Here is a 56,020-nt window from a genome sequence, read left to right on the forward strand (position 1 = left end):
GAGCGCTTAGCGTTTCGGGGGTTTTTGGTTTCCAGGGAAATGATTCAGGTTATTCCCATGGTGAAGAATGCAGACCCAGGACCGCTACGACTGCGGCCCCGTTTAACGCACGAATCCTCACTGCGGTTTGCGAAACCTCAGGGTCATTCGATCGCTCTCGCCAATCGCCTGGTATTTCTCGACGTCACCTGACATGAGTAACGGCGGGAGGGACCATATGCCCTTGGGATGATCCTTCGTATCCTTGGGATTGGCATTGATCTCGCTCTTGGCCTCGAGAACGAAACCGGCGCGCTCTGCCAGCTCGATTACGTACGCTTGCGTCACATAACCCGTGGTGCGCATGCTGTGCATGTCAGCATGTTCTGGAGCCCTGTGTTCCTCGACGCCAAAGATGCCCCCGGGTTTGACCGCCTTGAAGAACGCGGCGACATACTCATGCTCCTGGCCCGCCATTATCCAGTTGTGCACGTTACGAAAGGTCATCGCCAAGTCAGCCTTCCCGGCAGGCGCCACACTGATCTCCCTTGGCGGGTTGATATGCCGAACGATGACCTTGCCGAAGGTTTCAGGCTCGTTGACCAGCCGATCCTCGAACATCTCCAGAATCACGGGCATGTACGACTCGACGCCATCGGGCGAGAAATGCGCCGCATACAGCCGGCCATTCTCGGCCAGATAGGGCGCCAGAATCTCTGTGTACCAACCTTTGCCCGGCAGTATTTCCAGCACGGTCATGTCCGGTTGCAGGCCGAAAAACTCCAGCGTTTCACGCGGATGGCGTGCGGCATTGCGTGCGATGTTGTCTGGGCTTCGGTGGCTACCAATGATCAGCGACTCAAGCGTAGTACACGGCATAGAACATACTTCCATTTGATTTAGTTGTTTGACAGGACTGATCCTAGTAGCATCAAAGGACTAAATCAATCAGGGTTCCTCCGGTGAAGTTGAAATCCTTCGAGCAATTCAATTGCTCCCTGGCGCAAACCCTGTCGGTGATCGGCGAGCACTGGACGCTTCTGATCATCAGGGATGCGTTCTTCGGTCTTACCCGTTTCGATCAGTTTCACAAGAGCCTGGGGATCTCACGAAACGTGCTGACCCTGAGATTGAAAAAGCTGGTCGATGAGGGCGTTCTTCAGAAATCAGAGGGTCCGGGTCATCCGGAATACCGGCTTTCAGAGAAGGGCGCAGCGCTGCAGCCGATCCTCGTTGCCATGACGCAATGGGGCGAGCAGCACATGCCACACGCCGAAGGTGAGCGAATTGTTTTCACCGATTCCCAGAACGGCAAACGTATCAGGCCAGTGTCCATCTGCGCGGATGACGGCCGCGTGCTCGGCCCCGGCGACTTGCGAGCCCAATTCGGGCCTGGGGTAGGGAGTGGCGAGTCTGTACCCCGTCGACCCGTGACCACGGCAGCCGTCTTGAGCGGCTGGATCGGCACCCGTAGCGACAGTTCGGAGCATTGAGCACCCCCATTTCATTTCCCTGCAAAAGGAGCTACTCATGAGCAATTCGAACAAGCCATTGGCCTTGGTGACCGGGGTCGGCCCTGGTACGGGAGCGGCGATTGCCCGACGCTTTGCCGAATCGGGTTATCGCGTGGCCATGCTGGCGAGAAATGCGGAAAGACTGGCGCAGTTGGAACGCGAGATTCCACATTCCATCGCGGTCCCGTGCGACGTGACCCATCACGAGGACCTGGCGAGCGCCATCCAGCGGATCGGAAATCCCGATGTAGTGATCCATAATGCGGTGGGCGGGGCTTTCGGCACATTCACCGAGGTCGATGCAGACGTCCTGCAGCGCAACTTCGAGATCAACACCATGGCGCTCTTTCACCTGGCACGACTGACGACACCGGCCATGATCGAAGCAGGCAGGGGTGCTCTGATCGTCACCGGCAATACCTCTGCGCTGCGTGGCAAAGCAGCCTTCGCAGGTTTTGCGCCAACCAAGGCAGCTCAACGCATTCTGGCCGAGTCCCTGGCCCGAGACCTGGGGCCCAAGGGTATCCATGTCGCCTACCTGATCATCGATGCCGTAATCGATGTGCCTTGGCAGCGCGAACTGCGTCCTGAAGCCCCGGATGATTTCTTTATCTCCCCGGCATCGATCGCCGGCGAGGTCCATCACTTGGCTCATCAACCCAAAGATGCGTGGTCGTTCATAGCAGAGGTACGCCCCTTCCACGAGCCTTGGTAACCACTGCTTCCCTATTAGGTCGCCTTGGATGCCACGACGCTGGGCATCTGTGCCCGTGTCACCAGTGCGATACCGGCGCACACGAGCACCAAGGCGGCCAGATTCTTCCATTCGAAAATGCTCTCGCCCAGAAACAGTGCCGAGAGCGCGGCGCCAAACACCGGCACCAGAAACGCGAACACGCTGACCCTGCCAACCGGATTGTATTTGAGCAGCAGGCTCCACAGCGTGAATGCCACTGCCGACAGCAGGGCCAGGTAAACGAGCAGGAGGGTGGAGGGTGGTGTCATGTCACCCAGAGTGCCGCCAGTGGCATAGCCACCCATGAGCAAAGCCATGCCGCCAATGGCCAGTTGCCAACCGGTCATCACCATCGCATCCATGCGGTGGGAGACGTATTTCCCATAGATGGACGCGGCCGACAGCACGAACGCGGCGATCACGATGAAGCCCTCACCGTGCAGCGACGGCAAGGCATCGAGCGGACCCGCGCCGGCGTTGACGGTCAATACACCGGCAAAACCGAGCAGGCAGCCGACGCTTTTGCGCGTGGACAGTTTGTCGTTCTGATAGACGAAGTGCGCCAGCAGCACACTGAAAAAGGTGGTGGTGGCATTCAGAATCGACGCGCGCAGGCCCGTGGTAAAGGCCAGGCCGATGTAGAAGAACACGTATTGCAGGCCCGTTTGCAGGATACCCAGCAGGGCCACCTGGCCAAACGTGTGTCGGCTCAGGCGCAAGACCGGCTTGCCCATGATGGCGGCGAGCAGCAACAGGCACAGGCCGGCCAGCAGAAAACGATAGCCGGCGAAAATGAGCTTGGACGACACGTCGTGCGGAGCGATCTGGAGCATCTCGTAGCCGTTCTTGATCGCCGGGTAAGAGCTGCCCCACAAGGCACAGCAAAGGGTGGCCAGAAGCAGTACGATTTTAGGGTCTGAGAGAAACTGCGATACGTTGCGTGCGGCAGGTGCGTTCATGGAGTGACCCACGATTCGACGACGGACAAAGTGTTTTCAGTGCGCAAAACACACGGGCCACTGGCGCGTTCGCGTTCAATCGGAAAGGTTTCGGAGTGGGCAGGCAGTGATAAGTCCATCTGGGCGATCTCCATGATCTTATTTTTATGGATGTGCAGTAATACCCTCTGATAAGACATCGTACAAGCAGGTAGATGTTCGTAGGCCTGATGACAGTGAGCGCGGATGTGCCGGAATAAAAAAACCAGATCTACAGGCTGGCAGCCCGGGGATCTGGTTTATGTCGGCTTTTATCAACAATCCGGATCTTGCGTAAGCTTAAGCGCAAAACGCCCACACTCGGCGGGCATTGAGTTTGCGCTCAGGCAACCAGGCGATGTACCGCAGCGGCGATCTCATCTCCGTGCTCCTGCTCTGCCTTGCGTAGCTCGTACGCTGTTTGTAGGTTGAGCCAGAACTCTGGAGTGGTATCCAGGCAGATGGCCAAGCGCAGAGCCATGTCAGCAGAAACGCCGCCTCGCTCAAGTAAAATGTTATTTACGGTAGGCGTGGAGACATTCAAAGCACGGGCCAAGGCAGCAGCGCTAAATCCCATCTCGCTCTGGAAGTCCTCGCGAAGAACCTCGCCAGGATGTACCGGTCGCATGCCATTCTTGAACATGATGCACCTCAGTGATAATCGACAATTTCAACGTTTGCGGGGCCGCTTTCGGTCCACGTGAAACAGACTCGCCATTGCATGTTGATACTGATGCTGTGCTGTCCCCGTCTGTCACCCTCTAGGGAGTGAAGTCGATTTCCAGGCGGTGACCGCAAGTCTCGAGGCTCGTTTGCTGCAACCAGTGCAGCCAGTTTTAGCTTCGCGACTTGCTTGATGTCGGGCCGACGCCTGGTTCTGCCAGTGGTGAAAAGCGCTTACGTGTCGGCACATGCAAAGCTTCGGATCATGGCTTGAATGCTTAACGTTATTTGTTAAGGTCGAGTGTGCGCCCTTCAACGTTATATTCAAGTGATCGTTGACTGAGCAGGTGCTCCTGCGGGCCCAGGCAGCCTGTTGCACGGTGGTATTGAAAGTACCGGAGGCATCGGTGACCACGAACACCTCGAAACCTTCAACCAGCGCCGACAAGGTCGGGAACGCCACGCACACATCGGTAACCACGCCGGCGATGATGATCTGCTTGCGGCCCGTGGCCTTGATCGCCTTGACAATAGTGGGCGCCTACAAACCCTCATGGGTTCTTGCGCAATCATTCGGTAGAACACTTTCGACACCAGGGTATTTCTGAAAACTGGCCCTCATGCAGCAGCACTCCGCGCCGATAAAGTCTTACAAGACCAACAATTCCAAACATTGCGGATGCATCCCCTATGCTGCAGACCATTCAAGCTCGCTATACCGCTACCTTCGTCGGCTTCGTGCTGCTGATCGCCGTGCTCACGGCGGTCGGTATCAACTACTTGATCACGCCCAGCCTGACGAGCACCGATGAACGCAAGCTGGTCACTGAAGCGGGGGAAATCAGTGCCGTGATCAAGGGTGAACTGGCACGGGTGCAGGCGCAGCAGCGCGTGATCACCGAAACGGTTCCGCAACTGGACAGCGACAGTATCGACCGCCTGCTACCCAGCATGGTCAACCAGTACGGAGAGTCGAAGGTATTCGGCGGTGGCATCTGGCCTCTGCCGAACAAGCGTACCGAGGGCCGGGCCAAGCACAGTACGTTCTATCATCGAGATGCCAGCGGCAAGCTCATCGTCAATACGCACTGGAACTCGCCCGAATCGCAGAATTACTTCGAGCAGTCCTGGTATCTGGGTGGGCTCAAGGCCCCCGCAGGGCAGTGCAATTGGGCGGCCGCCTATCAGGATGACGCCAGCCCCGAGCCGCGCACCAACTGCGCGATGGCCATCACCAAGGAGGGCGCCGCCTATGGCGTGGCGACCGTCGACGTGACACTGGGCTTCTTCAATGACCTGATCGCCCAGAAAGAACGCGAGATCAACGCCGAGCTGATGATCGTTGAAAGCGACGGCAAGGTCCTGAGCAACCAGCCGGAGATCCCCGGCAACATCGTACTCAAGAACCTCGGCGACCTGGCCGGCCAGTATCCTTTCGCCGCGGCCTTGCAAGGCTTGCTGAAAACCCCGGGTGCCACGCGCTCGACGTTCACGGGCAGCAGTGGCAAGGAGTACACCCTGTTCCTCCTGCCTGTCGAAGGCACGCCATGGAAGATGGCGGTGGCGCAGCCCACCGAGGTGCTGACGGCGCAGAGCAGCCATGTGCTCAAGACCCTGGCTATGCTGCAGATACCGATGGTGGTCATCATGCTGCTGGTGATCGTCTTTGCCCTCAGGCAACTGATGAACCGGTTGGCGGTTCTCAAGACCAATATCGATACGTTGTCGGCGGGTGATGCCGACCTGACCAAGCGCATTGTGATCCGCGCCGAGGATGAAGTGGGCGCGGTAGGCCACTCCATCAACCGCTTCATCGTCTACTTGCAGAAAATGATCACAGAAGTGTCGGACTCTTCTTCGTTGATCGCCGAGGGGATCGAACAACTGCGCGGGCAGTCCCGTGGCACCAACAGCATCCTGACTCGCCACGCCAGCGAAACCGATCAGGCCGTGACCGCCATCACCGAAATGAGCTCGACCGCCGATGACGTCGCCCGTAATGCGGCGCAAACGGCGAGCATGACGCAGGTCGCGAGCGAAAAGGCTCGCCATTCCAAAGTGGTGGTGGAGGATGCGTCCAGCAGTGTTCGCGAACTGATTTCGGAAGTCGAAGAGGCGACCAGCAAGGTCAGGGCGATGGAGCACGATGCCCAGCGGATCAACTCCGTGCTAGGCGTCATCGGCGATATTGCAGGGCAGACCAATCTGCTCGCGCTCAACGCGGCAATCGAAGCGGCACGGGCAGGTGAACAAGGGCGCGGTTTTGCCGTGGTTGCGGATGAAGTCAGGGCGCTTGCGGGGCGCACCCAGACCAGCACCTCGGAGATCAACGAAATGCTCACTCGTCTGCAGCACGGTGTGAGTGCCGCAGTGGTGGCGATGGAGAACACCAAGGAGCGTTGCCAGGCCACGGTCGACAAGACGTCCAGGGTCAACGAAGGCTTGGACGGGATGACCGAGTCGGTGGTGCGCATCAATGACCTGAGCACTCAGATAGCCACGGCAGCCGAAGAGCAAAGTGCTGTCAGCGAAGAGATCAACCGCAACATGGTGGCGGTGCGGCAGATCGTCGATGAACTGGTCGCCGGTGGCGCGCAGAGCGAGAGCAGCACTTCGGCACTCGCCGCGTCCAACGCCAATCTGATCGCGGTCGTTCGACGCTTCAAGGTGTAAAGGTCGGGCCTGCCTCCGTGGGTGCAGGCCGCATCCTCGAGTATTCAGATCACCGGGCTGGTCGTGTAGGGGCTGCTTGCTTGCATACCGAGCAGCTCGTTGGCCTCGACGCAGTTTCGACCTCGTTTTTTGGCGCGATAGAGCAGCCGATCCGCCTCTTTCAGGGCGGCGGTGTAGGCGTCTTGTTTCGGTGCAGTGATTGCCACGACGCCCAGACTTACCGTGACGTTGCCCAGCGGGCTGGCTGAATGCGCTATGCGGGCATCGAAGATGGACTGCCTGACCTTTTCGGCCACGCTGAGCGCGCCGGCGAAATCCGTTTCGGGCAATAGGATCACAAACTCTTCGCCACCATACCGCGCTGCAAGATCGCCCGCTCGCTGCACGGCGGCGCCGATAAGGCTGGCCACCTCCACAAGGCAGTCGTCACCCCGGACATGCCCGTAGTGGTCGTTGTATTGCTTGAACCAATCGATGTCCAACAGGATGATGGCGAGCGTCGACCGATTGCGGCTGGCGCGTCCCCATTCCTGTTGCACGGCAACGTCGAAGCGGCGCCGATTGGCCAGGTGCGTCAGACTGTCGGTCTGCGCGATGATCTCCAGTTCGTTCTGGGCGCTCTGCAACTCGCTTTCCGCGGTGATCAGTTGCTGGATCTGCTTGTACAACAATACGCTCAACACGATCAGCGCCAGGCAGATCAGGGCCAGTATCCCCACCGACCGATAGGCATACGCCCACCAGGGCGCGAAGACGTGGTGAGAGGACACGCCGGCAGCCGCGACCATGGGCAGACCGGCCACGCGACGGTAGGCATAGATCCTTTCCACGCCATCCACCAGCGATTTGGTCACGGCAATACCGCTGTCGCTCTGGGGAAGGTAGCGCGAGAAAATCTCGCCCTTGGCCAGATTGGTGGTCATCAGCGCGGTGAGGGTCGGGCGTCGAGCCAGCAGATCGCCGTTGTTGAGCGCCAGGAAAATCACGCCCTGATCGTCTACGTCCATTCGCTCGAAGAAGTTCTGGAAATAAGCCACCGGCACCGTGGCCAGTACCACGCCGGCAAAACTGCCGTCCGGACCATCGATGCGTCGGCTGATCGGGATGACCATGTCGCCGGTGAGGCGACTTTTCACGATGGAGCCGATTTGAACCGACCTGTCCGAATGGTCGCGGTGATAGATGAAATACGATCGATCACTGTTGTCGTTGCTTTGCAGTCCTTGGGAGAACGAATTGACTATCCAGTTGCCTTGGGCGTCGTAGATGAAAAGCCCCTGTATGGATTCCATGTCCGCCACGTCCTGAGCCATCAGCTTTGCCAGGCGATCTCGCTCACCAATGGCCAGGCCGTCGTGCTCCACGCGTTCCACAAGATCGCGTAGGGTATTGTCGGCCTGGCGCACGGTATCCTGTGCTTGCTGTTCAGCGGCACGAACGACGTTCGACACGGCCACCTTGGCGGTCGCCAGACGTTCCAGCCTGGACAGGTTCATTTGCCAGGCCGTCGCCAGGATCAAGGACAGGCACACCAGCGCAATGAAACCGATCAAGGCTTTGCTCAGCGACGACGGCGAAAGTCTGGCGGGGGTGAAGTGACGTAATTTCATATTGGTGTCATAGGATTGGCGGCGAACCGGACCGATGCAGTTTTCGTACCGATCGGCCGAGTTCATGCGAGCGGTGGGTGGAAATGGACGCCCATGCGCAAGGCCTTGTGTTGCCTGCCATACGCCTGAAACCGGCACTGTCGACCAACGCCCGGTGCCATAGGGTCATGCAGTACCGCTAATGATTGCGTGGCGGTACAATCATTTAGAAGTACGAAGCTGCGCACTAAGTTGTTCAATCAGGATTAACCTGTATAACAACTTGTATAAGAATTTGTATTGAAGCTGTTACATGTCAAGAGCGATGCGAACAGCAATCAACCCGTCGGGACTTTTCATCAGATAGAATTTGTTTATTCAACCCTGGTGGCCTGAAAGGTGTACCCTTAACACACATTTATCAGAATCTACACTCATGTCACCTGAAACCGGAGCGAGCCAGAAGATCTCAGCAGCCTTGGCGCATCGGGTTGGCAGCCTCGTTGACAATTTTCAAATCGCCGATGCGATCATTTCCATGTTCGAGGATATCGATGCCACCCTCACGCCAATCATTGGGCCGAAAGGCGTTGCTGCTTTATACCGTCGCAGCCTGTTCTTGTGCATGTCGACGCATCCGGATTATGCAGAAAGATACAAGGGACTCGCAGCTGCGATGAACCTGACGCAACTACGTTCACTCCTGAGCGAGCAAGAAAAGACAGATGCAGTCATGTTTAGCGAGCAATTGCTGAAGACATTCTACGAGCTCCTCGCCACCCTGATCGGACGATCACTGGCTGCACGATTGCTACTGGACGTGTGGGGAAATTTTCTGAGCGGCCCAGCTCCGCAGGACACACCACAATGAGTACCAAAGTCACCATCAACCGCCTCAAGACCGGCGTGCCAGGCTTCGATGAAATCCTCGGCGGGGGGCTACCCGAGTTTTCGTTCAACCTGATCGCAGGTCCACCTGGATGCGGGAAAACCACGCTGGCGCATCACATGATGTTTGCCTTGGCGACGCCTGAACGTCCGGCCATTTTCTTCACCGTGCTGGGCGAGCCGCCGCTCAAGATGCTGCGCTATCAGCAGCAGTTCGATTTCTTCGACGAGGAAGCGGTCAATACGTCGATCCGCTACGTCAACCTGGCAGACGATACCCTCGCCGGTGACCTGGACGAGGTCCTTCGACGCATTGTCAGCGAGGTGGAAACCCATTCCCCTGCGTTGGTGTTCGTCGATTCGTTTCGGTCGGTGGTGTTGGCCAGCGAAACGGAATGCAATCCGAACAACAACCTGCCTCAGTTCGTGCAACAGCTGGGCATGTTGATGACCACCTGGCATGCCACGACGTTTCTGCTGGGCGAGTACTTCAACGAGCTGGACAGCAACCCCATCTTCACCGTGGCCGACGGATTGATCTGGCTTCGCCAAAGCGTCCAGCGCAACTCGATGGTGCGCAAGATGGAAATCATGAAGATGCGCGGGCAACCGACGCTGCCGGGTTTGCATACGTTCCGTATCGGCCAGGGCGGCGTCACTGTGTTTCCACCGGCCTCGGTAGGCAACCAGCAAAACGATGCGCTCTTCCAGGGTGGCGTCGCGCAACGATTGGGTATGGGCGTGGCCCATCTGGACGAGATGCTGGGCGGTGGCCTTCCTCAGGGCTACTCCCTGTTGGTTGCCGGCCCTTCGGGTTCAGGCAAGAGCCTGCTGGCGGCGGCGTTCCTCGAGGAAGGCGCGCGTTGTGGCGAGAAAGGTGTCATGGCGGTCTTCGAACAACGGCCCAGCCACCTGCGCAGCGCGGAACTGACTCGCCTGATCCAGAACGATCAGGTCGGCGTAGTCGATCGACGCGTGCCGGATCTGTCCATCGATGAAATCGTGCAGCAACTGTTCAGTGAGATTCAGCGGTTGGGTGCGACCCGGGTGGTCATCGACTCGTTGTCAGGGTTCGAACTCGCCGTTGCCCCGGCTTTCCGGGAGGATTTCCGCGAGTCGTTGTCGCGCATGGTCAGTGCGCTCACCTCGACCGGGGTCACCGTGTTGATGACTTCCGAGCTTGAAGATCGCTACAACGATCTCAGATTCAGTCCTTACGGAACGGCGTTTCTGACCGATGCAATCATCGTGCAGCGGTATATCGAAGTCGACAGTCGTCTGCAGCGCATCATGGCCGTGGTCAAGGTCAGGGCCAGTGCGCATTCGGACGAGCTGCGGATGTATCGCATCGATGACAACGGCTTGCAAATCGGGGGTAGGGTCCAAGGCCAGGAGGGACTGCTGGGTGGCCGGCCGACTCGACGCCATTGTTCGACGTCACCTGCTGGAGAAGATATCTCATGAGAGCACCTAGTGAATGAGTCGAAGGGAGCAGACGCGCGTGAAAACAAGGACGAGGCTCATAAGCTAGCTTTCACCGATCCAAGGAAGAAGCGCCAGGTGCTTGCCCATCTGGCTGCGCTGCAGCGCGAACTTCTTGAAGCAGAAACGGTTGCTGGCAATGGCGTGCACATACAGCTATTGGTGGAGGCCAACCAACGGCTGGTCCGCGCCGCCCTGGCAGTGCCTGATCTTCCATCGGTGCAGGAACCCGCCACACTCAAAAGCCTGCAGCAAGAAATGCAGGAAGCCAACGAACACCTGGTCCTGGCGGCGCTCAGGGCCCAAAAGCTTCAGGCCGATGCTGAACACGCATTGTCGCAGCAGAGAAATGCGCTGACATCGGTGGTGCATGAAATGCGCAACCCGCTGACACCGATCAGTATGCTGGCCCAACGCATGCGCATGACGCCCAGTTGTGATGTTCCGCAGATGGGCGTCCTGATCGAAAATCAGGTCAAGCACCTGTCACGGATGATCGAGGACTTGCTGGATATCTCCCGCGGTAAGCAGGGGGAAGCTGAGCCTGAATTGCACACCGGTCGATATCGTTCCCATCCTTCAGGAAGCCGTCGACAGCTGTGCCTCCCTGATACTGTCCAAGACGTTGACATTCGATGTTTCACTTCCGGCGACGGAAGTCATGGTGAACGGCGACCGTGTCCGCATCATGCAGATCTTCACCAACATCATTACCAATGCGGCGAAATACACACCGCGAAACGGAATGATCGCGTTGATATGTACACCGGCCGAAAAAAACCTTGCCGTCGTTGTATCGGACAATGGCATAGGCATCCCGTCGAGCCTGCTGCCTCGTATATTCGATCCCTATGTCCAGGACGTGGAAGCCATCGGCTTCGACGGCTCGGGCTTGGGTATCGGGCTTACCGTGGTTCGGGAACTGGTGGATGCGCACGGTGCGCGTATAACTGCGCACAGTGACGGTCCAGGGCGGGGTAGCCAATTCACCGTTACCTTCCCGATCATCGACAGATAGCGCTTTTTCCCTTCGTTTCGATTGACTCATCAGGCAGGTTGACATGAACACAGAAACCGACAAGAACGCCGAGAACGCTGACGCGCCAAATACCCCAAACGATCCGATCGTGCAGAAGGAAGTTGGCAAAGGCCTCACGGATGATGAGCGTGTCAGTCGAGAAGCCGAACCTGAAGGGGAGGGGGCAAGGGTGGAACTCGGTCCCGCAGATCTGGACCGACTTCCAAAGAACTAGCAGCCCCCGCGTGTCAGTTCAGTGGGTGGCTCAGCGCGTTCACTCGATGTCCTCATAGGGCAGGCCGACGTAGTTTTCGGCGATGCTCTGACGTCCAGCGACCGACCCCACGAAGTAGTCCAGTTCGGTTTGCTGGATGCGCTGGCCGAAAGCATCGGTATCGGGAAAGCGATGCAGCAGCGATGTCATCCACCAGGAGAAGCGTTCAGCCTTCCAGACCCGGCGCAGGCAGATCTGCGAGTATTTCTCCAGCAGATCGGTGCGCCCCTCGCCATACACCTTGAGCAGAATGCGATACAAGGTGCTGACGTCACTGGCCGCCAGATTCAGACCCTTGGCGCCGGTGGGCGGAACGATGTGGGCAGCGTCGCCGAGCAGAAACAGGCGACCGTACTGCATCGGTTCGACCACGAAGCTGCGCAACGGCGCGATGCTTTTTTCGATGGAGGGGCCGGTGACCAGCCGCTCGGCGATAGGCGGCGGCAGGCGGAGCTTGAGCTCGTCCCAGAAGCGCGCGTCCGACCAGTCCTCGACCTTTTCCTCGGCGCCGACCTGCACGTAATAGCGCGTGCGGGTGGCTGAGCGCATGCTGCACAAGGCGAAGCCACGCTCGTGGTTGGCGTAGATCAGCTCATGATTGACCGGCGGGGTGTCGGCGAGAATCCCCAGCCACCCGAAGGGATAAACCCGCTCGAAAATCTTCAGCGCCTCGGCTGGAATCGCTTGTCGCGACACGCCATGAAAACCATCGCAACCGGCAATGTAATCGCAGTCCAGGCGAACCGTCTCGCCGTTGCGCTGAAAGGTCACATAAGGGCTGTCGGTTTTCATGTCATGGGGCTGAACGTCGTCGGCATCGTAGAGCGTCAGCGCGCCCACGGCGGCGCGGGCTTCCATCAGGTCACGGGTGACCTCGGTCTGGCCGTAGACCATCACCGTTCTGCCCCCTGTCAGCGCCTTGAGATCAATGCGTTCACAGCGTCCGTCGAACGCCAGCTCGAAGCCGTCGTGGACCAGGCCGCGGGCGTCCATGTGCGCGCCGACCCCTGCTTCACGCAGCAGGTCGACCATGCCTTGCTCCAGCACCCCGGCCCGAATCCGGGAGAGGATGTAGTCGGGATTCTTGCGTTCGACGATGACGTTGTCGATGCCAGCACGATGCAGCAGTTGCCCGAGCAAAAGGCCGGACGGGCCGGAGCCGATGATAGCGACTTGGGTTTTCATGGAGAGCTGTCCTCAGGTGTGCCACTGGGGCACGAGGCCTCACAGCGCACTTTTTATTGTTGTCTCCGGTATTTTTGATGACTGAACTTGAGATAAGAAGGCAATATTCGGCATATTCCATGGACTTTCGGTGGATCGTCCCAAGGCAAAGCCAGCGATGTCGAAATCCTCAGCGATACCTGTCCCGGTGTTCAAACTGTATGGCGAAACCGGCGCCTGGCCGACGCCCGACCTGATTCACTGCGAGTCGATACCCGCGCGCAGCCAGCTTCACGGCTGGGAAATAAAGCCTCATCGACACGGTGATCTGGTGCAGCTCCTGTACGTGCAGGCCGGGCAGGCGAGCCTGAAAGTGGAGGAGGTGATCAATCACGTCGATTCGCCTGCTCTGCAAGTCGTTCCGGCGCTGAGTGTGCACACCTTCAAGTTCTCCGAAGACATTCAGGGCTACGTACTCAGTCTGGCGCAGCCGTTGGCCGAGCAACTGGGCAGCTTGCTCAACAGTCCGGTGCTGACCACTGCGGCCTGTTATCCGATCGGTACTGACCGCCGCTATCTGGACACCCTGTTTGCAACCCTGGCCCAGGAATACAGCCAACAGCAGGCCGGCCGCGACGCGATGCTGCAATCGCTGATCACCGTGCTGTCGATCTGGCTCAGTCGCCGCAAACAGGCGCTGTCCTTGTCGCACGCCGCGCAACCGGACCGGGGCCGGGAGTATCTGCAGGACTTCACCCGGGCATTGGAACTGCGCTTTCGCGAGCATTTGCCCATCGACCACTATGCCGCCACCCTGGGGATCAGCAGCGCTCACCTCAACGCCCTGTGCCGGCGCCTTTCAGGGCAATCCGCATTGCAGATGATCAACCAGCGCCTGTTGCTCGAAGCCAAGCGCGACCTGGTGTACACCACCATGACCATCGGCCAGGTGTCCGACCGCCTGGGGTTTTCCGATCCCGCGTATTTTTCGCGTTTTTTCAAGCGCGGCACGGGGCAGTCGCCGAAGCAGTTTCGCGTGCGCGATCCGAGTTACACGTTGCAGCCAGCCGAGACTTCTCGCTAATATTGCGAATAGTTATCATCTACGGATAGGCGTACTGGCTGATGGGGACGCACAACTCGTTCGAACAGGATGTCGAAGTCCTCTATGTGCGACATCACAGCTGGCTCAAGGGCTGGCTCCAACGCCGTCTGGGCCAGGCTGCGGATGCCGATGACCTGGCTCAGGACACCTTTGTGCGGATCATCCGTTCCCGCAATCCGGTCGATGAACTCAAGCAGCCGCTGGCGTACCTGGCGACGATTGCCAACAGCCTGCTGGTCAATCGCTGGCGACGCCTGGCCGTCGAGCGCGCCTATGCCGAAGCGCTCGCCACACAGCCCCAGCACGTCGAGCTGTCTGCCGAGCAACGCTACCTGCTGATCGAAACCCTCACCGAAATCGACGCACTGCTGCAGGGTCTGTCGCCACGTGTCCGGGAGATCTTTCTGCTCTCGCAGCTGGATGGGATGACCTACAAACAGATCGCTGCCCAGTTGGGGCTCAGCGTGAATCAGGTGCAGAAGTCCATGCTCAAGGCATTCAGCCGCTGCTACGCCAGTCTGTTCGAGTGAAGCCCGTGTCTGCACGCCGCACCTCAGAGTCGCCGATCCGTGCCGAGGTGCGAGATCAAGCACTTGCCTGGTTCACCCTGAGCCAATCCGGCGACATCAGTGAAACCGATCTACAGCAACTGCAGCGCTGGCGACAAAGCGACAGCGAGCATGAGCGCGCCTGGCAGCGCATGACAGGTCTGACCGATGTCATCAAGAACCGCGCCCAGGCGCTGGAAAGCCCCGTCGCGCGCCGCGCCTTGCAACAGACCCGTTACGTCAGTGGCGACCGACGCCAGGCATTGAAAATATTGATCGGGGCCGGGCTACTGGGGGCAGTCGGCTGGCAGACAAAGGACGGCCATTGGCTGCAATCGGCTCTGGCCGATCTGAGCACGGCAACCGGTGAGCGCCGCCGCCACCGGCTGGCCGACGGTACACAGTTGTGGCTCAACACCGATAGCGCAGTGGACATCCGCTTTGACGCTCATGAGTGGCGCATCCTCGTGCGCTACGGTGAGGTGGATATTCTCACCGGTAGCGATTCGGCTCTGCGACCTCTGCTCGTGCAAACGCGTGATGCTCTACTGCGTCCGTTGGGCACGCGCTTCACCGTACGCTGCGACGAGGCGGGATCAGGCACACTGCTGTCAGTGAGCAGCGGTCGCGTGGCGGCGTCCATGCCCGGCAACCTGGCGGAGCAGATCGTCGAGGCGGGTTATCAGGCCCGCATCACTCGCGGAAGCATTTCCCACCCCCAGCCGATCAACGCGGCCAGCCTTGCCTGGATCGACGGCTTCATCGTGGCCGAGCGCATGCGGCTGGGCGATTTCGTGGCGCAATTGGCGCGCTATCGCAGCGGTGTCCTGCGCTGCGATCCGCAGGTGGCCGATCTGCTGCTTACCGGCTCCTACCCACTGGACGACAGCGAACGGATCCTCTCGCTGCTCGAGGACAGCCTGCCGGTGAGCATCGTGCGCCGCACGCGCTACTGGGTCACCGTGACGGCACGGGGTTCAGCCTGATTTTTTTTCAAACGGGGGGCAGTTTTTCGATTCTCGATTGGCCTGTGGATATCCCCGCCATGTAGGCGGCCTTTTCAGCCCTTCCGGAAACACTGCATGAAGCATCCTAGCCATCACCGTCGCCCGGCCCTTGGCCACACCATCGAAGAAACCCGCGTCTGGTCTTTGCAGTTGCTGCTGGCCAGCAGTCTTTCGTTGGGCGCAACGCTGGCCGCCTCTGGGGTGTACGCCCAGGATCCGCCTGCGCCGGCCTTGGCGTCGGTCAGTTTCTCGGTCGCAGCCGGACCGCTGGATCAGGCACTCAGCCAGTTTGGGCGTCAGGCGGCAATTCCCCTGTCTGCGGATGCCCGTTTGACCGCCGGCCTGTCCAGTCCCGGTCTGCAAGGTTCGTTCAGCGTGGAACAGGGCTTCGCCCGTTTGCTGAGGGGTACGGGCCTTGCTGTGGTGAAAACCTCGCAGGGCAATTACCTGCTGAACCAGGTCGTCGAAGAGCAGGGCGCCGTGGAGCTCGGAGCCACCAGTATCGATGCGCGAACCCTGGGCCTTACCAGCGACGGTTCCGGGTCCTACACCACGACGGCGACCACGACCGCGACACGTCTGAACCTGTCGTTGCGTGAAACGCCGCAGACCGTCAGCGTCATCACTCGCCAGCGACTCGATGACCAGAACCTCACGAGCCTGGCCAAAGTACTGGAGCAAACCCCGGGCATTTCTCTGCAACCGCTGGATTCGGAGCGGGTGAACATCTACTCCCGTGGCTATGGTATCGACAGCTATCAGTACGACGGCGTACCTACCACGTTGGTGGTTTCCACCAGCGCCACCCCGCAAAGCCTGTCCGACATGGCGATCTATGATCGTATCGAAGTATTGCGCGGTGCATCCGGGCTGCTGACCGGGGCCGGCGATCCCTCGGGCACCATCAATCTGGTGCGCAAGCGCCCCACCGATCAATTGCAGGGCTATGTCAGCGCAGGCCTCGGCTCGTGGGATCAGTACCGTACCGAGATGGACGTTTCCGGACCCTTGACGCCCACGGGCAACATCCGCGGGCGCATGGTCAACGCCTATCAGCAAGGCAATAGCCACATCGATCACTACCAGACAGAGAAACAGATCCATTACGGCATCGTCGAGGCCGACTTGACCGACAGCCTGCTGCTGACCGCTGGCTATGACTATCAGAAACAAGACCCGCGCGGGGTGTCCTTCGCCAGTTTCCCGCTGTTCAACAGCGAGGGCGGGCAGACCGATTTTTCCCGCTCCACCAACCCGGCGTCGCGCTGGAGCAGGCGCCAGCAGGACACGCTGAATGTCTTCTACTCGCTGGAACAGCAGTTGGCCAATGACTGGGCGCTGAAGGCTTCGGTCAATCAGATGTACAGCAAGCGCGATTCGAAACTGGCTTCCGCCAGTTGGGGGTTTATCGACGAAGCTACCGGTGACGGCATGCAGCTCTATGGCGGCTCTTCGACCGGCTGGCAAAAACAGACCGGGATTGATGTCAACGCCAAGGGCCCGTTCCGGTTGTTCGGGCGTGAGCATGAACTCGTTATCGGCATGACCTACACAAAGTTCGAAGACCACAACGATCCTGCCGCGGGCGAAGATGTCGAAGGTCGCTCCATCAACTACTACACGTGGAACAACCGTACCGAGGAACCTCAGGGCAACGGCCAGATTCTGTTCGATAACGACACCACCATTCGCCAGTTGGGCACCTACGCCGCCGTGCGTCTGCGCCCTGCCGACGACGTGTCGATCATCCTCGGCGGGCGGGCCAGCAACTATAAATACGACAGCTACTACCATTACCGGGCGCCGGCAGACGCCGCCAACAGTAGCGATACCCACTACCAGGAGCACGGCGAGTTCACCCCCTACGCCGGTATCGTCTACGACCTGACCGACCAGCACTCGATCTACGCCAGCTACACCAGCATCTTCAAGCCGCAAAGTGTGCATGATCGGGACGGCAAGTCCCTGGAGCCGCGTACCGGCGATGCGTTCGAGGTTGGCGTCAAAAGCGAGTTTCTCGACGGTCGCATCACCACCAGCTTCGACGTGTTCATGACCAAGCAAGACAACCTGGCAGAGCTTGATCCAGGACAGATCGTCAGCGGCACCCTCAGCGAACGAGCCTACCGTGCGGTCAACGGCGCCAAGACCCGCGGTTTCGATGCGGAGATCGACGGTGAGATCCAGCCCGGCTGGAAAGTCGCGGCCAGCTATACCCACGCCGTGACGGAAAATGCCGATGGCGACCGGATCAATACCGTTGCGCCCGCCGAGCTGGTCAAGTTCTGGACCACCTACCGCATGCCCAATGAACTGGATCGGCTGACCCTGGGCGGTGGCGTCAACTGGCAGAGCGGCATCCACTTCAGCACCACGCCGTGGCAGTTGAGCAAGACCGTCAAAGCCAGGCAGGACGACTACGCGGTCTTCAACCTGATGGCCCGCTACGAGTTCACCGACAACCTGTCTGCGCTGGTCAACGTCAACAACCTGTTCGACAAGAAGTACCTGAGCTCACTGGATGAAACCTTCCTCGGCGGTTACTACGGCGACCCACGCAACCTCATGGTCACGGCTAAATACCAGTTCTGATGGGCAAGCGGTCTTGAGGTCGCAGGTTGCTATGGTCATCCAGGCCTGGGATGGTGCCGAAGCCAACGAAGGTATGTTGTTTGGGGGCGTGAAACTCCGGTGAACCGCGGGCAGTTCGTCTGTAAGAACTGGTAGCACACTCGATGAGCGAATTTTCCAGGGGAAGTGTCTCAGGTCAGGACGCGTGGGGATTCTGCAAAACGTGGAAGCCAGCCAGAGACGAAATCGAATGACGGCCATGATTCGCACCATCAGGACGCTGCTTGTCGCCGCGCTGGCAACTGGCGCCATCGCCAGTATCGTGCAGACCCAGCTCAATCTAGGCGAGCTGCTCCGCCTCGGGGCGCCGGTGAGTTCATCGGTTCGGCTCTGGACGACGCTCGAAGACCTCGCACGGTTCGGTCCGGTCATGTTTGGCATCGCTGCGGCAGCCTTATTGCTCGCGGTCTTGGCAGGCCACTGGGTGCTGCGTTTCGCTCCGCCTTCCTGGCGCCGGTTCATGTTCATCGCGGCCAGCGTGTGTGGTCTGGCTTTCGTCTTCTGGCTGATGCGCTCGGTGATCCCCATGCCCGCGCTGCCGGGCACCCGCACGGCTGTAGGCCATGGCCTGATGTCGCTGACGGGGATCGTCGGCGGGTGGCTCTATGCGCGTCTGACCAGTTCCTCCAAACGGAGTGATTCTCCAGACGGAGGAGGGCGCTGGCGCGAGGCGGCCGTCGTGGCGGTTCTGCTGGCGGCACCGGCTATGCTGTTTTTCGCCATGGCCCCAGGCGCCCCCGACAAGCCGGCGACAGTGGATCGGGCCAGCTATGACGTGCAAACCGTCGCGACGGGGCTGAACCGTCCGTGGTCGGTGGCGTTTCTTCCGGACGGCCGTGTGCTGGTCACTGAAATGGGTGGGCGACTCTTGGTCATCGACACGAATGGCGCAGCTTCGCAGATCAAGCTCGACGGGCTCCCGCCCATCTTCCAGCAGGGCGGCACCACAGGACTGATGGAAGTCGCGCTGGATCCACAGTTCGAGCGCAATGGTTGGCTGTACCTGACGATGGGTTACGGCGAAGCCGCTGCGAACGGCACGCGCCTGGTACGGGCCACGCTGAAGAGCGACAGGATCGAGGAGGTCCGAGTCCTGTTCAGCTCCACGCTCAAACCTCGCACGGGCAACAACGGTGGGCGCATTGCCTTTCTCGGTGACGAAACCTTGGTGCTTTCCCTGGGAGACGGCAGCGAGCGACGTGAGGAAGCGCAGAACCCGGCGAACGATCTGGGTACCCTGGTCAGGCTCGACCGCGAGGGCAGGCCTGCGGCGGACAATCCTTTCATCGGCAAAGCCGGTGCGGCCCCGGAGATCTACAGCCTCGGCCATCGCAATGTCCAGGGCATCGCCGTGGATCCGACAACGGGCGACCTGCTGATCACCGAACATGGCGCGCGCGGCGGTGACGAGATCAACCGGATCGTGCCAGGCGGCAACTACGGATGGCCTGTCGTGACCGCTGGCATCGACTATCCGTTCGCCAAGGTGACGCCGTTCACCCAACTGCCGGGCTATCAAGATGCGGTTCTGGAGTGGACACCGTCGATTGCCCCTTCAGGCTTGGCGATTTATGACGGCCCGCTGTTTCCCCAGTGGCGCGGGGATCTGCTGGTCCCGGCACTCAAGGACCGCGCCGTGCGCCGGGTCGTGCGCAATGGGCAGCAGATTGTGGATCAGCAACTGCTGCTGAGCGAACTGGACGAGCGCATGCGAGACGTCAAGGTGGCTCCTGATGGGTCGATCTATGTGCTTACCGATGGGGTCGATGCGAAGCTGTTGAGGGTGATGCCTGGGGCTCGTGGGGGCTGAAGATACGAATCTTATGCATGGGAAAGTCCAATGCGCTTTCCCGAGGAAGCCAGGCTTTGTCGTGCATTCTTTTGCAGTACCTCAAGAATCCGCCAATCCGTGCCGTCCATCCCCATGCCTTTCCTCTACTGGATAATTCGATGGGTCATCCCCTGGGACGCTTCTGTCGGATGATTTGCCATCCAAGGTCGATGCGTTATTCGCTCTACATTCGATGATGTTCCAGCAGGAAGTCCACGAACAATCGTACCCGCGCCGGCATTGCCGCCCTGCCGACGAATACCGCATGAATCGGTTCCTGGTCCCCAGGGTTCCAAGCTTCCAACAGCGAAATCAGGGCGCCGCGCTGCAGATCCTCACTCACGCTGAACTCACCGATGCGTGCAATGCCGGCACCTACTCGCGCGAGTTGTGCCAGCGCTTCACCGCTGCTGCATTCGATGTTGCCGCTGACTTTCAGGGAAAACTCTTTTCCATCGCGGATAAACGGCCAGTTGGGTTCGGCACGCCGGAAGTTGAAGCGCAGGCAGTTGTGCCGCAACAGGTCTTCCGGCGCCTCGGGGATACCGTGGCGCTGCAGGTACTCGGGCGATGCGACCACCACCTGACCTGTGTCGCCGATCCTGCGCGCGGTCAGCGGGCTGTCGGGGAGATGGCCAAAACGGATCGCTACGTCGGCCTGCCCACCCAGGATGTCGACCACTTCGTCGCCCAAGCTAAGGTCGACGACGATGTTCGGGTAACGGGCGCTGAATGCTGCAACCAGGGGAACAATCGCCAGCCGCCCATGGCCAAGGGCGGCACTGACCCGTAATCGTCCCTTGGGTACGCCCTGGTCAGCGATCGCTTCTTCGACCTCGTCCATGTCGGCCAGGATACGTCGGGCGCCGCGCAGGAACGCTTCGCCCTCGGCAGTGAAGGCGATCGCTCGGGTGGTACGCAGCAGCAGGCGGGCGCCAAGACGTTGCTCGGTTCGCGTGATGATTCGACTGACTGCCGAGGGTGTCAGGCCCAGCGCTCGCGCGGCGGCCGATAGGCTGCCTTCCTGCGCCACGGTGGTGAACACACACATCTCACCTGACCTGCCGTTGAAATCCACTTGTGCCTCCTGCGCATAGGTGATTGCCAAAAATGCTATCTACCGCGTTAAAAAACTGGATCGTAGCATTGGCGGCATAGATAAGGAGCCTTTCATGCGTATCAATCCACCACTTGTCGCGCTCGCCTTCGGTGCTTTCGGCATCGGCGTAACAGAGTTCGCCCCCATGGGCATGTTGCCGGGTATCGCTGCGGATCTGGGCGTTTCCATTCCCGCCGCCGGTTTGCTGGTCAGTGCCTATGCGCTGGGCGTATTGCTCGGCGCACCGCTGATGACCCTGACTACCGGCAGGATTCCCCGACGCTATCTGCTGATCGGACTCATGGCCATTTTCACTTTGGGTAATCTGATGTCAGCCCTGGCCACCGATTACTACAGCCTCATGGTCGCCAGGGTGGTGACCTCACTGAACCATGGTGCATTTTTTGGCGTGGGTTCCATCGTCGCCGCCAGCGTAGTTGCCCCGCAGAAACGTGCCGGGGCGGTCGCGGCGATGTTCATGGGCCTGACGCTGGCCACCATCGGCGGTGTACCGCTGGCCACCTGGTTTGGTGAACTGTTCGGTTGGCGCACCGCTTTCTGGGGGATTACCGGCCTCGGCGTACTGACCATGGCCGCATTGTGGTTCGCCCTGCCCAACCTGAAGACGTCGCAGAGCGTCGGTGCAATGGCCGAAATTCGGGTACTGGGACGTGGTCCGGTGCTGGGCGCGTTGGCCTTGACCGTAGTCGGATCGAGCGCAATGTTTACCGTCTTCACTTACATCGCGCCCATCCTCAGCAGCGAGACCCACGGTTCCACCGCCTACATCACCGCGATGCTGGTTCTTTTCGGTGTGGGGTTGACGCTGGGCAACATGTGGGGCGGCAAGGCCGCCGACCGCTCGGTAGATCGCACCTTGATCGTCTCGCTAGGTGTTCTGATTCTCGTCTTACTGGCGTTCACCGTGCTGATGCGGTGGGCAGTGCCGGCTGCTCTGGCCATCCTGATATGGGGTATCGCCAGTTTCGCCCTGGTGCCGCCGTTACAGATGCGCGTCATGGAAGCAGCGAAGGACGCCCCCAACCTTGCCTCTGCGGTGAATATCGGCGCCTTCAATTTCGGCAACGCGATTGGCGCAGCACTGGGCGGAGCGGTGATCAACGCTGGTTTGGGTTATCCGGCGATTTCCCTGGCCGGAGCGGCGATGGCCGCTTTGGGGCTGCTGATGGTGTTGGCCTATGCCTGGCGTTCCAGAAGGATTGAATCGGCAGTGGTTTGACGAAGATGAGGGTGAGTGGTTCGTTACCCTTGATGCTTGGCGGCAGTGGCTGAATGACTGCCTTGGCGAAGGTGTAGCGATCGGTCAAGTTCAGGTATTGCTGACTGACAGCTATGGTTCGATAGCAGTTAGTCGCCAACAGCGTCTATCACCCTATGGTTCATACCTTTTCCAGACATAAAGGGGGAGTCGCCTCCTCAAGCGGCTCCCGCCAGCACAGGCTCAGACCGTTGGTCGTTGCAGCCCCACCCACGCCTGCACGCTAGGGCGCTGCCACTGACGCTGCGCATAGTGCACGAGAACCTGGGGCACTGCATCGCCGTTGAGTATCAGCCGGTTGAGCATCAGCGCAAGATCGACATCGGCGATCGACCATTGGCCGAACAAATGTTCCGTACCCTCCTTGAGCAGTGCTTGCGCGGCCTGGAATAACTTGTCTGCCGCCATACGAGCAGCTGGCGACAAAGGCCCTGATTTCTTGCCGTAGAAGACGACTAGCGTGGAGCGCTCCTGCCGAATGGGCAGCAGGTCACTGCGGATCCACGCCTGAACCTGCCGCGCTTTTGCAAGCAGCCGCACGTCGTGCGGATAGATCGGGATTTGGGGGTAAGCGTTTTCGAGGTATTCGGTGATTGCAGAAGATTCGGACAAGGCAAAGTTGCCGTCAACCAGGGTTGGAACTCGCTGAGTTTGGGAGAGGGCCGTGTAGGCCTCTGTCTGGTTTTCGAGGGCCTGCAAATCCACGGTACTCATCTGGAAGTCGATGCCTTTCTCGGTCAGTGCGACAAAGACGGACATGGCGTAGGGGCTGGCGAACTGCGAATCGACGTATAAGCGTGGTGGGTTCACGAGTGACCTCCTTATGCAGAAGGAAACACACTACGAGAGGGAACAGGAATAGGGAAATCGATGATTTTCATGGGGGTATTCCTGGTGGGAATACGACAAATATAAAGCTTTGAAAAGGAGCTGTGGAGAGTTGGCTACCATGTCTTAACGGGTCATCGGAACGGTGAGTGTTCAGCAGTATGGCAATCAGATGAATGCAACCGTCAATCAACGGGGAGTACGATGATTGCTGTGTCCCACGTGTTGGGTACGGCGTTTTGCCAAGCCTGAAGACGGCGATCCGTCCTTTCACCGGTGTTTTTCAGACGGGTCCCGAAGAGCGTGGATACCGTCTGTCGGCTTGCGGGTGCCGGCGCTAAAGTCATGGAAAGCCAGCCGATATAGGTGGCACTTAGCCATGGATCGGTAGAGCAATTCTACCAAGAGCATATCCATTATGGTCAGCAAACCCCCCTCGCATGTCTTCTCGAAGTCATATGACGACACAGTCGTCTGCCCTGTATCGATCAGGTATGGCAGTCACCGCCGCATTGCCCATCCGTGCCCTGAATAACGGCGGGTTTCGAGATCATCCCCAGCTTCCCAATCCTGTACTGGCATTTGGCAACGCTGGACCCACTCCGATCTGTTTGGCATCAAAGAACTTGATCTCAGATGGATATTCAAAACAATAGATAAACTAGGCTGATCCATGTCGAATACCACAACGTCTTTCTTGAGCAACCTGAAAGTCAGAAACAAGCTGCTCTTGGGGTTCGCTTCGCTAGTGTGCATGATTCTGCTGATGGCCTATACAGGCTGGACGGCGACAGAAGTGCTGAAGTCTCGTGGCGATAGAAGTGAAGATGTGTCCAATCTTAGTTCGATTGCCCGCGATATGCGCATCGAAAGGTTGGTGTTTTTCGTCAAGGCGGATGATGCTCAAGCCGCAAAGTGGCTGGCCGCGCTGGAAAAAACCGAATCCCAGGTCAAGGCCATTGCCCCGCGTTTCAAATCACCGGCGAACGTCGAGCTTATCAAGGAGGCGGCAAGCGTCATGGAGCGCTACCGCGGATTCTACCTGCAAGCTACCGCCGCGACGCTGGAGCGAGAGAAACTGCGTGAAGGTTTTGCATCATCGGCCGACGCCACGAACGAACTGCTTTTGAAGTTTGCGGATGTCGTCAATTCCGATGAAGGGAGTCTGGATGCTCGGCAGAAGCTGGCATCGCTGTTCATCGCCGTTCAGAAGATGCGCACCAGTTTCCGCGCTTACGCCGTTTTGCCAAGTAAAAATACCGAAGCCACTATCCGACAATCTCTTGAGGTCGTCATCAATCAACTCGGCTCGTTCAGAACTACAAGCATTCCAGAGCGCGAAGTGCAAGCCTTGGCGAATGCGTTCGCGGATTACAACAACAAGCTGGCCTCCCTGGTTGCGGTTCAGACCCGAGTAGATGATGCGCAGGAGGGCATTACCTCGAACATCACGGCGATCCTCAAGATCACCGACAGGATGACTGAAATACAACAAGGGCTACGGGCGTCGGATGCCGCCGACGCTCAGCAGAAAATCGTCATCTGGCTCATTCTTTCAGTCATCCTTGGATTGCTGGCAGCTTGGGTAATCACTCGCTCTATCGTTCAACCGCTACAAGAAACTGTCGTGATTGTGGAAAAGATAGCACGCGGTGACTTCACCTATCGGTCAGCGGTAGCACGCCGAGATGAACTGGGCGTTTTGCAAAGTAGCATGCTGCGTATGACGTCGGCACTCAGGGACCTGATAGGGGAAATGAAAGACGGCGTCGTACAGGTGGCGAGTGCGGCTGAGGAGCTCTCCGCAGTTACCGAGCAAACCAGTGCTGGCGTCAATGCTCAAAAACAGGAAACAGAGCAGATAGCCACGGCCATGCAGCAGATGACTGCCACCACCCATGACGTTGCAAAGAATGCGGCGCAGGCGGTAAGTACCGCACAGAATGCCAGCCGATTGGCGACAGAAGGGGGGCTGGTCGTTGAGAAGACGTGTTCGCAGATAGAGTCACTGGCCGGCGAAATGGATGCTACCAAGAAAGCGATGACAGCGCTCAGAGCCAATACGCAGAACATCGGTGGCGTACTAGACGTTATCAAGCAGGTTGCGGATCAGACCAACCTTCTGGCGCTCAATGCCGCCATCGAGGCGGCCCGTGCAGGTGAAGCCGGGCGTGGCTTCGCCGTGGTTGCAGACGAAGTCAGAGGACTGGCCGTACGTACGCGTACCTCGACCGACGAAATCGCGCTTCTGATCAATGAGCTACACACGAGCACTGAAAACATGACGTTGGTTCTCGAGCAAAACCTGCTGCTGACAGACAGCAGCGCAGCGCTCTCGAGACAGGCGAGTCAAATGCTGCTCGGCGTCACCACATCCGTTCGCGAGATCGAGTCGATGAACGAACAGATTGCAGTAGCCACTGAAGAGCAAAGCAGCGTCGGTGAAGAAATAGGCAGAGGCGTCATCAACGTTCGAGATATTTCGGACCAGACCGCAGCCGCTTCTGAAGAAACGGCCAACTCAAGCACCGAGTTGGCGAGGGTCAGTGCGCGTTTGCAGGAGATGACAAACAGGTTCACGGTTTGATATCAAGGGCCGAGGTCCAAGGGTTGACACTTTGCATGGGCGCGCCCGAGGGCGCGCATCAACCCTGCTCGGTTTTGCCAATGCGGGGCTTCATATGATCCTTGTTCTTATTATCGGGATGTTGGCTTTTTGCTCGGGCTATCTGGTTTCTGTCGAGGATAGGTTACAGAGGGACCATACATTTCATCCCTTCGATGTGTTCAACAATTTTCGGGCGTCGCCAAGGTGCCGAAAAAAAATGGCTTATGTCGGCATGTTCATTTTTGTCTTGGCTGGGGTGGTTTACTTTGTTGAGCCGGAAGTCAACTACTCCTCCAGGGACAAGGTCAAGGCATTGGGCGCGGTCATGCTGCTTTGGTCATTCATGTTTTACGGCTATTGCCGCGAACTGGAGTTCACCAAGTCAGGAAGTTCTCCTGCGTCGCTGCAGTGCATGGACTGCATTGAAGGAACAGAGTGGTATTCTTTGGCTTTCAAAGGGCTTTTGGCGACCTTCAAAATTCTGGCCGTTTTTGCGTTTTTATATGCGATCAAGCGCATTTGACTGCCGCGTGCGATACCTGATCTGGATCGATACTGATCTCCAACGGTGAGGCGTTCAGCCAGAGGGTCGCATTGCAAACATGTCGCGCTCCACTGCAACGCGCAGCACAGCAATATGCCCGATTTCAGAACCCCAAGCCGACCGGCAATAGGTTCCAATCGCAGGACCGGCGCGGGTTGTTGCGACCGCGGTTACGTTGCCAAGCGTGAAGTCAGTAGCACGCACTGACTTCACCCGCCATCGCTTGGGTTTATTTGGTGGAAGTGAAACCGGCAAAGCGCTTGTTGAAGCCGGCAATCCGTCCTTCCGCCTGTGTTTTTCGGACTTGCCCGGTGTAGACGGGATGTGAAGCGCTCGAAACGTCAAGGGCAACATACGGGTACGCTTTGCCATCCGTATGCGTCTCGGTTCGAGTCGTTTCCACGGTCGAGCCGATCAGGAAATAAACGTCGGCGGCTGTGTCGTGGAACAGGACTATCCGATAGTCCGGGTGAATGCCAGGTTTCATGGTCGGGATCTCACGTCGTTTATAGATGTTATATCGTAACATTTCTGTGCGCGGCGGTCCATGCCTCTGAGCTGATTCGCTGAGAGCAGCTATCGCGCACAGCGCTCGCACCAAAGATGCCTGATTATGGGGATGACTGGTTTGGTGTTCGTCATTGATGAGGAGTCTGACCCGGATGGTCAAAGTCCCACGATGCGCAGTGTTTGCAGCCGTTTCCAGATATCAACACGCGTACCTCACGGCTCGCGGCGAGCTTGCCGTTGTTCCGCGCCAACTCTGGCTAATACGAAACAAATTGAGCAGGTCTGCAACTCGTCAAAGGATTGTCATTCCGCTATGATCCGCGCCCCTCGAACTACTCAAAAGGATTTGCTGGATGACTTCTCTTCGCTTGCTTCTCGCGTCAGCACTCATTGCGCTTTGTGCTGGTTGTGCATCGCCCGCTCAGATATCTGGAATGTCGGTCGCAGCCGATCAGGCCATGGCAGCCGGTCACAACTCGAGCCTGCAACACAATGTTCAAGTCTCCGAGGTGAATGGCGGAGATAAGACCAATCCGCTATGGACGTCGGAAATCGAAGGGTCGGACTTCGGTGCTGCACTCAAACAGTCCTTGGCCAATGCCAATCTGTTGGGCGATGTGTCGGCGCCTTATCTGCTGCGCGCCAATCTGCTGCGCGTGGATCAGCCTATCATCGGGTTCAGTTTCGAAGTGACGAGTGAGGTTGAATATACCTTGGTCGAGTCGCGTACCAGCAATGTCCTCTGGCGCGAGATCATCCGGACACCATTCACGGCGGGCATGGGTGACTCTCTGATCGGTATCAAGCGTTTACGCCTGGCTAACGAAGGCTCCGCTCGGGCGAACATTACAGCGCTGCTCAAACGTATGAGCGAGTTGAATATCGATGCCAAGCAGATCTCGCTGAAGAACTGAACGCAATCGATATCGTTACTTCATGGGCTGGCCTGCTGAGCCAGATGCCCAGCAGATGGTTCTATCGCGTCGGCGGCTATTGACCCATAGCCGTCGGCCATTCCTGTACCGGCCAGTGAATGGGCGGATTTCAAATCAGACTGAAAACTCCTGTTTCCCCAGTCTGCGTGTCATAAGCGACCAATGCTTCTTGAACGGCATCTGCACTGCACAGGATTTCACCCTGGTTGTTCCAAATGGCCGAGCGTCCCGCCGCGACATAGTCGTCGGCAGCCCCTACGCAGTTCGCCATCACCACGGTCATGGAATGCTTTTTAGCAATCATCGGATAATGAGCTTCTGCCAAGGCAGTCCCGCGTTCAGACTTCGCTACGCTTGCCAGATACACCTGAGCACCCGACTGTGCAGCTTCTTCGGCGTGGCTTGGCTGAAGTGATTCGTAGCAAATGGCGGGGGCCAAGATGACATCTGCGTGATTCAGCACAAGCTTGCGGCTGCCGGCGGCGAAGAACGGTAATTCGTCGGCATGCAGAATCTGTTTTGAGTAGCAGGTACGCGGCTGTCCAGGCTGGAAACTGATCATGCTGATTTCGATACCCTCGCGTCCCTTGGTGGGCGCACCCACGGCGATGAGCATCCCATATCGATCGCTCAGTCGCTGGAACTCATCAAGACGGCTGTCGCTCGCATCCATCGCCAAGGCATCAGCCAGCTTTGGCTCGTAACCGGTGAGGGAAAGCTCGGGAAAGAGTACGAGATTGGCGCCCAGATTTGCGGCCTGCTGGATGGCAGCCATATGTTTGGCGATGTTTGCTTCACAGTCGCCCGGTACGGGACGGATTTGCGCGGCGATCAGCTTCATTTGCTCTTTCTCTTCGACGTGTAGTGACGGCACTGGGGCGAATGAACCTGTGCCGAGAGCGAACTCAAAAAATACAGGGCCAGCTTGCACCAAACTGTGCGCTGATCGCCCAGCTTCTCTGCAAGCCGCTCAAGTTTCAACGCCTGGCGTGGATAGCGTATTACAACAATCTATTCGCAGTCCGGAGCTTCTCCATGTTCGCCCACTTGAAAGTCCGCACAGGCATGATCGGCGTGTTGGTGTTATTCGTCATCGCGCTGATGTTCTCGATCGTCAACAGTTGGTCATCGGCGGTGCGCAGCTACGGCCAGGTCGACGAGCTCAGGCATACTTCACAACAGATTGACGGTATCAACAATTCGCTGCTGTTGGCCATCCGTACCAGTGCCAATGTGTCATCGGCCTTCATCGAAACCGTGGGCGGTCGATTCGAGGATGCGGAAGCCCGGCTGGTGCGCAGTGAAGGCATCTGGAACGATGCCATTGCCAAACTCAATACCTCGACGGCCGATATTCGCGACCCGAAACTTCAGGCGCTCGCCGACGACTTGAAGGCCGCGTTCGCCGAGTACGGCACCGCCATCGTCGGCCAGCGCGCCGCCACCCGTGCACGCTCCGCGGACCAGTATTTTGTGGTCAACATCAGCGCTGGCAAGGGTATGACCAAGCTTCAGGAAATCCGGGTGAATCTGGTCGGCGCCCTGGATGCTCGTGCCGCTGAGATCAACCAGGACGCCAGTGACCGCCTGGCAACCGCCAAGCGGCTATCCGTGGCATTGGCCTGTATCACGCTGGCGCTGGCGGTGATCTGCTGGATGTTCATCTCCGGCCGTGTACTGCGCCCGCTTCGTGAAGCCGGTGAGCATTTCAAACGCATCGCCAACGGCGACCTGACCCAGGAGGTCGTGGCCCCGGGCCGCAACGAGATCGGTGACTTGTTCGTCGAGCTTCAGCGCATGCAAGCCAGCCAGCGCAACACCTTGATCCTGATTTCCGGTTCCGCGACCCAACTGGCCTCGGCGGCCGAAGAGCTCAACGCAGTGACCGAGGAAAGCAACCGTGGCCTGCAGCAACAAGACATGCAACTTGAACAAGCCGCCACTGCAGTCAACCAGATGACCAGCGCCGTCGAAGAGGTCGCGCGCAATGCCGTGTCCACTTCGCAAGCGGCGACAGCGTCAAACACGCTGTCGGAGAAAAGCCGTCAACAGGTTCGCGAAAACATCGCCGGTACTCAGTTGATGACAACTGAAATCCAGGGCAGCGCAGAGCGTATCAAGCACCTGGCCGGCGAAGTGCGCAACATCGGCAAGGTACTGGACGTGATCCGTGCGGTGTCGGAGCAGACCAACCTGCTGGCCCTCAATGCCGCCATCGAGGCCGCCCGTGCCGGTGAGGCGGGGCGCGGCTTTGCTGTGGTCGCCGATGAGGTACGCACGCTCGCCTATCGCACTCAGGAGTCCACCCGCGAGATCGAGCAGATGATCGGCAGCGTGCAGACCACCGCCGAGCAAGCTGTCGACTCGATGCGCGATAGCACCCTGCGCGCGCAAGGTACTCTGGAAATCACTCAAGCCTCCGGCGCGGTACTGGAAGACATCTTTGCTGCCATCGGCCAGATCAACGAACGCAATCTGGTCATCGCCAGTGCCGCGGAAGAGCAGGCTCAGGTCGCCCGTGAAGTGGACAGCAACCTGGTCGCCATTCGTGACCTGTCCGCGCAGTCTGCGGCGGGCGCTTTGCAGACCAATGCGGCGAGTCATGAGTTGTCGCGTCTGGCGGTCGAGTTGAACGACCTCGTGTCTCGTTTTCGTACCTGAGTGAACCGAGATCAAACATAGGCTCCGACCACCCGCTTTACGGTGGTCAGCGCTTCACGCAGGGTCTCCATGCTCACCGAACCGAGCGCCAGCCGTATGGCATGAGGGACATGGGCCGAGGTGCAGAACGGCTCGGCTGTCGAAACCGACACGTGCTCGCGCATCAGTTCCAGGGTGACCTGGTCCGCTCTTGCGTCCTCCGCCAGCGGCAGCCACAGAAAGTACGAAGCGGGATGACGTATCACGGGCAACCCTGACAGCAGCGAGTCGGCCAACGCCTGCCGGGCTCGGGCATCTGCGCGCTTTTGCGTTTCCAGTGCGGCGACCGTGCCATCGTCGAGCCAGGCGCAGGTGATGGCCGTCATGACGCCGGGTGTGTTCCAGGTCGTGGCCTTGACCGTGCGCTTCAAGGCGTCCAATCGGTCCATCGGCGCTGCGACGTAGCCGACGCGCAATCCAGTGGCGATGTTCTTGGAAAACCCCGACACATAAAGGGTTCTTTCAGGCGCCAACTCGATGATCGGCGGCGGCGGATCCTGCGCCAGAAACGCGTAGGCTGCATCTTCGATGATTATCAGATCATGCGCACGGGCGATCGCCACCAGGCGCTCGCGTTGATCGGTCGGCAACACCCAACCCAATGGGTTATGCAACGTGGGCATGGTGTACACGGCGCGCACCGGACGACGGCGGCAGAGCGAGGCGAGGGCATCCAGATCCGGTCCTTTGGCCGTGACAGGAATGGGCACCACTTCAAGGTGCAATGTTTTGGCCAGCAGCTTGAACCCCGGATAGGTCAGCGCATCGGCCGCAATCACGTCCCCCGGTTGCAGCAACGCCATCAGGCTCACCGCTAGACCGTGTTGGGCGCCACTGACAATCAGAATCTGCTCGGCATCGACCGTGACGCCACGCTGGAGCAGATGACGGGCGATGGAAGCCCGTTCATGCAAGCGGCCCGCATGTGGCTGATAACGCAAATGAGCCTCCAGGTCGCCGGACAGCGCCAGTTGGCGCAGGGCGCCGCGCAACAGGTCGGCTTGCCCCGGCATGGCCGGATAGTTGAAGTTGAGGTCGATCACACCCGCCGCAACGTCCGGCTGATCGATGCCTTGTCCGGGCGGCAACGACGTCTCGCGCACGAACGTCCCGCGCCCGGTCTCCCCGCTGACCAGTCCCATGGCCTCCAGTTCGGCATACACCCGGCTGGCGGTGACCAAGGCCAAGCCATGGGTGGCCGCAAGTTGGCGGTGGGTCGGCAAACGCGTACCCGGCGGCAAACGCCCGGCGCGGATATCGGCTGCAAAGGTGTCCACCAACGACTTGTACCGGGAGCTCGCCATTTCAAAATGTATCCATGACAATTTTTTGATTGTCGTGATAGTCGGTCATAGGATGCGCTGCACGCAACCCAGCGCAGAGTGGACGCACAATGGAACGCACCTCTAACCAGAACACGGCAACAGAGAAACCCGCGAGCGGTGTGATCAATGGCCTCATCGGTGTCGTGATCTTCAGCGGTTCGCTGCCTGCTACGCGTATCGCGGTGCTGGAATTCGACCCGGTATTTCTCACCGTGGCGCGGGCAGCCATCGCCGGCGTGCTCGCGCTGTGCCTGCTCTTGCTGTTCAGGGAACGGCGACCGGCCCGTCGGCAGATACTGTCGTTGATCATCGTGGCGATGGGCGTGGTGATCGGTTTTCCGCTGCTGACGGCCCTGGCGTTGCAATACGTGACGTCGGCCCATTCCATCGTGTTCGTAGGCCTGCTGCCGCTGGCCACTGCCGCGTTCGGTGTCCTGCGCGGTGGCGAACGTCCTCGGCCGGCGTTCTGGCTTTTCTCGGTGCTGGGCAGTCTGCTGGTCGTCGGGTTCGCCGTCAGCCAGGGACTGACCGCCTCGCCGACCGGCGACATTCTGATGCTCCTGGCCATTCTGGCCTGCGGTCTCGGCTATGCCGAAGGGGCAAAGATTTCCAAAGCATTGGGTGGTTGGCAGGTGATCTGCTGGGCACTGGTGTTGTCGCTGCCGGTCGTGATGCCTTTGACCGCGTGGTTGGCGCCCGTGTCGTTTTCGCGCATCAGCACCCCGGCCTGGTTGAGCCTGGCTTACGTGTCGCTGTTCAGCATGCTGATCGGCTTCGTGTTCTGGTATCGCGGCTTGGTGCAGGGCGGCATCGCAGCGGTCGGGCAGCTTCAGTTGCTGCAACCGTTCTTTGGCCTGGCGCTGGCCGCCGCACTCCTGCACGAACAAGTCAGCCTCGGCATGTTCGGCGTCACCGCTGCGGTGATCCTGTGTGTCGCCGGCGCCAGGCGTTATGGCCGGATCAATCCTCTTCCTTCACGGTAGCGACTTCATCCGCCTTGATTCTTACCTGCTTGCCCGAAACGTCTTCGAATTCATAGAAGCCATCTTTCGTTTTGGTGTCAGGTACATCCTTGGTGATGTACTGTGTGCCATCCTGCAACGTGACGACGGTGTTGGTGGAGCAACCGGCCAACGTGGCGGCGCACAGAAACGCAGCGCCATAGTAAAAAGTTTTCAGTTTCATGAAGTCGACCTTGTTCTGGATGTGCGAAGTTATCTGCGTAAACACAGACTTCGATGCTGATGCCTTGTCCGAGTTCCAGAACGGCCAGCTCGTCGATGGTCCGCCCAGAGCAATCGGATACATTCACGTCGCGTGACTGGAGGACCCATGTCTCACTACTGGCGCCATCCTGCTGTTCCGCATCTGGAAATCCGCAACGTCGAAGACGGTCGCCGTTTCAGCCACGCGCGCCATTCACATTCGACGTTCTCGATTGGCGCGATTACGCAGGGGCAAAGTACTTACCTCAATGGCGACAGTAGCCGTTTGATCGGCGCCGGAAGTGTAGTACTCATGAACCCCGGTGCAGTGCATGCCTGCAATCCCGTTCATGAACAGCCCTGGGCGTACCGCATGTTCTACGTGGATGCCCAGTGGCTTGCGGCGCTGCAACAGCAACAACGTTCGCGCACACAAAAAGGCTTCGTGCCTTTCGCGCAGACCTATAGCGCCGACGTCAGCCTGTTCGACGATCTGGACGATCTGTACCACACGCTCACCGCCGACGACTGCGCGCCGAACATCATGCAGGGCGCGGCGCTGAGTTTTTTCCAGCAACTGATAGCAAGGCTGCAACCTGCCAGTAAGGACGCCCGGTGTGAGCCGCACAAAATGGCCCAGGCAGCGGCATTCATCCGCGAACATTGCGCCAGTGAGTTGCGTCTGGAGGACATCGCGTCAGCCGTACAGCTGTCGCCTTCTTACCTGATCCGTGCCTTCAAGGCGTGCCATGGGCTCACGCCTCATGGTTACCTGATCGACTGCCGCCTCCAACTTGCCCGCGACCATTTGCGCCAGGGGGAGGGCATTGCCCAAGTCGCCGCGCGCATGGGCTTCGCGGATCAGGCGCACTTGCAGCGCTTGTTCAAGCGCGCCTTGGCGACCACGCCCGGACAATATCGCGGCGTGCCTACTCAAGCAGCAGATACACGGCGCAACCCCCGAGCAGCGCGGCCATGATCCGATTGAAGCCGCGCATTCTGGTGCTGCTGTTCAAATACTCTCGCAACGAAGCACCGGCCCAGGCCCAGCTAGCCAGTGATAGCCAGCAGACCACCAGATAGATCAGCGCGAAGACCCACACCATCTGCACATCGCCATCGGCGACGAACGCGCCCATGCCCGCAAGGCACGCGAGCCAGGCCTTCGGATTGAGCCATTGCATCAGCGCGCCCGTGAAGGCAGAAGGGCGCAACTGCGCCTGCACGGAGTCCACTCGGCCATCACTGGTTGCCAGCCTGTAGGCCAGGTACAGCAGAAAGATCACGCCAGCGATGCGAATGACCTGGGTCAGCCATGGCCAGCGGTTCAGCACTTCGTGCAGTCCCAGGCCCATGAGCAACAGCAGCAGGATGAACCCCAGGGTCGCTCCCGTGACATGGGGCAGGGCGGCCCGCACGCCGTGGCGTGCGCCACAGCTCAGGGAGACAAGGTTGACCGGGCCGGGGCTTATGGAGGAGGCCAGCGCAAAAACGGCCATGGAAACGACGATACTCATCAGGCACCTTCAATATGGGTAACGGAGCACTGACGGTAAAGATCATTGCTGGGCCCGTATTGAAGGAAATCGCCCTTGGGTGGTGTGGGGTGAATGGTTGATTTGCTGGTTTGTGAGTTGGACGTCTCTCATCCTGAGAGGGAGACCCACTTCATTTGATCGGATTTTCCGATTTGCAAAGCTGTAGGGCGATGCCGTCGAATTCCCGGTCGAAACTGGCGTTTTCTGCAGCGCTCAAGAAACCCTGCTGCTGTACAAATTGGTCGGTTTGACGACGGATGGCTGCAACGCGTTCGATCATTTGGTCAGCTTGAGTCTGAGTGATCTTCCGGGCTTTTCGCGTGGTGCCGATGTCCGCACTCAGAATGTTGGCTCGAACCGAGATGTGGGCTTGTCGGGGGTCGGTGATCTTTCCGCCTGTTTCGCCCACCAGTTCGCGTTGGGCTTTGATGTTGCAGCTTGGTAGATCAAGACTCTGCTGAGCGGCCGAGGCGTTCAGGCTCAAAACCAATAGCGAAGCCAGGATGCTGTATTTCATGAGTGTATCCAGTGTGGGCCGGTGGGTGTCGGTAGGGTTAGGCCGCAAGGTGCATCGACCGGTTCCCGAGGGAGGGCCAGCGCTGTCGGCAGTTCACCTTCGCAGCACAAGCACAAGGCCTGATACCCTGATGAGCTACCCAGGCTCAAGCCCTGCTGAAAAGGAATTCATCATGCTGGAACGTAACAAGCTGGTCCCTGAATTGATGGTCACTGACCTGGATACCAGCTTGGCGTTCTGGGTGTCTTGCCTGGGTTTCGAAGTAGCTTATCAACGTCCAGAGGATGGCTTTGCCTACCTCGATCTGAACGGCGCTCAAGTGATGCTCGAACAGGCAGACCCGGACGCCGGCCAATGGCTCACTGCGCCGTTGAGCAAGCCTTTTGGAAGGGGGATCAATCTGCAGATCGATGTCGTCGCTGTTGCGCCGATTATTCACAAGCTTCGCCAAGCCGGATACGCGCTTTACCGCGAATGTGCGGACACTTGGTATCGGGTGGACCAGGGCGAGGTTGGGCAGCGAGAGTTCATCGTTCAAGATCCTGATGGCTATCTAATCAGACTGGTTGAGCGTTTGGGGGAGCGGTGTATTGCTGCAATGGATTAGGCGTACTTGGAAGGATGCATTGCTTGACCAGAAGCAGACTGGATGAGAAGAAATAGGCGCGATCTCATGGACCAAGGCCGTGGCGTCAATGACGGCTGTTGGCCGGATGCGGGCGTCCGAGGGCAGCTATCGGCCAATAGCTACCTGTCGGAACCGGTCGAAATTGTCCCATTGCTGCCCTCTACTGACTCACTATTTACTACGTCCGATTATAATGACTGGCATGATTTTTCGGGCAGTTGGGTGTGTTCAGTCGACCAGCACTACTCGAACCGATACTATCCAGTGATACACCTTACCAGCGCTAGCTCCTGAATAGAGCTCCTGATCGGCGGCATTCATGCCTTCTAGCGCTTCTATGAACCCGCTGTAGTTCAACACAGATCATAAAAATCATGGGCACATTTGAGCATACGAATATTTGGTTGAGGTCACTGGATAACAATGCGGATGTGACGGGGGGCGCTCAACTTGAGCGGCTAAGAACTTCATATCGAGCGTTTTGGAAAAATGCGATTGTTCTGTCCAATGAAATACAGCGTGACGTCCCAAACCTGACGTTGCACGACGAAGCTCATTTTGATGCCTTGTGGAGCAGAGTTGACCAAATTGCAGGGCCTGATCTCGTTCTCACCCCACTCGAGATTTTCGTATTGGGTGGTGCGATCTTATTGCACGACAATGCCAACTCGCTCGCCGCATTTGAAGGTGGGCTGGAAGCACTACGCAACACTGCTGAATGGAAAGATGCAGCTATGGAGTGGGCTGAAAGGAATGGCAGACCAGCCGCCGCTGAAACGCTTCCACCCGAAGCGTCGTCAGCAATCCTATTCGAAGTTCTTCGTAGCCTACATGCTGAACGTGCGTGCACGCTGGCGGGCCTGACCTTCAAAACTGGAGGGCAGACCTACCATTTAATTGAAGATGATCAACTGCGAACCCATGTCGGTGAAGTAATGGGCCAGATCGCAGCTAGTCATCATTGGGACATCACGACGCTTTCTTCGCGCCTGCCTCCAATCCGCGGTGCGCTGGCGAACATGCCATCAAGCTGGGCGATAAGACCTGTACTACTCGCTTGCCTTCTCCGTTGCGCAGACGCAGCGCAGTTAGATCAAATACGCGCCCCCGATTTTCTATATGCAATGTTGCGCCTACGCGGAGTGTCTGAACTCCACTGGCGTGCGCAAAACAGATTGGCCACGCCCGTCGTCTCGTCTGACGACTCAACAGCTCTGATTTTCAGTTCAACCATGCCATTTGGCCCCGAAGATTCCGATGCCTGGTGGATTGCTCATGACGCCATCCAGGTCGCGAACCGAGAACTTCAGGCATCAAATGCGCTTCTCCGTGATCTGAGACTTCCTCACTTTGCTGTCAGCCGCGTAGAAGGAGCACTCTCTCCATCAGCCCTATCACGATATGTGGCTGTCAAAGGATGGTTACCTATCCAAGCAGAGGTAAAAATATCTGAAATAGGTAAAGTTGTTGAGATGTTCGGTGGTGAACAGCTCTATGGTCGCGATCCTTCAGTAGCTTTACGCGAGCTAATTCAGAACTCGGCAGACGCGATTCGCTTTCGGCGTGAATTAGAACCCCTTGGGTCCTCCTATGAGGGCCGAATCACAATTCGACTCAATGAATGTGAAGACGATACTAATTTCCACTGGCTAGATGTGGAAGATGACGGGCTAGGCATGTCAGAGGCCGTTCTAACTGGCCCTCTTATCGACTTCGGTTCTAGTTACATGTCTTCGGCGTTAGTAAAATACGAACGCCCAGGGTTGTTATCAAAAGGCAAAAAGCGAATAGGCCGATTCGGCATTGGTTTTTTTTCTAGCTTCATGATCGCCGATGAAGTGCTCGTTACATCTAGGCCATTCGATACTGGACGGGATGAACTTCGCACCCTTCACTTCCGAGATGGTCTCGGACACCGTCCTCTTCTGCTCAACAACCAACCAGTCGATTTGAGCATTCTTACGTCAACACGTGTGCGGCTAAGACTCTCGGCCGATCAATGCACCCAGTTGCTGAAATTTCCATCCATGGGTGGACATGAGCATCACCCCATAAGCCTTACGGGCTTGATCGGAGCTCTATGCCCAATGCTCGACGCAGACGTTTGCGTTGAGCAGGAGGGTAAAAATCGCTTGGTGCACAAACGACGATGGATGGAGGAAGACCGTCTGTCTTGGTTGAGGCGGGTCACTGCCGCTGATGCACGTGCCGATGAGCATCTTGATAAGCATCTGGCTACTTCGGCCCCGCTTCTAACCTTTATTAATAAAGATGAACCAAGTGCAGGTTTGGCGTGCATCTCAGGAAACCCGGGGGGCGGTGTTTCAACTGTCGGCACACTCAGAGCAAGCAATGTATTTAACGCTTTCAGTGATAATTTCGCCGGAGTGATCGACTACGAACCTGAAGATCCTAGACGAGGTCGCGGCACCCCCATAGCTGGAGAGCTCCTCAAGGAGTGGGCATCTGATCAAGCAATACGGCATCGTGATGCAGGTACGGAAACTCCAAATCGAATTTATATTGCACAGCGTGTGTCTGACTTTGGTGGGGACGCCACTCCAATCTTAATGATGCGTCTCGATCAGGAGTGGAAAGACTTAACGCAGATATTGAAGCGCCTCACGGAAGAAGGGCCATTATATGTCCCTTTGAAATATCAAGATTTTAGTAATAGCGTAATAGTCATTACGGTTGTAAGAGAGCGGCATTCGGGATTTATAGATAACTATCTTCCGGGTGAACTTGAATACGTCATTCCCACAATTGAGAGTGGTACGGACCAAAACTCCACGCTTTACATACTGGAAAGGGGAGGAGTTATGGAAGAAAATGGCTTCTACGCGATTCTTTGTAGATTTGCGATTCAAAACGGCTTCATAATTAATGCCGAAATTGTCGAGCGAATTGATTTTGCTCGATACGTTGGCCAAGCTTCTCCTCGAGATGACTTAGTGCCTGGAAGAATGATCGGGTGCTCTGCATTAAAAATTTGGGCAAATACTATTTAGTATGTAGGTGTGCACTTGGCGGAGCAACTTTTGATCTAGTTAAATAGGTCTAGTTGCTTTTGCTGTATATTTTGATAAGAGTGACAGCTATATTCGGCGAGGACTCTTTATGGGTAAGTCCCACTATTACTTGAAGGCTGCAACGGCCCCATGACTGTTCATCGCTTCGAGCGATGTCACTATCATGACGCAGTCCACTCGCTTGACTTTCATTACCTTCGATCCCTTTTTCAGCGGTGGGAATAGGCGTCTGTATCGAATCGGGCGGATGATTATACCGATGGAAGCACCCGAGAACTGCTCATGGCGAATGGCTACTTTTGGCTGAAAGCGCCCCGAGCAACTAGTGCATCACAACGTGCGCAACACTAAAAGCATCCCGCACATTCCAAGGCTAGGCCATCACCCAACAGCCCAATACATCGCCCGAACCCAGATATGCGGATGACTTTCCAGTGGTTCCCATTCATCCAGAAACACAAAACCCTGCCTGAGATAGAAATTCGCAGCCCGTGCGTTTTCTGGACAAACGTCAAGATAAACCCCATCCACTCCAATCACCTCGGCACGAGCCTTCACCGCATCAACCAACCCAGCAGCCACTCCAGAACCCCGCACAGCTCTCTCGACCCACATGCCGATCAAGCAATAACGACCTCCACCATCAACGGCCGCACCCACCATCCCGATCGGTCGGTCACCGTCGAACGCCAGCCAAAATGCGGTTCCAGCGGACGACGCTCGCTCTTTCCACTGCTCGTCGGTGTACTTAGCCGCAGTCTGATAGCTCACGCCGAACGCCGTCGGCGTGTCCAAAAGGGCAGCAAGCCGTGTCTGTTTCAACAGCATCCAATCCGCTGTTTCAGTCAGTCGAATAGGCACCTCACACCGGCGCCGGGCTCTGCAGCAACGGGTACAACGACAGCACCAGCAACGCCGCCATGCTCCAGTTGAACAGCCGCAACCAGCGCGGCACCCGCAGCACGTTGCGCAAGACGCTGCCGAAGCCGGCCCAGACGCACACGCTGGGCAGGTTGACCAGTGCGAACACCGCAGCGATGACCATCACGTTATAGACGTAGCCCTGCGCCGGCACATAGGTGGTGATGGCGCCAACCGCCATTACCCAGGCCTTGGGATTGACCCATTGGAAGGCGGCGGCGCCGAGGAACGTCATTGGCGTGCTGTCCTGGTCTCCTGCTTCGCTCACGCTGCCTGAGGTGGCGATGCACCATGCCAGGTAAAGCAGGTAGGCCGCGCCTATCCAGCGCAGGGCGGTATAGGTCCAAGGCACGGCGGTGAAGATTTCACCCAGGCCCAGTCCGACCGCCAGCACCAGCAGCATGAACCCCAGGCTGATGCCCAGGGCGTGGGGAATGGTGCGCAGGAAACCGAAATTCACTCCCGAGGCCAGCAGCATGGTGTTGTTCGGGCCTGGAGTGATTGAAGACACCAGAGCGAAGAGGGCGAAGGCAGGCAGCAGGTCGATGAGCATGTCCGTATGGTCTCTGGGATGTTGTGGAAGTGAAAGTACCTCACGACCCGGCCAGCGATACCGTACAGACAATGTTGAATTCACCAGTACACCCAGGCTTTCCGCAGCCTGGCCATGAGGGACTTTCTACGTAAACAAATAACTGTCCATCGCCAACACCCCATACTCCACGCCACCTTCGATCACCCGCGTTTCATACTGCTCACCCGCCGCGCCGACGGCGATGAACAGGGGCAGGAAGTGCTCGTCCGTGGGGTGTGCACGCTCGGCCGAAGGTGCATATTGCCGGTAGTCAAGCAGCGACTCCAGATTGCCCGAGGCCAGGGTCTTGGCCGTCCAGGCGGCGAAATCCTTGACGTATTGAGCGCCGTGGGGCGTGGCGCCGCGGAACTCGTAGAGGTTGTGCGTCAGGCTGCCCGAGGCCACGATCATCACGTTCATGTCGCGCAGTGGCTTGAGCGCCTGGCCCAGCTTCCACGCCTCGCGGGTGTCGAGCGACGCCGGCATGGAAATCTGGATCACCGGGATGTCCGCGGCTGGCGCCAGGTAGAGCAGGGGGACCCAGGCGCCATGGTCCAGACCCCGATCGGCATCCAGGCGGGCGCTCCAGCCGGCAGTCTTGAGCATGTCGACGATCTGCGCGGCCAAGGCCGGTGCGCCGGACGCCGGGTATTGAATCTTGTACAGCGCGTCGGGGAAGCCGCCGAAGTCATGAATAGTGGCCGGAGCTGCGCTTGCGGTCACGCCGATCTCGCCACGGGTCATCCAGTGCGGGGACACGATGACGATGGCCTGAGGCCGTGTCAGCTCACGCCCCAACTCGGCCAGGTGCTTGCCTGCAGGGCCAGGTTGGACCGCGAACATGGGAGAGCCATGGGAAACGAACAGTACGGGCGATGGAATAGTCATCGGCGGGCTCCACATCAAGAAGTTGCGGTTTGAGAACTCCAGCTTTCACCAAGCCGGCATTTGACCCAGTACTCGAAGCTGGCGCAGAGCCAGATGCCATAGGCGAGCAGTTCCACGCCTTCCTCGGCGGTGGTTTTGGCCAGGCGCTGGTAACCGTCGCCCATGACCTGATGCCAGAACGAGCCCATGCCGAAGATCCTGGAAAAGATCAGTACCGCAAAGCCCGTCGCCAATGCGGCGAATGTCGGGGTGCGCATGAACGCACCCAGGGATTGCAGCGTTTGCCGTCGGTGTGTTGCCCGTGCCGCGTTACCGATGGCCACCGCAGCGATGGCCAGGAAAGGCCACAGCCAGGCGCTGTGGCTGATGGGGTCGAACAGGCCGTCCAGCTCGCGGGTCAGCAGGCAGGCGAAGAAGCCTGCAGCGAGAAATTCGAAGCCGCCTTTGCGGCCGGTTCCCGGGGCGGTCCAAAAGAGCAGGGCGCACAGCGCAAGCATCAGTTCCTGGGTGATCTCGGTGAATGACATTTCCAGAATTTCTGTATGAAACACGGCAATGTCCAGCCACACCATGGCAAAACACAAAACGGCAACCGAACATTTGGCCAGGGCGAACAGGAGCGGGTATTTCAAATCGGGGCGGGCGTACACGTGAAGCTCCAAAGCGGGACGATGTCTATAAGTCGCGCATCTAAGCGTCTGGCAAGGGGAATGTGAAGCGTTGTTTAACGATAGTTAACATCGATGTATTTGATGCGATGGACAGCGCGCCCTGCCACGGCGCGCTGTTTGCCGAGGATTTAGAACGCGGCGGTATAGATCGCCAGCGCATCGGCTTCGCTGACCTCGCGCGGATTGTTGACCAGCAGCCGTTGCTGCAGCATCGCGCTGCGAGCCAGTTCCGGCAGGCTTTCGCGGGTCACGCCGGCTTCGCTGAGGCGCAGCGGCAGGCCGGTGGCTTCATGCAGCCTGAGCAATTCGTCGATGAATTGCTGGGCCGCGGCGCCCGATTGCAGGCGTTCGCCCAGCACCACGGGGGCAAGTTCAGCGTACAGGTCCTGGGCAGCGGAGAGGTTGAAGCGCAGCACTTGTTGCAGAACCAGCGCATTGGACAGGCCATGGGGCAGGTGGAAGCTGATGCCCAGCGGGTAGGCCAATGCGTGCACAGCGGCGACCGGCGCGTTGGCAAACGCCTGCCCGGCCAGACAGGCGCCCAGCAACATGGCCTGGCGGGCTTCCAGGTCGTGCGGCGTGTTGACCGCGCGTTCGAGGTTGGTCGACAACAGGCGCAAGGCTTCGCGCGCCAGCAGGTCGGAGAGGGGATTCTTGCGGTGTTTGCTGGTGTAGGCCTCGATGGCATGCACCATGGCATCGATGCCGGTAGCGGCAGTCACCGGGCCGGGCAGGCCGATGGTCAGTTGGGCGTCGAGAATTGCCAGGTCCGGCAACAGCTGGTTCGCCACTACGCCGGATTTGCCGGTGGCGGTGGTGACGATGGAGATGGGCGTGACTTCCGATCCTGTGCCTGCAGTGGTGGGCACCTGAATCAACGGCAGGCGCGGGCCGGTGGCCTGGTTCACGCCGTAGATGTCGGTCAGGCCCTGTTGCTGTGCGGGGTGCGCCAGGTAGGCGACCAGCTTGGCGGTGTCCATGGAGCTGCCGCCGCCGAAGCCGACGATCAGGTCGGCGTTCATGCCCCGGGCCTGTTCGGTGGCGGCCAGCACCAACGCTTCTGCCGGGTCGGCGAGCACATCGCTGTACACCGCGTATTCGATACCGGCGCTGGCGAAGCCCGGCAGCACGCTGTCGAGCAGGCCGTGCTTAAGGATACCGGCGTCGGTGACCAGCAATACACGCCGGGCGCCGCGGCTGGCGCATTGTTCGGCCAGGCCGGCGGCGCTACCGGTGGCGCAGATGAGGTGGGCAGTGCTGCTGAAGGTGAATCCTTGCATGGGGTTAACCTCGTATTCTTGTCATGGGGGGGAGCTGTTTTCCGCACCTGGCCGGGGCGGCGGCTGTTCGGGTTCGGCCGGTGGATCGGCATCGATGATCTGCTGGGCGATGGCTTCCATGCTGGTCCGGCGCGTCATGGCTTCGCGTTGCAGGCGCCGGTGGGCATCGTTTTCGCCGAGGCGATGGCGGGCCATCAACAGCGCCTTGGCCATGGAGATCTTCGACACTGCCGGCTGCCGGCTTTGCAGCTTGCGCAGCTCGGCGAGCATGTCGATGCGCGCCCGCCAGGCGGCGCGCGCCATCAGCAATTGGGTCAACAGACCGAACGGCCGCAAGGGCCGTTCGATGACCGCCGCCGGTTGCGTTTCCAGCACCAGTTGCAGCATCGACGGGTTCTCGTAGCCGACCACGGCGATGATCGGCGGCGCCTGTTCGCTCAGGCTTTCCACCAGTGTCTGCGTATGGCTGCGCTGGCTGAGTTCCACGGCCAGCAGCACCACGTCGACCCCTTCGGGCAACGTCGTGGGCACCGGCCAGCGCTGTTCGACGATGCAGCCGATGCGCTGCAACTGGTCGAGGACGATGCGGGCCTCACCGTCCTGGGGGTGAATCACCAGCACGCGCAGGCCCTTGAGTTCGCGCAGCAGGGACGGCGCACTGGTCATCTCGGCCTCCGGCAGCTCATGGCTGTGCGTCCATCTGGTAGTCGACCATGTAGGGGCTCGGCGGCACCGCTTCGGCGCTCTCCAGCACCAGTTGGAACTGGCGTCGGTCGTCGAGCCGGGCAATGCGCGGCCACAGCCAGGTGTGCTGGGTCTGCGGGTCGATCTGCACAGTGCCTTGAGGTGCATCGAAACGAGCGCCGGCCAGGGCTTCGCGCAGGGCCTGCGCCGAATCGTCGGCGGCGCGGCGCGCGGCCTGGGCGAACAAGTGCACCTGAAAATAGGCGGCCTCGGCGCCGGAAGTGATGGCTGCACCTTCGCCGAAGCGCGCGCGATAGCGGCTGACGAACGCCTGGCTGGCGGGCGTCTGCAACGTCGAGAACCAAGGTGCGGCCGAAATGTGGCCTTCGGCTTCTTCGTCGGTCATGGCCTGCACGTCGACCTCGTTGGTGGCCAGGCTGACGATGGGCACGCGTGCAGGATCGAAGCCCGCCTGGCGGTAGGCCCGGTGCAGCGAGGGAATGTCGCTGCCGACGATGGTCGAATAGATGGCGTCGGGTGCGGTCTCGCGCACCCGCTGCATGACCCGCTCGAAGTCCTCTGCGGTGGCGTGGAACGGCAGGTAGATCTCGTCGACGATCTCGCCGCCCACCTGCTCGAACAGCTCGCGCATGATGCGGTTCGATTCGTAGGGATAGACATACGAACCGCCCACGAACAGCACGCGCCCGCCATAGGTCTGCAGGACGTAGCGGGCCAGTTGCAGCGAGTTCTGGTTGGGCGCCGAGCCGGTGTAGAAGCAGTACGGCGAGTATTCGAAACCTTCGTACAGCGTTGGATAGAACAGCAAGCGCCGACGGCTTTCGACCACCGGCAGCACGACCTTGCGCGTGCTCGACATGTGCGTGCCGAACAGCACCTGCACCTGATGGTGGTCGCACAGGTGCAGGGCGCTGTCGCGGTAATCGTTCGGATCGGCGCCGGGGTCACCATCGATCGCGGTCACGCGGCGGCCGTTGATCCCGCCGCTGTCGTTGACCTCGGCGATGGCCAGGTGGGTGGCGTTGGCCTGCGCGGTTTCCGACGCCGCCGTAAGGCTGGCGCGGGAGAACAGCAGGCCTACCTTGTAATCGTCGCCGTTCATGAGCTCAGGCTTTCCCAGTCGATGTGCTGTTCGAAGTGATGCGCGGCCTGGTAGAGGGTCGCCTCATGGTAGTCACGGGCGATGAGCATCAGGCCCACCGGCAACCCTGCCGCCAGCCCGCAGGGGATGGACATGGCCGGGTGGCCGGTGACATCGAACGGGGCGGTGTTGGCGTTCATTTCCAAGGCGCGCGTGACCCAGGTCGCAGGTGTGGCATCGGCGGCCGGCAGTTTCGGCGCCTTGAGTGGCACGGTCGGCATGAGCAGCAGGTCGTAGCGGGCGAACTGCTCGTCGTAGGCGGCACGCAGCTGCCGCGCGGCGTTCTGTGCCCGGGCGTAGTACTGGCCGCCGAATCGCTGGTGGGCATAGTGGCCTGCCAGCAGGCAGGTCTTCAGGTCATGGGGGAACGCGTCGGCCTGCTGCTGCCAGTCGTGTTGCGCGCGCATCAGGCTCTCCACGTACAAGCCCTTCCAGTTGGAGCCGTAATTGTAGCCGCGCAGCAGCTGCGTGGTGCCTTCCACGGCAATTGGCGTCCAGATGGCATGACCCAGCGCGTGCAGGGGGATGGAAACCTCTTCCACCTGCGCGCCCCATTCGGCAAACAGACCGGCGGCACGGCGCACTGCAGCGTCGACGTCGGCTTCGGAATTGGCGTGGCCGAAGCCCTCGCGGACCATACCGATGCGCAGCCCCGAAACACCCGCGCCGAGCGTCTGGGTGTAGGCCTGCACCGGCATCTGCCGATCCTGGCGCGGATCCAGGCCATCGGCACCGGCGAGCACTTCGAGCAGCAGGGCATTGTCGGCCACCGTGGCGCTCATCACGCCGGCGTGGTCCAGGGTCATTTCGATGGGCATGATGCCGGTGTAGGGCACCAGCCCGTGGGTCGGCTTCATCCCGTAGATGCCGGAATAGGCTGCCGGGATGCGCACCGAACCGCCTTGATCGGTGCCGATGCCCAGATCCACGTCGCCCGCGACGATCAGCGCGGCGCAGCCCGAGGACGACCCCCCAGTCGAGTGGCCCGGATTGCGCGGATTGTGCACCGCGCCGGTGGCGTTGGTATGACTGCTGCCCGACACGCAGAAAAACTCGCAATGGGCCTTGCCCAGAATGCTGCCGCCAGCGTCGAGCACACGCGTGGCCACGGTGGCGTCGACGTCCGGCACGTACCCTTGCAGGGTCGAGGCGCCATTCATCATGGGTACCCCGGCCAGGCAGATGTTGTCCTTGAGGGCGACGCGCTTGCCGCTGAGCTTGCCGCCCGCCGCCCCATGCAGATCGGTGCGCATGTACCAGGCGTTGTAGGGATTCTGCGCAGGCGTCGGCAGGTGCCCGGCGCTTCTGGGGTAGCGTTGCGGGACGCTGGCAGGCTGCAACTGGTCGAGGCGGTCATAGTCCTGCCAGACGGCTTCGAGGATGTCGGCGTATTGCTCGAGTAACGGTGCTTGCAGGTGCAGACCCAGCTGGCGGCCGGTTTCGGCGAGCTCGGCCTGGGTGGGACGTTGAATGGACATGACGATGAATCCTCAGGAATGAAAGCCCATGAAGCGCTCGGCAAGCGCTTCGGCGGTGGTGCTGGCGGGGTCGACTTCATCGACCAACTGGCCGTTCTCGATGATCAGGATGCGATCGGCCAGCGCCGTCAGGAAGTCGATGTCCTGTTCCACCAGGATGATGCCCAGGCCTTGTTCGCGACGCAGGCGTTGCAGGGTTTCGATGATCTCGTCGCAGATGGAGGGCTGGATGCCTTCGGTGGGTTCGTCGAGCAGGATCAGCTTCGGGTTGCCGCACAGGCAGCGCGCCAGGGCCAGCAGTTGTTGTTCGCCGCCCGACAAAGCGCCACCGGGTTGGTCGAGCAGCCGTTGCAGACGCGGGAAATACGCCAGGATCCGCTCGATGGTGGCCGGGGCCTGGGCGAAGTGCTTCACGCAGCCCATGCGCAGATTCTCGCCGACGGTCAGGAACGGGAAAATCTGCCGGCCCTGGGGCACGTAGCCGATGCCGGCCCGTGCCCGCTGGCTGGCGTCGGCACGACTCAGGTCCTGGCCTGCGAACTGCACGCTGCCCGACAGCGCCGGCAGCTCGCCGATAAGCGCGCGCAGCAGGGTGGTCTTGCCCATGCCGTTACGCCCGAGCACGCCGATGCAGCTGTCGGTGGCGCCGCGCAGAGCGATGTCGCGCAGCACCGGCACGCGCCCGTAGCCGGAACACAATCCATTGACTTCAAGCATGTTTGATCTCCTGTTTGCCCAGATAGGCTTCGCGCACCAACGGATTCTGAGTCACCTCGGCAAAGCTGCCCTGGGCCAGCACCGCGCCCTGGTTGAATACGGTGACCGTGCCGGCGATGAGGCGAATGAACTCCATGTCGTGCTCGACCACCACCACCGTGCTGTGCGCGTTGATCTCCTTGATCAGGGCGGCGGTCTTGCGCACTTCCTGATAGGTCATGCCGGCAGCGGGCTCGTCCAGCAGCACCAGGGTCGGCTTCGAGGCGAGGATCATGCCCAGCTCGACCCATTGCCGTTGACCGTGGGCCAAGTCGCCCACCAGACGGTGGCGGTGTTCGCTCAGGTCGATGCGTTGCAGCGTCTGCTCGGCGGTTTGCCGGGCCTGCGCGGCGCTCTGGTTGCGGCTGGCGGCCAGGCGAAGGTTTTCCAGTACATCGAGGCCGTCGAACACACTGGGTGTCTGCGTCTTGATGCCGATACCCAGGCGCGCGATACGGTGCGGCGGCAGGCCGCTGATGCGCTCGGCCTGGAAGTGGCAGCTGCCGTGGGTCGGCTTCAGCTGCCCGCTGAGCAGTTTGAAGAACGTACTTTTACCGGCACCGTTGGGACCGATGAGGCAGCGAAGTTCACCGCGGTGCAGGGTGAAATCCACCGCTTTTACGGCGTGCACGCCGCCGAAACTGACGCCCAGACCTTGGGTTTGCAGAAGCACGCTCATACGGCGCCCTCCTGTGGCACGGCGCTGGTGGAAGCGGGACGACGCCTGAACACGCGCCCGGCCAACGTGCCAAGGCTGGGCAGCAAGCCACGCGGCAGCAACATGACGAAGGTCAGCAGAATCGCGCCCAGCACCAGGCCGCTGTCCACCGTCTGCTGTTCGCCCAGGCGTGCCATCAGCGCCTGCAGGCCGATGCAGGCCAGGATCGGCCCGAACAAGGTACCGCGACCGCCGACGATGACCCAGATGATGATCTGCGCCGACTGCGCCAGGCCAAACACACCCGGGCTGACGAACGCGCCCCAGTTGGCGTACAGGCACCCGGCCAGGCCGGCGATACCGCCGCCCAGGCTGAAGACGATCAGCTTGTGCAGGCGCGTGTCATAGCCGAGCAAACCGGCGCGCTGCTCGTTTTCACGGATGGCCACTACCACCTTGCCGAAGCGACTGGCGAGCAGTGCGCGCAGGCCCAGGTAGCAGAGGATCAAGGCGCCGCCGATCACCTGAAACAAGGTTTCGGGCTCCAGCACGCGCTCGGGATCGAACGGCACGTTGAGCGTCGGGATCGCTGGAATGCCGTTGAAACCGCCGAGCAGCGCACTGCCGATGTGGTATTCGCTGCCCGAGGTGGAGTTCATTACGTTGAACAGAATCAGCGTCACCGCCAGGGTGATCACGCCCAGGTACACATCGCTGATGCCACCGTAGAACATGAAGTAGCCCATGGCCGCAGCGAACAGCGCGGGCACGGCAATGGCCAGCAGCACCGGCCAGGTGCTGTCGCCAATGTTCAGCACACCGACCGCATAGGCATAGGCCCCCAGGCCGAAGAACGCGGCCTGCCCGAAACACAGGATGCCACCGAAGCCCCAGATGAACGCCAGGCTCAGCGCCAGCAGGGCCATGACCAGGTAGATGGTCAGCGAGAGCAGGGTGAACAGGTCCAGCCAATACGGCAGAACGCCGACCAGCACGGCGGCCAGCGCGCAGCCGAGCACCGGCAGCAGATCACGAAATGCGACAGGCATCAGAACGCCCTCCGAAAGAAACGACCGGTGATGCCCTGAGGCAACACGCGGATCAACACGATGGCGGCCAGCAACAGGGCCACCTCACCGAACACCGGGGTGCTGAAGAAGGTCACCACCTGGCTGATGACGCCGAACGCACCGGCCGCACTCAGCGTGCCGGTGATGACGGCGCTGCCGCCGCCGATCACGGTGATGAAGGCCTTGGCGATGTAGCTGGCGCCCAGCGTCGGGATCACCCCGGTGAGCGGTGCGAGGACCGCGCCGCCGAGCCCGGCCAGGGCCGCGCCCAAGCCGAAGGTGAGGCTGTAGATGCGTCCGGGGTTGGCGCCCAGGGCGGCGGCCATCTTGGCGTTCTGCATGGTCGCCCGGGCGCACAGGCCGAACTGGGTGAAGCGCAGCAGCGCCCACATCCCCAGCAACACCGCCACGGCCACGGCGATGACGAACAGCCCGTAGCCACTGGTTTGATAGGCACCCAGGGTGATACCCGGCAACGGCGAGCTGATGCCCACCGTGGTGTTGCCGAACAGCATGGTCGCCGTGCCGGTCAACGCCAGGCTCAAGCCCCAGGTGGCCAGCATGGTGTCGATCATGCGGCCGTACAGGTGGCGTATCAGCAAGCGCTCGACCAGCATGCCGAACAGGCCCACCGTCAGCGGCGCCAGCACCAGGATCGAGATCCAGATCGGCACATGCAGGTGGTGGGTTGCCAGGACGGCGACGTAACCGCCGAGCATCATGAACTCGCCATGCGCCAGGTTGATGATCTTCATCATGCCAAACACCACCGCCAGACCGATGCTGAGCAGCACCAGCGTGGCGATGGCGCCGACGATCTGCAGGGAAAAAATCGCGGCCCAATCCATGTCCGTCTCCTTACAGCGCGATGCTGTATTGCTTGGCATCACGCGGGTTCTTGACCAGGTCGCAGACCGCGGCGGTGTCCGAAGGAGCCTGCTGGGCGAAGCTTTGCACCACCTCCAGGCGGCGATCGCGCACCTCGGCGATGTGCACATCCAGAATGCAATGGTGGGTGGCCGGGTCGATGCTGACCTTGCCGCTGGGCAGGTCCAGGCTGATGCCTTTCTCCAGCGCCTCGATGACCGCCATGCGCTCGATCGAACCGGCCTGGCGAACGCCCTCGGCCCACAGCATCATGCCCTGATACGCGCCCATCGCCAGTTCGGTGATGTACGGATAGTCGGCGCCGAAGCGGGTGTGGAAGCGTTCGACGAACGCGGTGTTGAGTGGGGTCTGCAGTTCCTGTACGTAGTTCTGGCAGATCAGGATGCCGTTGCACTCTTCGGGCGAGAGCACGATGTGCTCGTTGCCCCCGGCAAAGGTGGTCGAAGCGATCGGCAGCTTGCCGGTCATGCCGGCAGCCTTCCACTGGCGATAGAAGGACATGTGAGCGCCGCCGACCAGAGCCGACCAGACGAAGTCCGGCTTGGCTTCCTGGATCTTGGAAATGGTGGCGCCGAAGTTGGTCACGTCCAGCGGGAAGAACTCGATTCCCACGCTCGACCCACCAGCCTGCTCGACGTACTTCTTCACCCAGGCGGTGACGATCTGCCCGTAGTTGTAGTCCGCCGCGACGATGTAGACCTTCTTGCCCCATTTCTGGGTCACGTGGGACACCAGCTTCTCCACGGTCTGGCCTGGGGTCACGCCGGTGCCGAAGAAGTTGCGATCGCACACGCCGCCTTCGTACTGGTTGTCGTAGAAGTACAGCGTCTTGTAGCGGTCCAGCACCGGACGCACCACTTCACGGGAGGCGGAGGTGATGCCCGCATGCACCACCGCCACCCGATCCTTGAGCGCCGCCTGCTGGGCGTACTGGGCGTACAGCTGCATGTTGGACTGGGTGTCGTACTTGATCAGGCTCAGCGGCCGGCCGAGCAGGCCGCCCTGGGCGTTCAGCTCTTCGGTGGCGAACGTCAAAGCATCCACGATCGGCTTGCCATAGATGTCCAGGCCGCCCGAGCTGTCGTACAGCGAGGCGATCCTGATCGCGTCGTCGGCGGCGAAGGCCGACAGGCTCTTGAAGCTCAACGCCGACAATGCGGCAGCGGAAATGGCGGACGAACGCAGGAAGGTACGACGATTGATAGCCATGCTCAGTGCTCCTGAAACCAGCCCCGTCATGCCATCGCCAGCCGGATCGCGGACAGCCGAACGGGCCGCCGTGCAAACCGGAAAAGGGGAGGAGTGGGGCTGGATGAAATGCAGGCGAGGGAAGGTGGGGCCTGATTTCACGTGACCGACGACGCTGTCGGCTGAATGGGTGTCGAGCGTTTCGCTTGTGAACCGCGGCCGCATCGTTGGGGCCGGGTCACCCAGGGCGCGGGGGCGCTGGGGGAAACTGGTGTCACGTGGGGAGTGACCCGATACGCAGAGCAAGTATCAGGCCATTGCAGGTAAACCATTGTTCAGGCTTGAAATTTACTTTGGCAAGCTGCAAGTGCAATAACCAGCCGTGCACTCAGTTGGGAACCCTGCACTCAAAACGTGCAGGGCAGCCTACCCAAGTAACACGAACGTGTTGGGCCGATCAGCTCAAGCGCAATACGCTCTCGACAGGCTCACCGCTCTGCAGACGCTGCAAAAGGGCAGGTTCCGCAGCATCGCTGGCCAAAGCAATGTCGATGACCGCCGTCAATGCCGAAGCAGTGGTGATCAGCAGGCCATTGTCATCCCCCAGTACCCAGTCGCCTGGGCTGACGCTGACGCCTCCACACTGCACGGTCACGTTCTGCGCACTGGTGGGATCGCTTCGCAACTTGGTGGTCAAAAGGCTGGTACCGCGGGCGAAGACAGGCAGGCCGGCGGTGCGCAGCTCATTGATATCGGTGACCACGCCGTCGACGATGAGACCCCGAGCACCTTTTGCCATGGCGGCGCAGCAGGTGACACTGCCGACGCAGGCGTGGTGGTGGTCGCCTTGCATATCGATGATCAGTACCTCACCGGGTTGCAGGTCGACCAGGGCCTGATTCACTGCCAGGGCATCGGCGTTCGCGACCTTGAGGGTGCGCGCTCGGCCGACCACTTTGACGCCGCTCAGCTGCGAGGCGATGGCGTAGCTGACAAAGCCTTCTTCGAGAAAATGCCCCAAGGTCGCAAAGCTCACCTGCTGCAGTTTTGCTTCGAGTTGCTGTTCATCACTCATGCCGTTGCCTCTTTGTCGATCAGTTCGGCGACGCAGTCGATTTCCAGCGCCACTCCCCACAGCGACACGCACACGGTGGTGCGCGCTGGTGGCGCATGGCCCAGCACCTGGGTGTAGACACGGTTGAAGGGTTCCAGCTGCGCCGGATCGGTCAAGTACCCGTTCACCTTGACTACATGTTCGAAGTCCGAACCTGCGGCGATCAATATCGCTTCGAGGTTGCGCAAGGTCTGGCGAACCTGATCCTCGAAGTCGGCAGGTTGTAAATCGAAATCTTCACGAGCGGGAATCTGCCCGGCGGTGAACACCAGATTGCCGCTGATCACCGCTTGCGAGTACGGGCCGACCGGACCGATCGTGCCTGGGGCGGCAGTTATGCGCTTCATGTCATACCTCGTTCGAGCACGGGTTGGAAAAGAATTGCCTGGCCACCTGCACGGGGCCAGACATTGGCTTAGTTGGACTTGGGTCCAGCGGTGGTCAGGTTGCGTTTGAAGGTTTCGGTCAACAGCAGCAAGGCGATCAGCGACAGCAACGCGGACCCGATCAGGTACCAGGCCACCGACGAGCCCTTGCCGGTCCAGTTCAGCAGCGCCGTAGTGACCATGGGCGTTGCCGCACTGCCCAGCAAGCCAGACAGCATGTAGGCCACCGACAGCCCGGAATAACGCACCTTGGTGCCGAACAGTTCGGCCAGGAACGTGGCGATGGGGCCATAGTTGGCGGCGAACGCCGTCATCAGCAGCATGTAGCCGAGGAACACCAGCGGCAGCTCGCGCGTGTCCATCAACCAGAACATCGGGAATGCCACCAAGGCTTCGGCAACGATGCCGCCGATGATCACCGGTTTGCGGCCCCAGCGGTCGGACAGCGCGCCGAAAGCCGGCAGCAGGAAGATGCACAGGGCGCAGGAGGCGAGTATCACGCTGAGCATCACAGGTCGGGTGAAGCCCAGGGTCTGGGTGCCGTAGGTGAGGCCGAACGCGACGATGATGTTGAACGACGAACCGGTGGACATCGTGGCGATACCGCCCAGCAGCACCTGTTTCCAGTACTTGCGGCAGATTTCCGCCAGCGGCACCTTGACCTCTTGGTCGCGCTCCTTGGCCTGGTTGAAGGCAGGCGTTTCGGTGATGTTCAGTCGGATGTACAGGCCCACGGCGATCAGCAGCACACTGCCCAGGAAGGGAATCCGCCAGCCCCAGGCCAGGAGGTCTTCGGTAGACAGTGAACTGGCGATTGCCAGAAATGCCAGGTTGGCGATCATGGTGCCGGCCGGTACACCGATCTGGACCCACGAACCGTACAGGCCGCGTTGATGCGCCGGGGCATGCTCGACCGCCATCAACACCGCACCGCCCCATTCGCCGCCCAGCGCCAGGCCTTGGATGATGCGCAACGTCAACAACAGTATTGGCGCCCATATGCCGATGGTGGCGTAATCGGGCAGCAGACCGATGGCGAAGGTCGCAGCGCCCATGACCAGCAGCGAGATCAGCAGCATCGATTTACGCCCCAGTCGGTCGCCGAAATGGCCGAACAGCGCTGCCCCGACGATACGTGCGCCGTATGCCGAGGCAAAGGTGCCGAAGGCCAGCAATGTGCCGACCAGTGCGTCGAACGCGGGAAAGAAGATCTTGTTGAACACCAGCGCCGATGCGGTCGCGAAGACGAACAGGTCGTACCATTCGACGGTGGTGCCGATGACGCTGGCAACAGCGACCTTTCTCATGTTGACCGGGGCTTGCGGTGTAGCCAGGTAGTCGGGTGCGCACGCAGAACTGTTCATGCCTGTCTCCAAAATGAGCCGTTGCACAACGGAATGTGTTTAGGGCGGCAGATAGCGAGTGATGCGGCGCCCGCGTCCGGGCGCTTTATGGGTGAAGCTTGTTATAGAAACGGAGGCTCGACGGACTCTCGTCGCACGGCCGCCATCGAGGCGGCACCTGCAGTGTTCTCAGCGTTGTGTACGTTCGGTCACGGCATTGAGCAGCACATCGCAGCCCTTGCGCGCATCCTGCGGGTCTATGGCTTCGGCTTCGTTGTGGCTCAGCCCGCCCATGCAGGGAATGAACACCATGGTGGTGGGGCAATGTCGCGCGAGCAGGATGGCGTCGTGGCCTGCGCCGCTGACGATGTCTTGATGGGGGTAGTCCAACGCATGCACCGCACGCCGCACGGTCTCGACACAGTCGCCGTCGAAAGGGGTAGCGGGGCTGAGCCAGTGGCGCTCGATGCTCAGCGCCAGGCCGCGCGCATCGGCGACCTGCTGGAAGCGTTCGTGGACCTGCCGTTCCATGAGGTCAATCTGCTCATCCTGGTGATGGCGCAGGTCGACGGTGAACGTCACGCTGCCTGCGATCGTGTTGCGCGATGACTTGGCGATGTTCACTTGGCCGATCGTCACCAAACCCTGTGGATTGAACTGCGCAACCAGCGCTTCGAGTTGCCCGGCCATTTCGGCAACACCGAACAAGGCGTCCTTGCGCAATGCCATGGGTGTCGTGCCGGCATGGGCACTCTGGCCCTGCACCTGCACATCGAGCCAGCAGATGGCTTGCCCGCCCGTGACCACACCGACCGGCAGCCCGTTGTCTTCCAGAATCGGGCCTTGCTCGATATGAGCTTCGAAGTAGGCATCGAAAGGGCGCTGGAACGGCGCATCGCCGCCATAACCGATGCTCTCAAGTGCTTGGCGCACGCTGACACCCTCGCTGTCGCAGGCGTTCAGCGCGGCGTCCAGCGCCAGGCTGCCGGTGAACACGGCAGAGCCGAACATGGCGGGCGTGAAGCGTGCGCCTTCTTCGTTGGTCCATACGGCGATCTCGATCGGGCGCTTGTTGCGGACCCCCGCATCGGCAAGGCTGCGCACTACTTCCAGGCCACAGAGCACACCATAGATACCGTCGAACCGCCCACCCTTGGGCTGAGTGTCGAGATGACTGCCCATGACGACCGGCGGTAGCTGGTCATTCAAGCCGGGAAGCCGGGCGAACAGGTTGCCGATGGCATCGAAGGTGATGCTCATGCCGGCTTCGCGGCACCAGCCGATGAACAACTCGCGGCCCGCCCGGTCTTCCTCCGACAGGGCCAGCCGACAGTTGCCGCCCTTGTCCGTGGCGCCTACCTTGGCCATGTCCATCAGGCTCTGCCATAGCCGTTCGCCGTTGCATTTCAATACGTTCATGGAATCTCTCTTTTGGCTCTGTTCATCCGGGCCGGTTTCTACAGACCGGTTTCAACAGGTGGGTCACACCAGGTAGGTGCTCAGTAGCCCAGCGATGGGTCGACCTGATGGTTCAGGACTTCACCGGCGAGCAGCCGGCGGGTGTTTTCGGCGACCTGACGCACGATGCAGGGATGGGAGGCGGCCGATGCCATGTGCGGCGTGACCACCACCCCAGGCATCTGCCACAGGGAATGATCGCTGGGCAATGGTTCTTGCTCGAACACATCCAACACCGCCCCGCGCAGTTGACCGGTGGCCAGCGCTGTTTGCAGATCGTCGATCACCAGGTGCTGGCCGCGTCCGCCGTTGACCACTGCAGCACCGCGCGCCAGGCGCGCGAAAGTGTCCCGATCGAGAATGCCGTGGGTGGCATCGGTCAACGGCAGCAGATTGACCAGCAGATCCAGGCCTTGAAGAAAGTCGTCGAATTGCTCGGGTCCGTGATGACAGGCGATTCCGGCCAACTGCCGTTCACTGCGTGCCCAGCCACGCACGGCATAGCCTGCGCCGGCCAGGTCTGCGGCAATCGCAGCGCCCAGTGAGCCCAGACCCATGACGCCGACCTTGAACTGCCCAGCCGTGCGTTGAGGGTGACGGAGCCACTGACCTTGCCTTTGCTGGTGAATGGCCCGATCGAAGTCGCGGTGATAGTGCAGCACTGTCCAGCGCAC

The 56,020-nt window shown here is 59.8% G+C and carries 53 protein-coding genes and 4 pseudogenes (1 of these 57 only partly in view); 23 read left to right on the forward strand and 34 right to left on the reverse strand.

The features are described 5' to 3' along the window. Window positions 1-117: 117 nt before the first annotated feature. Complete coding sequence (locus ABMD26_RS18385; protein WP_354311148.1) at window positions 118-738, reverse strand: class I SAM-dependent methyltransferase; 621 nt, start codon at window positions 736-738, stop codon at window positions 118-120. Between the two features lie 203 nt (window positions 739-941). Here ABMD26_RS18385 and ABMD26_RS18390 point away from each other — a divergent pair, with 203 nt between their 5' ends. Then, complete coding sequence (locus tag ABMD26_RS18390) at window positions 942-1,472, forward strand: winged helix-turn-helix transcriptional regulator (protein WP_354311150.1); 531 nt, start codon at window positions 942-944, stop codon at window positions 1,470-1,472. 37 nt (window positions 1,473-1,509) lie between these two features. Beyond that, entirely contained in the window at window positions 1,510-2,208 is a 699-nt protein-coding gene (locus ABMD26_RS18395; RefSeq protein ID WP_049862113.1) for an SDR family NAD(P)-dependent oxidoreductase, read from the forward strand. Between the two features lie 14 nt (window positions 2,209-2,222). Here the strand turns inward: ABMD26_RS18395 and ABMD26_RS18400 are convergent, their stop codons facing one another. The 4 genes and pseudogenes from ABMD26_RS18400 to ABMD26_RS18415 all read right to left on the reverse strand — a co-directional run. Continuing rightward, a complete protein-coding gene (locus ABMD26_RS18400) occupies window positions 2,223-3,188 on the reverse strand; it encodes a DMT family transporter (RefSeq protein WP_354311153.1) in 966 nt (321 codons plus the stop codon). A gap of 361 nt (window positions 3,189-3,549) precedes the next feature. Continuing rightward, window positions 3,550-3,849, reverse strand: a complete 300-nt coding sequence (locus ABMD26_RS18405) for a HigA family addiction module antitoxin (RefSeq protein ID WP_043185531.1) — start codon at window positions 3,847-3,849, stop codon at window positions 3,550-3,552. A gap of 8 nt (window positions 3,850-3,857) precedes the next feature. Continuing rightward, window positions 3,858-4,136 (reverse strand): annotated as a pseudogene (locus ABMD26_RS18410) (type II toxin-antitoxin system RelE/ParE family toxin). Window positions 4,137-4,224: 88 nt separating this feature from the next. Continuing rightward, window positions 4,225-4,398: pseudogene (locus ABMD26_RS18415) on the reverse strand (isochorismatase family protein); the annotation flags it as partial. Window positions 4,399-4,559: 161 nt separating this feature from the next. Between ABMD26_RS18415 and ABMD26_RS18420 the strand changes: the two are divergent. Further along, window positions 4,560-6,542 carry a methyl-accepting chemotaxis protein gene (locus ABMD26_RS18420; RefSeq protein WP_354311155.1) on the forward strand — a complete coding sequence of 661 codons (1,983 nt, stop codon included), beginning with the start codon at window positions 4,560-4,562 and terminating at the stop codon, window positions 6,540-6,542. Between the two features lie 44 nt (window positions 6,543-6,586). On the opposite strand, the gene ABMD26_RS18425 is transcribed toward ABMD26_RS18420, so the two are convergent. After that, window positions 6,587-8,152, reverse strand: a complete 1,566-nt coding sequence (locus ABMD26_RS18425; protein ID WP_354311157.1) for a sensor domain-containing diguanylate cyclase — start codon at window positions 8,150-8,152, stop codon at window positions 6,587-6,589. Between the two features lie 415 nt (window positions 8,153-8,567). On the opposite strand from ABMD26_RS18425, the gene ABMD26_RS18430 reads away from it, so the two are divergent. The 5 genes and pseudogenes from ABMD26_RS18430 to ABMD26_RS18450 all read left to right on the forward strand — a co-directional run bounded on the left by ABMD26_RS18430 (window position 8,568) and on the right by ABMD26_RS18450 (window position 11,754). Then, window positions 8,568-9,002 (forward strand): hypothetical protein, encoded by a 435-nt coding sequence (locus ABMD26_RS18430; protein WP_049862110.1) that lies wholly within the window; start codon window positions 8,568-8,570, stop codon window positions 9,000-9,002. Next, window positions 8,999-10,483, forward strand: coding sequence for a DUF7125 family protein (locus tag ABMD26_RS18435; protein ID WP_122743629.1), 1,485 nt, complete (start codon window positions 8,999-9,001; stop codon window positions 10,481-10,483). Before ABMD26_RS18430 ends, ABMD26_RS18435 begins: the two co-directional genes overlap by 4 nt. A 420-nt stretch (window positions 10,484-10,903) precedes the next feature. Continuing rightward, window positions 10,904-10,975, forward strand: a pseudogene (locus tag ABMD26_RS22260) (hypothetical protein); the annotation flags it as partial. 214 nt (window positions 10,976-11,189) lie between these two features. Then, a complete protein-coding gene (locus ABMD26_RS18445) occupies window positions 11,190-11,519 on the forward strand; it encodes a sensor histidine kinase (RefSeq protein WP_354311842.1) in 330 nt (109 codons plus the stop codon). Between the two features lie 43 nt (window positions 11,520-11,562). Continuing rightward, window positions 11,563-11,754: a hypothetical protein gene (locus ABMD26_RS18450; protein WP_122743627.1), complete on the forward strand. Its 192-nt coding sequence runs from the start codon at window positions 11,563-11,565 to the stop codon at window positions 11,752-11,754. A 39-nt stretch (window positions 11,755-11,793) separates the two neighbouring features. Here the strand turns inward: ABMD26_RS18450 and pobA are convergent, their stop codons facing one another. Beyond that, window positions 11,794-12,978, reverse strand: a complete 1,185-nt coding sequence (gene pobA, locus ABMD26_RS18455) for a 4-hydroxybenzoate 3-monooxygenase (protein ID WP_049862106.1) — start codon at window positions 12,976-12,978, stop codon at window positions 11,794-11,796. Between the two features lie 157 nt (window positions 12,979-13,135). Between pobA and ABMD26_RS18460 the strand changes: the two genes are divergently transcribed. From ABMD26_RS18460 to ABMD26_RS18480, 5 genes are all read left to right on the forward strand, one after another. Then, window positions 13,136-14,041, forward strand: a complete 906-nt coding sequence (locus tag ABMD26_RS18460) for a helix-turn-helix domain-containing protein (RefSeq protein ID WP_134723304.1) — start codon at window positions 13,136-13,138, stop codon at window positions 14,039-14,041. 41 nt (window positions 14,042-14,082) lie between these two features. Continuing rightward, window positions 14,083-14,592 carry a sigma-70 family RNA polymerase sigma factor gene (locus tag ABMD26_RS18465; RefSeq protein ID WP_049862104.1) on the forward strand — a complete coding sequence of 170 codons (510 nt, stop codon included), beginning with the start codon at window positions 14,083-14,085 and terminating at the stop codon, window positions 14,590-14,592. Between the two features lie 5 nt (window positions 14,593-14,597). Beyond that, a complete protein-coding gene (locus ABMD26_RS18470; protein WP_240050138.1) occupies window positions 14,598-15,596 on the forward strand; it encodes a FecR domain-containing protein in 999 nt (332 codons plus the stop codon). 96 nt (window positions 15,597-15,692) lie between these two features. After that, the gene (locus ABMD26_RS18475) at window positions 15,693-18,209 is read left to right on the forward strand and encodes a TonB-dependent siderophore receptor (RefSeq protein ID WP_134723303.1); all 2,517 of its coding nucleotides are present in this window, start codon (window positions 15,693-15,695) and stop codon (window positions 18,207-18,209) included. A gap of 238 nt (window positions 18,210-18,447) precedes the next feature. Next, on the forward strand, window positions 18,448-20,058 hold the full coding sequence (locus tag ABMD26_RS18480) for a PQQ-dependent sugar dehydrogenase (RefSeq protein ID WP_240050137.1): 1,611 nt from the start codon (window positions 18,448-18,450) through the stop codon (window positions 20,056-20,058). A gap of 11 nt (window positions 20,059-20,069) precedes the next feature. On the opposite strand, the gene ABMD26_RS18485 is transcribed toward ABMD26_RS18480, so the two are convergent. Together ABMD26_RS18485 and ABMD26_RS18490 are read right to left on the reverse strand one after the other, a co-directional pair. Continuing rightward, window positions 20,070-20,174, reverse strand: a complete 105-nt coding sequence (locus ABMD26_RS18485; protein ID WP_354311163.1) for an AsnC family transcriptional regulator — start codon at window positions 20,172-20,174, stop codon at window positions 20,070-20,072. 89 nt (window positions 20,175-20,263) lie between these two features. After that, window positions 20,264-21,157 (reverse strand): LysR family transcriptional regulator, encoded by an 894-nt coding sequence (locus ABMD26_RS18490; protein ID WP_134723301.1) that lies wholly within the window; start codon window positions 21,155-21,157, stop codon window positions 20,264-20,266. Window positions 21,158-21,251: 94 nt separating this feature from the next. Here ABMD26_RS18490 and ABMD26_RS18495 point away from each other — a divergent pair, with 94 nt between their 5' ends. Beyond that, window positions 21,252-22,418: an MFS transporter gene (locus ABMD26_RS18495; protein WP_134723300.1), complete on the forward strand. Its 1,167-nt coding sequence runs from the start codon at window positions 21,252-21,254 to the stop codon at window positions 22,416-22,418. Between the two features lie 222 nt (window positions 22,419-22,640). On the opposite strand, the gene yfcF is transcribed toward ABMD26_RS18495, so the two are convergent. After that, the gene (gene yfcF, locus ABMD26_RS18500; RefSeq protein ID WP_134723299.1) at window positions 22,641-23,267 is read right to left on the reverse strand and encodes a glutathione transferase; all 627 of its coding nucleotides are present in this window, start codon (window positions 23,265-23,267) and stop codon (window positions 22,641-22,643) included. 784 nt (window positions 23,268-24,051) lie between these two features. Between yfcF and ABMD26_RS22265 the strand changes: the two are divergent. The 3 genes and pseudogenes from ABMD26_RS22265 to ABMD26_RS18510 form a co-directional block, all read left to right on the forward strand. Then, window positions 24,052-25,017: pseudogene (locus tag ABMD26_RS22265) on the forward strand (methyl-accepting chemotaxis protein); the annotation flags it as partial. Between the two features lie 24 nt (window positions 25,018-25,041). Further along, window positions 25,042-25,872: a methyl-accepting chemotaxis protein gene (locus ABMD26_RS22270; RefSeq protein WP_420875766.1), complete on the forward strand. Its 831-nt coding sequence runs from the start codon at window positions 25,042-25,044 to the stop codon at window positions 25,870-25,872. 31 nt (window positions 25,873-25,903) lie between these two features. Next, a complete protein-coding gene (locus ABMD26_RS18510) occupies window positions 25,904-26,416 on the forward strand; it encodes a hypothetical protein (RefSeq protein ID WP_354311166.1) in 513 nt (170 codons plus the stop codon). 250 nt (window positions 26,417-26,666) lie between these two features. On the opposite strand, the gene ABMD26_RS18515 is transcribed toward ABMD26_RS18510, so the two are convergent. Next, window positions 26,667-26,924, reverse strand: coding sequence for a type B 50S ribosomal protein L31 (locus tag ABMD26_RS18515; protein WP_134723297.1), 258 nt, complete (start codon window positions 26,922-26,924; stop codon window positions 26,667-26,669). 376 nt (window positions 26,925-27,300) lie between these two features. Between ABMD26_RS18515 and ABMD26_RS18520 the strand changes: the two genes are divergently transcribed. Next, window positions 27,301-27,861 (forward strand): hypothetical protein, encoded by a 561-nt coding sequence (locus tag ABMD26_RS18520; protein WP_240050136.1) that lies wholly within the window; start codon window positions 27,301-27,303, stop codon window positions 27,859-27,861. Window positions 27,862-27,991: 130 nt separating this feature from the next. On the opposite strand, the gene ABMD26_RS18525 is transcribed toward ABMD26_RS18520, so the two are convergent. After that, window positions 27,992-28,723, reverse strand: a complete 732-nt coding sequence (locus tag ABMD26_RS18525) for a carbon-nitrogen hydrolase family protein (RefSeq protein WP_134723296.1) — start codon at window positions 28,721-28,723, stop codon at window positions 27,992-27,994. A gap of 194 nt (window positions 28,724-28,917) precedes the next feature. Between ABMD26_RS18525 and ABMD26_RS18530 the strand changes: the two genes are divergently transcribed. Beyond that, the gene (locus tag ABMD26_RS18530) at window positions 28,918-30,543 is read left to right on the forward strand and encodes a methyl-accepting chemotaxis protein (RefSeq protein ID WP_134723295.1); all 1,626 of its coding nucleotides are present in this window, start codon (window positions 28,918-28,920) and stop codon (window positions 30,541-30,543) included. 11 nt (window positions 30,544-30,554) lie between these two features. Here ABMD26_RS18530 and ABMD26_RS18535 read toward each other — a convergent pair whose 3' ends face one another. Further along, on the reverse strand, window positions 30,555-31,886 hold the full coding sequence (locus ABMD26_RS18535) for an aminotransferase-like domain-containing protein (RefSeq protein WP_134723294.1): 1,332 nt from the start codon (window positions 31,884-31,886) through the stop codon (window positions 30,555-30,557). 89 nt (window positions 31,887-31,975) lie between these two features. Here ABMD26_RS18535 and ABMD26_RS18540 point away from each other — a divergent pair, with 89 nt between their 5' ends. After that, the gene (locus ABMD26_RS18540) at window positions 31,976-32,890 is read left to right on the forward strand and encodes a DMT family transporter (RefSeq protein WP_134723293.1); all 915 of its coding nucleotides are present in this window, start codon (window positions 31,976-31,978) and stop codon (window positions 32,888-32,890) included. Here ABMD26_RS18540 and ABMD26_RS18545 read toward each other — a convergent pair. Beyond that, on the reverse strand, window positions 32,868-33,092 hold the full coding sequence (locus ABMD26_RS18545) for a YgdI/YgdR family lipoprotein (RefSeq protein ID WP_049858979.1): 225 nt from the start codon (window positions 33,090-33,092) through the stop codon (window positions 32,868-32,870). The two genes, ABMD26_RS18540 and ABMD26_RS18545, sit on opposite strands and share 23 nt — an antisense overlap. 147 nt (window positions 33,093-33,239) lie before the next feature. Here ABMD26_RS18545 and ABMD26_RS18550 point away from each other — a divergent pair, with 147 nt between their 5' ends. Beyond that, window positions 33,240-34,091 (forward strand): helix-turn-helix transcriptional regulator, encoded by an 852-nt coding sequence (locus ABMD26_RS18550; RefSeq protein WP_134723292.1) that lies wholly within the window; start codon window positions 33,240-33,242, stop codon window positions 34,089-34,091. Here ABMD26_RS18550 and ABMD26_RS18555 read toward each other — a convergent pair. Beyond that, window positions 34,042-34,629, reverse strand: coding sequence for a LysE family translocator (locus tag ABMD26_RS18555; protein WP_134723291.1), 588 nt, complete (start codon window positions 34,627-34,629; stop codon window positions 34,042-34,044). The genes ABMD26_RS18550 and ABMD26_RS18555 overlap by 50 nt on opposite strands. Before the next feature lie 151 nt (window positions 34,630-34,780). Further along, a complete protein-coding gene (locus ABMD26_RS18560; RefSeq protein WP_134723290.1) occupies window positions 34,781-35,167 on the reverse strand; it encodes a hypothetical protein in 387 nt (128 codons plus the stop codon). 172 nt (window positions 35,168-35,339) lie between these two features. Here ABMD26_RS18560 and ABMD26_RS18565 point away from each other — a divergent pair, with 172 nt between their 5' ends. Together ABMD26_RS18565 and ABMD26_RS18570 are read left to right on the forward strand one after the other, a co-directional pair. Then, a complete protein-coding gene (locus ABMD26_RS18565; RefSeq protein ID WP_354311172.1) occupies window positions 35,340-35,774 on the forward strand; it encodes a bleomycin resistance protein in 435 nt (144 codons plus the stop codon). Between the two features lie 395 nt (window positions 35,775-36,169). Next, entirely contained in the window at window positions 36,170-38,806 is a 2,637-nt protein-coding gene (locus tag ABMD26_RS18570) for an HD domain-containing protein (protein WP_354311174.1), read from the forward strand. Between the two features lie 402 nt (window positions 38,807-39,208). On the opposite strand, the gene ABMD26_RS18575 is transcribed toward ABMD26_RS18570, so the two are convergent. From ABMD26_RS18575 to ABMD26_RS18660, 18 genes are all read right to left on the reverse strand, one after another. Next, the gene (locus ABMD26_RS18575; protein WP_354311176.1) at window positions 39,209-39,688 is read right to left on the reverse strand and encodes a GNAT family N-acetyltransferase; all 480 of its coding nucleotides are present in this window, start codon (window positions 39,686-39,688) and stop codon (window positions 39,209-39,211) included. 1 nt (window position 39,689) lies between these two features. After that, window positions 39,690-40,301 carry a LysE family translocator gene (locus tag ABMD26_RS18580; protein WP_056843659.1) on the reverse strand — a complete coding sequence of 204 codons (612 nt, stop codon included), beginning with the start codon at window positions 40,299-40,301 and terminating at the stop codon, window positions 39,690-39,692. 126 nt (window positions 40,302-40,427) lie between these two features. Continuing rightward, entirely contained in the window at window positions 40,428-41,210 is a 783-nt protein-coding gene (locus ABMD26_RS18585; protein ID WP_354311178.1) for a DODA-type extradiol aromatic ring-opening family dioxygenase, read from the reverse strand. Between the two features lie 14 nt (window positions 41,211-41,224). Beyond that, complete coding sequence (locus ABMD26_RS18590) at window positions 41,225-41,860, reverse strand: hypothetical protein (protein WP_134723276.1); 636 nt, start codon at window positions 41,858-41,860, stop codon at window positions 41,225-41,227. Between the two features lie 149 nt (window positions 41,861-42,009). Next, window positions 42,010-43,161 (reverse strand): iron-containing alcohol dehydrogenase, encoded by a 1,152-nt coding sequence (locus tag ABMD26_RS18595; protein ID WP_134723275.1) that lies wholly within the window; start codon window positions 43,159-43,161, stop codon window positions 42,010-42,012. 21 nt (window positions 43,162-43,182) lie between these two features. After that, entirely contained in the window at window positions 43,183-43,827 is a 645-nt protein-coding gene (locus ABMD26_RS18600) for an ANTAR domain-containing response regulator (RefSeq protein ID WP_134723274.1), read from the reverse strand. A 16-nt stretch (window positions 43,828-43,843) separates the two neighbouring features. Then, window positions 43,844-44,968: a transporter substrate-binding domain-containing protein gene (locus ABMD26_RS18605; RefSeq protein WP_134723273.1), complete on the reverse strand. Its 1,125-nt coding sequence runs from the start codon at window positions 44,966-44,968 to the stop codon at window positions 43,844-43,846. Next, window positions 44,965-46,485, reverse strand: a complete 1,521-nt coding sequence (locus ABMD26_RS18610; RefSeq protein ID WP_134723272.1) for an amidase — start codon at window positions 46,483-46,485, stop codon at window positions 44,965-44,967. The genes ABMD26_RS18605 and ABMD26_RS18610 overlap by 4 nt, the downstream gene beginning before the upstream one ends. Window positions 46,486-46,497: 12 nt before the next feature. After that, window positions 46,498-47,202 carry an ABC transporter ATP-binding protein gene (locus ABMD26_RS18615; protein WP_043185626.1) on the reverse strand — a complete coding sequence of 235 codons (705 nt, stop codon included), beginning with the start codon at window positions 47,200-47,202 and terminating at the stop codon, window positions 46,498-46,500. Further along, a complete protein-coding gene (locus ABMD26_RS18620) occupies window positions 47,195-47,920 on the reverse strand; it encodes an ATP-binding cassette domain-containing protein (protein ID WP_134723271.1) in 726 nt (241 codons plus the stop codon). The genes ABMD26_RS18615 and ABMD26_RS18620 overlap by 8 nt, the downstream gene beginning before the upstream one ends. Beyond that, window positions 47,917-48,948: an ABC transporter permease subunit gene (locus ABMD26_RS18625; RefSeq protein WP_134723270.1), complete on the reverse strand. Its 1,032-nt coding sequence runs from the start codon at window positions 48,946-48,948 to the stop codon at window positions 47,917-47,919. Before ABMD26_RS18625 ends, ABMD26_RS18620 begins: the two co-directional genes overlap by 4 nt. Continuing rightward, window positions 48,948-49,817, reverse strand: coding sequence for an ABC transporter permease subunit (locus ABMD26_RS18630; protein ID WP_043185631.1), 870 nt, complete (start codon window positions 49,815-49,817; stop codon window positions 48,948-48,950). The genes ABMD26_RS18625 and ABMD26_RS18630 overlap by 1 nt, the downstream gene beginning before the upstream one ends. Before the next feature lie 10 nt (window positions 49,818-49,827). Beyond that, a complete protein-coding gene (locus ABMD26_RS18635; protein ID WP_134723269.1) occupies window positions 49,828-51,066 on the reverse strand; it encodes an urea ABC transporter substrate-binding protein in 1,239 nt (412 codons plus the stop codon). 436 nt (window positions 51,067-51,502) lie between these two features. Then, a complete protein-coding gene (locus ABMD26_RS18640; RefSeq protein ID WP_134723268.1) occupies window positions 51,503-52,120 on the reverse strand; it encodes an RraA family protein in 618 nt (205 codons plus the stop codon). Further along, window positions 52,117-52,506 carry a RidA family protein gene (locus ABMD26_RS18645; RefSeq protein ID WP_134723267.1) on the reverse strand — a complete coding sequence of 130 codons (390 nt, stop codon included), beginning with the start codon at window positions 52,504-52,506 and terminating at the stop codon, window positions 52,117-52,119. Before ABMD26_RS18645 ends, ABMD26_RS18640 begins: the two co-directional genes overlap by 4 nt. 68 nt (window positions 52,507-52,574) lie before the next feature. After that, window positions 52,575-53,909 carry an MFS transporter gene (locus tag ABMD26_RS18650; RefSeq protein WP_134723266.1) on the reverse strand — a complete coding sequence of 445 codons (1,335 nt, stop codon included), beginning with the start codon at window positions 53,907-53,909 and terminating at the stop codon, window positions 52,575-52,577. Between the two features lie 168 nt (window positions 53,910-54,077). Next, a complete protein-coding gene (locus tag ABMD26_RS18655; RefSeq protein WP_134723265.1) occupies window positions 54,078-55,307 on the reverse strand; it encodes a Zn-dependent hydrolase in 1,230 nt (409 codons plus the stop codon). Between the two features lie 80 nt (window positions 55,308-55,387). After that, on the reverse strand, window positions 55,388-56,020 hold the 3' portion of the coding sequence (locus tag ABMD26_RS18660; protein ID WP_134723264.1) for a 2-hydroxyacid dehydrogenase. The gene runs 297 nt beyond the window's last position; only the last 633 of its 930 coding nucleotides appear in the window; its start codon lies off the right edge, out of view; the stop codon is at window positions 55,388-55,390.

Source organism: Pseudomonas sp. PvP001 (assembly GCF_040546375.1).
GTDB lineage: Bacteria > Pseudomonadota > Gammaproteobacteria > Pseudomonadales > Pseudomonadaceae > Aquipseudomonas > Aquipseudomonas coleopterorum.

What these genes read in the sequence shown, in the direction of transcription:
- ABMD26_RS18645 (WP_134723267.1), bottom strand. Translation starts at nt 52,506, where the DNA reads ATGAAGCGCATAACTGCCGCCCCAGGCACGATCGGTCCGGTCGGCCCG.
- ABMD26_RS18495 (WP_134723300.1), top strand. Translation starts at nt 21,252, where the DNA reads ATGCGTATCAATCCACCACTTGTCGCGCTCGCCTTCGGTGCTTTCGGC.
- ABMD26_RS22270 (WP_420875766.1), top strand. Translation starts at nt 25,042, where the DNA reads ATGAAAGACGGCGTCGTACAGGTGGCGAGTGCGGCTGAGGAGCTCTCC.
- ABMD26_RS18620 (WP_134723271.1), bottom strand. Translation starts at nt 47,920, where the DNA reads ATGAGCGTGCTTCTGCAAACCCAAGGTCTGGGCGTCAGTTTCGGCGGC.
- ABMD26_RS18615 (WP_043185626.1), bottom strand. Translation starts at nt 47,202, where the DNA reads ATGCTTGAAGTCAATGGATTGTGTTCCGGCTACGGGCGCGTGCCGGTG.
- ABMD26_RS18535 (WP_134723294.1), bottom strand. Translation starts at nt 31,886, where the DNA reads ATGGCGAGCTCCCGGTACAAGTCGTTGGTGGACACCTTTGCAGCCGAT.
- ABMD26_RS18580 (WP_056843659.1), bottom strand. Translation starts at nt 40,301, where the DNA reads ATGCTCATCGACCTGCTGCCTGCCTTCGCCCTCTTCGCTCTGGTGTCT.
- ABMD26_RS18425 (WP_354311157.1), bottom strand. Translation starts at nt 8,152, where the DNA reads ATGAAATTACGTCACTTCACCCCCGCCAGACTTTCGCCGTCGTCGCTG.
- ABMD26_RS18600 (WP_134723274.1), bottom strand. Translation starts at nt 43,827, where the DNA reads ATGACCAGTGCGCCGTCCCTGCTGCGCGAACTCAAGGGCCTGCGCGTG.
- ABMD26_RS18420 (WP_354311155.1), top strand. Translation starts at nt 4,560, where the DNA reads ATGCTGCAGACCATTCAAGCTCGCTATACCGCTACCTTCGTCGGCTTC.
- ABMD26_RS18540 (WP_134723293.1), top strand. Translation starts at nt 31,976, where the DNA reads ATGGAACGCACCTCTAACCAGAACACGGCAACAGAGAAACCCGCGAGC.
- ABMD26_RS18485 (WP_354311163.1), bottom strand. Translation starts at nt 20,174, where the DNA reads ATGGGGATGGACGGCACGGATTGGCGGATTCTTGAGGTACTGCAAAAG.
- ABMD26_RS18655 (WP_134723265.1), bottom strand. Translation starts at nt 55,307, where the DNA reads ATGAACGTATTGAAATGCAACGGCGAACGGCTATGGCAGAGCCTGATG.
- ABMD26_RS18560 (WP_134723290.1), bottom strand. Translation starts at nt 35,167, where the DNA reads ATGAAATACAGCATCCTGGCTTCGCTATTGGTTTTGAGCCTGAACGCC.
- ABMD26_RS18565 (WP_354311172.1), top strand. Translation starts at nt 35,340, where the DNA reads ATGCTGGAACGTAACAAGCTGGTCCCTGAATTGATGGTCACTGACCTG.
- ABMD26_RS18445 (WP_354311842.1), top strand. Translation starts at nt 11,190, where the DNA reads ATGCAGATCTTCACCAACATCATTACCAATGCGGCGAAATACACACCG.
- ABMD26_RS18555 (WP_134723291.1), bottom strand. Translation starts at nt 34,629, where the DNA reads ATGAGTATCGTCGTTTCCATGGCCGTTTTTGCGCTGGCCTCCTCCATA.
- ABMD26_RS18650 (WP_134723266.1), bottom strand. Translation starts at nt 53,909, where the DNA reads ATGAACAGTTCTGCGTGCGCACCCGACTACCTGGCTACACCGCAAGCC.
- ABMD26_RS18435 (WP_122743629.1), top strand. Translation starts at nt 8,999, where the DNA reads ATGAGTACCAAAGTCACCATCAACCGCCTCAAGACCGGCGTGCCAGGC.
- ABMD26_RS18625 (WP_134723270.1), bottom strand. Translation starts at nt 48,948, where the DNA reads ATGCCTGTCGCATTTCGTGATCTGCTGCCGGTGCTCGGCTGCGCGCTG.
- ABMD26_RS18400 (WP_354311153.1), bottom strand. Translation starts at nt 3,188, where the DNA reads ATGAACGCACCTGCCGCACGCAACGTATCGCAGTTTCTCTCAGACCCT.
- ABMD26_RS18635 (WP_134723269.1), bottom strand. Translation starts at nt 51,066, where the DNA reads ATGGCTATCAATCGTCGTACCTTCCTGCGTTCGTCCGCCATTTCCGCT.
- ABMD26_RS18595 (WP_134723275.1), bottom strand. Translation starts at nt 43,161, where the DNA reads ATGCAAGGATTCACCTTCAGCAGCACTGCCCACCTCATCTGCGCCACC.
- ABMD26_RS18640 (WP_134723268.1), bottom strand. Translation starts at nt 52,120, where the DNA reads ATGAGTGATGAACAGCAACTCGAAGCAAAACTGCAGCAGGTGAGCTTT.
- ABMD26_RS18465 (WP_049862104.1), top strand. Translation starts at nt 14,083, where the DNA reads ATGGGGACGCACAACTCGTTCGAACAGGATGTCGAAGTCCTCTATGTG.
- pobA (WP_049862106.1), bottom strand. Translation starts at nt 12,978, where the DNA reads ATGAAAACCCAAGTCGCTATCATCGGCTCCGGCCCGTCCGGCCTTTTG.
- ABMD26_RS18525 (WP_134723296.1), bottom strand. Translation starts at nt 28,723, where the DNA reads ATGAAGCTGATCGCCGCGCAAATCCGTCCCGTACCGGGCGACTGTGAA.
- ABMD26_RS18480 (WP_240050137.1), top strand. Translation starts at nt 18,448, where the DNA reads ATGATTCGCACCATCAGGACGCTGCTTGTCGCCGCGCTGGCAACTGGC.
- ABMD26_RS18520 (WP_240050136.1), top strand. Translation starts at nt 27,301, where the DNA reads ATGACTTCTCTTCGCTTGCTTCTCGCGTCAGCACTCATTGCGCTTTGT.
- ABMD26_RS18450 (WP_122743627.1), top strand. Translation starts at nt 11,563, where the DNA reads ATGAACACAGAAACCGACAAGAACGCCGAGAACGCTGACGCGCCAAAT.
- ABMD26_RS18405 (WP_043185531.1), bottom strand. Translation starts at nt 3,849, where the DNA reads ATGTTCAAGAATGGCATGCGACCGGTACATCCTGGCGAGGTTCTTCGC.
- ABMD26_RS18545 (WP_049858979.1), bottom strand. Translation starts at nt 33,092, where the DNA reads ATGAAACTGAAAACTTTTTACTATGGCGCTGCGTTTCTGTGCGCCGCC.
- ABMD26_RS18460 (WP_134723304.1), top strand. Translation starts at nt 13,136, where the DNA reads ATGTCGAAATCCTCAGCGATACCTGTCCCGGTGTTCAAACTGTATGGC.
- ABMD26_RS18605 (WP_134723273.1), bottom strand. Translation starts at nt 44,968, where the DNA reads ATGAACGGCGACGATTACAAGGTAGGCCTGCTGTTCTCCCGCGCCAGC.
- ABMD26_RS18610 (WP_134723272.1), bottom strand. Translation starts at nt 46,485, where the DNA reads ATGTCCATTCAACGTCCCACCCAGGCCGAGCTCGCCGAAACCGGCCGC.
- ABMD26_RS18585 (WP_354311178.1), bottom strand. Translation starts at nt 41,210, where the DNA reads ATGACTATTCCATCGCCCGTACTGTTCGTTTCCCATGGCTCTCCCATG.
- ABMD26_RS18430 (WP_049862110.1), top strand. Translation starts at nt 8,568, where the DNA reads ATGTCACCTGAAACCGGAGCGAGCCAGAAGATCTCAGCAGCCTTGGCG.
- ABMD26_RS18530 (WP_134723295.1), top strand. Translation starts at nt 28,918, where the DNA reads ATGTTCGCCCACTTGAAAGTCCGCACAGGCATGATCGGCGTGTTGGTG.
- ABMD26_RS18475 (WP_134723303.1), top strand. Translation starts at nt 15,693, where the DNA reads ATGAAGCATCCTAGCCATCACCGTCGCCCGGCCCTTGGCCACACCATC.
- ABMD26_RS18630 (WP_043185631.1), bottom strand. Translation starts at nt 49,817, where the DNA reads ATGGATTGGGCCGCGATTTTTTCCCTGCAGATCGTCGGCGCCATCGCC.
- ABMD26_RS18395 (WP_049862113.1), top strand. Translation starts at nt 1,510, where the DNA reads ATGAGCAATTCGAACAAGCCATTGGCCTTGGTGACCGGGGTCGGCCCT.
- ABMD26_RS18550 (WP_134723292.1), top strand. Translation starts at nt 33,240, where the DNA reads ATGTCTCACTACTGGCGCCATCCTGCTGTTCCGCATCTGGAAATCCGC.
- ABMD26_RS18385 (WP_354311148.1), bottom strand. Translation starts at nt 738, where the DNA reads ATGACCGTGCTGGAAATACTGCCGGGCAAAGGTTGGTACACAGAGATT.
- ABMD26_RS18570 (WP_354311174.1), top strand. Translation starts at nt 36,170, where the DNA reads ATGGGCACATTTGAGCATACGAATATTTGGTTGAGGTCACTGGATAAC.
- ABMD26_RS18515 (WP_134723297.1), bottom strand. Translation starts at nt 26,924, where the DNA reads ATGAAACCTGGCATTCACCCGGACTATCGGATAGTCCTGTTCCACGAC.